At 63.6% G+C, this 54872-nt stretch carries 57 protein-coding genes (2 of these 57 only partly in view); 34 read left to right on the top strand and 23 right to left on the bottom strand.

Going from position 1 to position 54872, the window contains the following annotated elements; translation table 11 throughout:
• The 4 genes from BPRO_RS04320 to BPRO_RS04335 all read right to left on the bottom strand — a co-directional run.
• Nucleotides 1-180: the beginning of a phage holin family protein gene (locus BPRO_RS04320; protein WP_011481835.1), read on the bottom strand. The gene continues 186 nt to the left of window position 1, outside the view; 180 of the gene's 366 nt are visible here — the first part of the coding sequence; it begins with the start codon at nt 178-180; its stop codon lies beyond the left edge, outside the window.
• 61 nt (nt 181-241) lie between these two features.
• Nucleotides 242-649, bottom strand: a complete 408-nt coding sequence (locus tag BPRO_RS04325) for a glycine zipper domain-containing protein (protein WP_232291489.1) — start codon at nt 647-649, stop codon at nt 242-244.
• A 157-nt stretch (nt 650-806) separates the two neighbouring features.
• The gene (locus BPRO_RS28380; protein ID WP_011481837.1) at nt 807-971 is read right to left on the bottom strand and encodes a DUF1328 domain-containing protein; all 165 of its coding nucleotides are present in this window, start codon (nt 969-971) and stop codon (nt 807-809) included.
• Between the two features lie 192 nt (nt 972-1163).
• On the bottom strand, nt 1164-2504 hold the full coding sequence (locus BPRO_RS04335) for a sensor histidine kinase (RefSeq protein ID WP_011481838.1): 1341 nt from the start codon (nt 2502-2504) through the stop codon (nt 1164-1166).
• Nucleotides 2505-2643: 139 nt separating this feature from the next.
• Here BPRO_RS04335 and BPRO_RS04340 point away from each other — a divergent pair, with 139 nt between their 5' ends.
• On the top strand, nt 2644-3276 hold the full coding sequence (locus BPRO_RS04340) for a response regulator (RefSeq protein WP_011481839.1): 633 nt from the start codon (nt 2644-2646) through the stop codon (nt 3274-3276).
• 2 nt (nt 3277-3278) lie between these two features.
• On the opposite strand, the gene BPRO_RS04345 is transcribed toward BPRO_RS04340, so the two are convergent.
• Nucleotides 3279-3674 (bottom strand): response regulator, encoded by a 396-nt coding sequence (locus BPRO_RS04345; protein ID WP_011481840.1) that lies wholly within the window; start codon nt 3672-3674, stop codon nt 3279-3281.
• Nucleotides 3675-4038: 364 nt separating this feature from the next.
• Here BPRO_RS04345 and BPRO_RS04350 point away from each other — a divergent pair, with 364 nt between their 5' ends.
• Nucleotides 4039-6033, top strand: a complete 1995-nt coding sequence (locus BPRO_RS04350; protein WP_011481841.1) for an AsmA family protein — start codon at nt 4039-4041, stop codon at nt 6031-6033.
• Between the two features lie 48 nt (nt 6034-6081).
• Here the strand turns inward: BPRO_RS04350 and BPRO_RS04355 are convergent, their stop codons facing one another.
• The 3 genes from BPRO_RS04355 to gpmA all read right to left on the bottom strand — a co-directional run bounded on the left by BPRO_RS04355 (nt 6082) and on the right by gpmA (nt 9361).
• Nucleotides 6082-6861 (bottom strand): HesA/MoeB/ThiF family protein, encoded by a 780-nt coding sequence (locus BPRO_RS04355; RefSeq protein WP_011481842.1) that lies wholly within the window; start codon nt 6859-6861, stop codon nt 6082-6084.
• A gap of 117 nt (nt 6862-6978) precedes the next feature.
• Nucleotides 6979-8418: a S41 family peptidase gene (locus tag BPRO_RS04360; protein WP_011481843.1), complete on the bottom strand. Its 1440-nt coding sequence runs from the start codon at nt 8416-8418 to the stop codon at nt 6979-6981.
• Between the two features lie 199 nt (nt 8419-8617).
• The gene (gene gpmA / locus BPRO_RS04365) at nt 8618-9361 is read right to left on the bottom strand and encodes a 2,3-diphosphoglycerate-dependent phosphoglycerate mutase (RefSeq protein ID WP_041388351.1); all 744 of its coding nucleotides are present in this window, start codon (nt 9359-9361) and stop codon (nt 8618-8620) included.
• A 152-nt stretch (nt 9362-9513) separates the two neighbouring features.
• Here gpmA and BPRO_RS04370 point away from each other — a divergent pair, with 152 nt between their 5' ends.
• The 4 genes from BPRO_RS04370 to BPRO_RS04385 all read left to right on the top strand — a co-directional run bounded on the left by BPRO_RS04370 (nt 9514) and on the right by BPRO_RS04385 (nt 12006).
• Entirely contained in the window at nt 9514-9924 is a 411-nt protein-coding gene (locus BPRO_RS04370) for a rhodanese-like domain-containing protein (RefSeq protein ID WP_011481845.1), read from the top strand.
• A 122-nt stretch (nt 9925-10046) separates the two neighbouring features.
• A complete protein-coding gene (gene grxC / locus BPRO_RS04375; protein ID WP_011481846.1) occupies nt 10047-10307 on the top strand; it encodes a glutaredoxin 3 in 261 nt (86 codons plus the stop codon).
• A gap of 134 nt (nt 10308-10441) precedes the next feature.
• On the top strand, nt 10442-10894 hold the full coding sequence (gene secB / locus BPRO_RS04380; protein WP_011481847.1) for a protein-export chaperone SecB: 453 nt from the start codon (nt 10442-10444) through the stop codon (nt 10892-10894).
• A gap of 50 nt (nt 10895-10944) precedes the next feature.
• Nucleotides 10945-12006, top strand: coding sequence for an NAD(P)H-dependent glycerol-3-phosphate dehydrogenase (locus BPRO_RS04385; RefSeq protein ID WP_011481848.1), 1062 nt, complete (start codon nt 10945-10947; stop codon nt 12004-12006).
• Between the two features lie 76 nt (nt 12007-12082).
• On the opposite strand, the gene BPRO_RS04390 is transcribed toward BPRO_RS04385, so the two are convergent.
• Entirely contained in the window at nt 12083-12412 is a 330-nt protein-coding gene (locus tag BPRO_RS04390) for a cupin domain-containing protein (protein ID WP_011481849.1), read from the bottom strand.
• 363 nt (nt 12413-12775) lie between these two features.
• Between BPRO_RS04390 and BPRO_RS04395 the strand changes: the two genes are divergently transcribed.
• From BPRO_RS04395 to BPRO_RS04405, 3 genes are read left to right on the top strand one after another with little or no spacing between them, the layout of a single operon-like run.
• The gene (locus BPRO_RS04395; RefSeq protein WP_041389224.1) at nt 12776-13078 is read left to right on the top strand and encodes a DUF883 family protein; all 303 of its coding nucleotides are present in this window, start codon (nt 12776-12778) and stop codon (nt 13076-13078) included.
• A 56-nt stretch (nt 13079-13134) separates the two neighbouring features.
• Nucleotides 13135-13587, top strand: a complete 453-nt coding sequence (locus tag BPRO_RS04400) for a phage holin family protein (RefSeq protein ID WP_198140982.1) — start codon at nt 13135-13137, stop codon at nt 13585-13587.
• 10 nt (nt 13588-13597) lie between these two features.
• A complete protein-coding gene (locus BPRO_RS04405; RefSeq protein WP_011481852.1) occupies nt 13598-13993 on the top strand; it encodes a hypothetical protein in 396 nt (131 codons plus the stop codon).
• A 40-nt stretch (nt 13994-14033) separates the two neighbouring features.
• Here BPRO_RS04405 and panC read toward each other — a convergent pair whose 3' ends face one another.
• The 7 genes from panC to panD all read right to left on the bottom strand — a co-directional run bounded on the left by panC (nt 14034) and on the right by panD (nt 20769).
• The gene (gene panC / locus BPRO_RS04410) at nt 14034-14882 is read right to left on the bottom strand and encodes a pantoate--beta-alanine ligase (RefSeq protein ID WP_011481853.1); all 849 of its coding nucleotides are present in this window, start codon (nt 14880-14882) and stop codon (nt 14034-14036) included.
• Between the two features lie 39 nt (nt 14883-14921).
• Complete coding sequence (gene panB, locus BPRO_RS04415; RefSeq protein ID WP_011481854.1) at nt 14922-15824, bottom strand: 3-methyl-2-oxobutanoate hydroxymethyltransferase; 903 nt, start codon at nt 15822-15824, stop codon at nt 14922-14924.
• A gap of 81 nt (nt 15825-15905) precedes the next feature.
• On the bottom strand, nt 15906-16919 hold the full coding sequence (gene bioB, locus BPRO_RS04420) for a biotin synthase BioB (RefSeq protein ID WP_011481855.1): 1014 nt from the start codon (nt 16917-16919) through the stop codon (nt 15906-15908).
• Nucleotides 16920-17083: 164 nt separating this feature from the next.
• Nucleotides 17084-18301, bottom strand: a complete 1218-nt coding sequence (bioF, locus tag BPRO_RS04425) for an 8-amino-7-oxononanoate synthase (RefSeq protein ID WP_011481856.1) — start codon at nt 18299-18301, stop codon at nt 17084-17086.
• The gene (gene bioD, locus BPRO_RS04430; protein WP_011481857.1) at nt 18280-18978 is read right to left on the bottom strand and encodes a dethiobiotin synthase; all 699 of its coding nucleotides are present in this window, start codon (nt 18976-18978) and stop codon (nt 18280-18282) included. Before bioD ends, bioF begins: the two co-directional genes overlap by 22 nt.
• Complete coding sequence (locus BPRO_RS04435) at nt 18971-20299, bottom strand: adenosylmethionine--8-amino-7-oxononanoate transaminase (RefSeq protein WP_011481858.1); 1329 nt, start codon at nt 20297-20299, stop codon at nt 18971-18973. The genes bioD and BPRO_RS04435 overlap by 8 nt, the downstream gene beginning before the upstream one ends.
• A gap of 89 nt (nt 20300-20388) precedes the next feature.
• Nucleotides 20389-20769, bottom strand: coding sequence for an aspartate 1-decarboxylase (gene panD, locus BPRO_RS04440; protein ID WP_011481859.1), 381 nt, complete (start codon nt 20767-20769; stop codon nt 20389-20391).
• A 196-nt stretch (nt 20770-20965) separates the two neighbouring features.
• Between panD and nadC the strand changes: the two genes are divergently transcribed.
• From nadC to pabB, 3 genes are read left to right on the top strand one after another with little or no spacing between them, the layout of a single operon-like run.
• The gene (nadC, locus tag BPRO_RS04445; RefSeq protein ID WP_011481860.1) at nt 20966-21829 is read left to right on the top strand and encodes a carboxylating nicotinate-nucleotide diphosphorylase; all 864 of its coding nucleotides are present in this window, start codon (nt 20966-20968) and stop codon (nt 21827-21829) included.
• A 9-nt stretch (nt 21830-21838) separates the two neighbouring features.
• Nucleotides 21839-22972: a quinolinate synthase NadA gene (gene nadA, locus BPRO_RS04450; RefSeq protein ID WP_011481861.1), complete on the top strand. Its 1134-nt coding sequence runs from the start codon at nt 21839-21841 to the stop codon at nt 22970-22972.
• Nucleotides 22972-24756 carry an aminodeoxychorismate synthase component I gene (gene pabB / locus BPRO_RS04455; protein WP_011481862.1) on the top strand — a complete coding sequence of 595 codons (1785 nt, stop codon included), beginning with the start codon at nt 22972-22974 and terminating at the stop codon, nt 24754-24756. The genes nadA and pabB overlap by 1 nt, the downstream gene beginning before the upstream one ends.
• A gap of 13 nt (nt 24757-24769) precedes the next feature.
• Here the strand turns inward: pabB and nadB are convergent, their stop codons facing one another.
• The 3 genes from nadB to BPRO_RS04470 form a co-directional block, all read right to left on the bottom strand.
• The gene (nadB, locus tag BPRO_RS04460; protein WP_011481863.1) at nt 24770-26395 is read right to left on the bottom strand and encodes an L-aspartate oxidase; all 1626 of its coding nucleotides are present in this window, start codon (nt 26393-26395) and stop codon (nt 24770-24772) included.
• Nucleotides 26396-26407: 12 nt separating this feature from the next.
• Nucleotides 26408-27289, bottom strand: coding sequence for a segregation and condensation protein A (locus tag BPRO_RS04465; protein ID WP_011481864.1), 882 nt, complete (start codon nt 27287-27289; stop codon nt 26408-26410).
• Nucleotides 27290-27400: 111 nt separating this feature from the next.
• Nucleotides 27401-27619, bottom strand: coding sequence for a DUF3460 family protein (locus BPRO_RS04470; RefSeq protein ID WP_011481865.1), 219 nt, complete (start codon nt 27617-27619; stop codon nt 27401-27403).
• 166 nt (nt 27620-27785) lie between these two features.
• Here BPRO_RS04470 and BPRO_RS04475 point away from each other — a divergent pair, with 166 nt between their 5' ends.
• Nucleotides 27786-28307 (top strand): hypothetical protein, encoded by a 522-nt coding sequence (locus BPRO_RS04475; RefSeq protein WP_011481866.1) that lies wholly within the window; start codon nt 27786-27788, stop codon nt 28305-28307.
• A gap of 169 nt (nt 28308-28476) precedes the next feature.
• On the opposite strand, the gene BPRO_RS04480 is transcribed toward BPRO_RS04475, so the two are convergent.
• Nucleotides 28477-28674, bottom strand: a complete 198-nt coding sequence (locus tag BPRO_RS04480) for a hypothetical protein (protein WP_041389229.1) — start codon at nt 28672-28674, stop codon at nt 28477-28479.
• A gap of 151 nt (nt 28675-28825) precedes the next feature.
• Between BPRO_RS04480 and BPRO_RS04485 the strand changes: the two genes are divergently transcribed.
• The 13 genes from BPRO_RS04485 to BPRO_RS04545 all read left to right on the top strand — a co-directional run bounded on the left by BPRO_RS04485 (nt 28826) and on the right by BPRO_RS04545 (nt 43094).
• Nucleotides 28826-29596 (top strand): YoaK family protein, encoded by a 771-nt coding sequence (locus BPRO_RS04485; RefSeq protein ID WP_041389230.1) that lies wholly within the window; start codon nt 28826-28828, stop codon nt 29594-29596.
• A gap of 56 nt (nt 29597-29652) precedes the next feature.
• Nucleotides 29653-30444, top strand: coding sequence for a hypothetical protein (locus BPRO_RS04490; RefSeq protein ID WP_157045721.1), 792 nt, complete (start codon nt 29653-29655; stop codon nt 30442-30444).
• A 281-nt stretch (nt 30445-30725) separates the two neighbouring features.
• A complete protein-coding gene (locus BPRO_RS04495) occupies nt 30726-31505 on the top strand; it encodes a fused MFS/spermidine synthase (RefSeq protein ID WP_011481870.1) in 780 nt (259 codons plus the stop codon).
• Nucleotides 31506-31513: 8 nt separating this feature from the next.
• Nucleotides 31514-32275, top strand: coding sequence for a spermidine synthase-like protein (locus tag BPRO_RS04500; RefSeq protein WP_011481871.1), 762 nt, complete (start codon nt 31514-31516; stop codon nt 32273-32275).
• A gap of 336 nt (nt 32276-32611) precedes the next feature.
• Nucleotides 32612-32950 (top strand): ribbon-helix-helix protein, CopG family, encoded by a 339-nt coding sequence (locus tag BPRO_RS04505; protein ID WP_232291490.1) that lies wholly within the window; start codon nt 32612-32614, stop codon nt 32948-32950.
• A complete protein-coding gene (gene hyfB / locus BPRO_RS04510; protein ID WP_011481874.1) occupies nt 32947-34971 on the top strand; it encodes a hydrogenase 4 subunit B in 2025 nt (674 codons plus the stop codon). Before BPRO_RS04505 ends, hyfB begins: the two co-directional genes overlap by 4 nt.
• An 84-nt stretch (nt 34972-35055) precedes the next feature.
• Nucleotides 35056-36003, top strand: a complete 948-nt coding sequence (locus tag BPRO_RS04515; protein WP_011481875.1) for a respiratory chain complex I subunit 1 family protein — start codon at nt 35056-35058, stop codon at nt 36001-36003.
• An 82-nt stretch (nt 36004-36085) separates the two neighbouring features.
• Nucleotides 36086-36745 (top strand): formate hydrogenlyase, encoded by a 660-nt coding sequence (locus BPRO_RS04520; RefSeq protein ID WP_011481876.1) that lies wholly within the window; start codon nt 36086-36088, stop codon nt 36743-36745.
• Nucleotides 36738-38201 carry a hydrogenase 4 subunit F gene (locus BPRO_RS04525; protein ID WP_011481877.1) on the top strand — a complete coding sequence of 488 codons (1464 nt, stop codon included), beginning with the start codon at nt 36738-36740 and terminating at the stop codon, nt 38199-38201. The genes BPRO_RS04520 and BPRO_RS04525 overlap by 8 nt, the downstream gene beginning before the upstream one ends.
• Nucleotides 38202-38205: 4 nt before the next feature.
• Nucleotides 38206-39756 (top strand): NADH-quinone oxidoreductase subunit C, encoded by a 1551-nt coding sequence (locus tag BPRO_RS04530; RefSeq protein WP_011481878.1) that lies wholly within the window; start codon nt 38206-38208, stop codon nt 39754-39756.
• An 11-nt stretch (nt 39757-39767) separates the two neighbouring features.
• Complete coding sequence (locus tag BPRO_RS04535) at nt 39768-40313, top strand: NADH-quinone oxidoreductase subunit B family protein (RefSeq protein ID WP_011481879.1); 546 nt, start codon at nt 39768-39770, stop codon at nt 40311-40313.
• Nucleotides 40314-40517: 204 nt separating this feature from the next.
• Nucleotides 40518-40760, top strand: coding sequence for a hypothetical protein (locus tag BPRO_RS30850; protein WP_157045722.1), 243 nt, complete (start codon nt 40518-40520; stop codon nt 40758-40760).
• 525 nt (nt 40761-41285) lie between these two features.
• Nucleotides 41286-43094 (top strand): sensor domain-containing diguanylate cyclase, encoded by a 1809-nt coding sequence (locus BPRO_RS04545; RefSeq protein WP_232291491.1) that lies wholly within the window; start codon nt 41286-41288, stop codon nt 43092-43094.
• A 15-nt stretch (nt 43095-43109) separates the two neighbouring features.
• Here BPRO_RS04545 and metG read toward each other — a convergent pair whose 3' ends face one another.
• Nucleotides 43110-45179, bottom strand: coding sequence for a methionine--tRNA ligase (gene metG, locus BPRO_RS04550; RefSeq protein WP_011481882.1), 2070 nt, complete (start codon nt 45177-45179; stop codon nt 43110-43112).
• A 521-nt stretch (nt 45180-45700) separates the two neighbouring features.
• Between metG and lon the strand changes: the two genes are divergently transcribed.
• From lon to BPRO_RS04570, 4 genes are all read left to right on the top strand, one after another.
• Nucleotides 45701-48079, top strand: a complete 2379-nt coding sequence (gene lon, locus BPRO_RS04555) for an endopeptidase La (RefSeq protein ID WP_011481883.1) — start codon at nt 45701-45703, stop codon at nt 48077-48079.
• 10 nt (nt 48080-48089) lie between these two features.
• On the top strand, nt 48090-48278 hold the full coding sequence (locus tag BPRO_RS04560; protein ID WP_011481884.1) for a hypothetical protein: 189 nt from the start codon (nt 48090-48092) through the stop codon (nt 48276-48278).
• A 103-nt stretch (nt 48279-48381) separates the two neighbouring features.
• Entirely contained in the window at nt 48382-48741 is a 360-nt protein-coding gene (locus tag BPRO_RS04565) for a hypothetical protein (protein ID WP_232291492.1), read from the top strand.
• Nucleotides 48738-49733: a hypothetical protein gene (locus BPRO_RS04570; protein ID WP_011481886.1), complete on the top strand. Its 996-nt coding sequence runs from the start codon at nt 48738-48740 to the stop codon at nt 49731-49733. The genes BPRO_RS04565 and BPRO_RS04570 overlap by 4 nt, the downstream gene beginning before the upstream one ends.
• Nucleotides 49734-49771: 38 nt before the next feature.
• Here BPRO_RS04570 and BPRO_RS04575 read toward each other — a convergent pair whose 3' ends face one another.
• Together BPRO_RS04575 and BPRO_RS04580 are read right to left on the bottom strand one after the other, a co-directional pair.
• Entirely contained in the window at nt 49772-50245 is a 474-nt protein-coding gene (locus BPRO_RS04575) for a YbhB/YbcL family Raf kinase inhibitor-like protein (RefSeq protein ID WP_011481887.1), read from the bottom strand.
• A gap of 35 nt (nt 50246-50280) precedes the next feature.
• On the bottom strand, nt 50281-50886 hold the full coding sequence (locus tag BPRO_RS04580) for a nitroreductase family protein (protein ID WP_157045723.1): 606 nt from the start codon (nt 50884-50886) through the stop codon (nt 50281-50283).
• Between the two features lie 478 nt (nt 50887-51364).
• Between BPRO_RS04580 and apbC the strand changes: the two genes are divergently transcribed.
• The 4 genes from apbC to BPRO_RS04600 form a co-directional block, all read left to right on the top strand.
• Nucleotides 51365-52456 carry an iron-sulfur cluster carrier protein ApbC gene (gene apbC / locus BPRO_RS04585; RefSeq protein WP_011481889.1) on the top strand — a complete coding sequence of 364 codons (1092 nt, stop codon included), beginning with the start codon at nt 51365-51367 and terminating at the stop codon, nt 52454-52456.
• A gap of 130 nt (nt 52457-52586) precedes the next feature.
• Entirely contained in the window at nt 52587-53174 is a 588-nt protein-coding gene (locus BPRO_RS04590; protein ID WP_157045724.1) for a DUF3305 domain-containing protein, read from the top strand.
• Nucleotides 53167-53883 (top strand): DUF3306 domain-containing protein, encoded by a 717-nt coding sequence (locus BPRO_RS04595; RefSeq protein WP_011481891.1) that lies wholly within the window; start codon nt 53167-53169, stop codon nt 53881-53883. The genes BPRO_RS04590 and BPRO_RS04595 overlap by 8 nt, the downstream gene beginning before the upstream one ends.
• A protein-coding gene (locus BPRO_RS04600; RefSeq protein ID WP_198140983.1) for a 4Fe-4S binding protein crosses the window boundary here: on the top strand, nt 53810-54872 show its start. The gene runs 1079 nt beyond the window's last position; the window shows 1063 of its 2142 coding nt (coding positions 1-1063); its start codon is at nt 53810-53812; its stop codon lies beyond the right edge, outside the window. The genes BPRO_RS04595 and BPRO_RS04600 overlap by 74 nt, the downstream gene beginning before the upstream one ends.

Genomic DNA, 54872 nt, shown 5'->3' on the forward strand with positions numbered 1-54872 from the left:
GCCCGTCAGCCCCAGAAAAACTGAGGCCAACAGCACCGCCAACACCCAGTTCACGGTCCGGATCAGCAACTCGGAACCAGCGCTGGAAGCTTCCTGATGAAACAGCGCGGCATACGCCGAGACATGATCCACGATCAGGTCAGGCCTCTGGATCAGGGTTGAAAAAAGTGGGTGCAGCATGATGGTGGAGTGGGTTGGTTAAGCATCGGCGACGAGCAGGAGCGACCTTGATAACGCCTTCTCAATAACGCTGTTCGTTGCGATGGCGTGAAGAGGAAATCAGCAGGGCCACGGCCGCACCGACTGCCGCCGCAATGAGTATCGAACGCATGGGTTGCTCGGACACATACCGCGTCGTGGCACCTGTGGCGCGGGAGAGTGAATGCTGGGCACGCTCTTTGGCCTCGGATGCCAGGTCCAGGCTCTGACGGGCCAGCTTTTGGGCCTTGGATGCGAGCATGTCCACAACGGGGTCCACGCTACCGCGCAATTCGCGCACCTTGTTTTCTGCCTTGTCCAGCGCATCATTCGCATGGTCCCTGGTCGATTCCACGGCCTTGACGGCATTGGCGAGCAGCTCATCGGAGGCCTGGCGCATGCCGGTCATGGTGTCAAGGCCGGTGGGGGAGGAGGGCATATTGGGGGTCATTTGGGAATCCTTCAGGAGTTGGGGGTTCGGAGGGGCAAAGGGATAAACGGCGATATGCAGGTGGGTCTGTGACGGGGGCTTCGCGTCATGCCTTGCCCGGCAATGAAACCGGGAAAGGCGCCGGGACGGCGTCGCCACGGTGCCGCCGCAGGGCGCGTCAGTTCTTTTTGATCAGGCCCATCACAAAGCTGACCACAGCCATGATGGCGAAGATGAAGAAGAGGATCTTGGCAATCTCAACGGCGCCTGCCGCGATACCACCGAAGCCGAAGATGGCGGCGATCAGCGCGATCACCAGAAAAACAACGGAATAGTGCAGCATCTCGATCTCCTTGCATGACTGGGTTGGTCGGCGTTTCGTTGTCGAAACTTTGAAACGCCCTGCAGCAAGGTTAAAGACAATGGCGGTCTTTTCTCATCGGCTGTGGACGGGTGCCCCTGTCAGTTCCAGGGGGGAGGCGCTGTAGGAGGGCGCTGACAGTTTGTTACTGTTGGGCGCCCGCGTGCGGTCCGGTCAAATCGTTTTGGGCAGCACGGCAGAAATCCGCGTGCCGCTTCCCTCGGTGCTGGTGACCGTCAGGCGACCGCCGGCGGCCTCCACGCGATGGCGCATGCCCGCCAGGCCGTGGCTGGTGGGCCCCACGCTGTCCACTCGGAAGCCTTTGCCGTTGTCCTTGACCTCCACGGAGATGTATCGGTCGAAATTGTGAAGGCTGATCTCGGCCTGGCTGGCCGCGGCATATTTGGCGATGTTGGTCAGCGACTCCTGCACCAGCCGGTACACCGTCAGCTGGGCCGAACCGCCAAGTTCCACTGACTCCAGGTCGGTGGTGATGGACAGGCCGGATCGCTCCTCGAATTCCCGCGCCAGAATTTCCAGGGAGGCCACCAGACCCAGGTGGGACAACGAGGAGGGGCGCAAATCTTCGACAATGCGGCGCTTCAGGGCAATACCGCTGTTCAGCGTGCTGGTCAGGTGCTCCAGGCGTTCTGCCGCTTCCGGCAGGTTGCCCGCCAGGCGTGACCGCAGTCTGGCGACATCCAGTTTGGCGGCTGTCAGAAGTGCGCCCAGTTCGTCGTGCAGCTCGCGGGCCAGGTGGCCCCGTTCATCCTCGCGCACATTCTGCAAATGGGTGGCGAGTTCTGCCAGGGTGGCGGTGCGCTCCCGCACCTGCTTTTCCAGCAGGTCACGCTCGCGCTGCAGGGACTCCTGCTCGCGCCGGCCCGAGGCGAGCAGGGCCTTGGTTTGCAGCAGGTACATGTAAAAAGCCAGCAGGCCGGCCAGCGCCATGGTGGCCACGCCGATGCGGGACAGCTGCAGTGTTTTCTTGATCTGGGCCTGGCCCAGTTCCATCTTGCGGATGCTGCTGGCGGCCAGCTTGGACGATTGCACGCGAATCGCCTCCATGTGCTCCTTGCCGACATCCGTGGTCAGGACAAATTTCCAGGCATCTTCATTGCCTTCCTTGCGCATGCGCACGCTCAGGTCCATTTCGGCCAGTTTTCGCGAAATATGCCGCGACATGACGCCGAACTCCGCGAGTTCGTTCCGGTAGGGGATGAACAGCTGACGCAGCACATCCAGGTTCTGGCTGATATCTGCCGTGGCGTTGTTGTAGGGCTCCAGATAGCGCGGGTCGCCGGTCAGCAGGTAGCCTCGTGAGCCGGTTTCCGCATCCAGCATGCGCTGCAGCAATTGATTGATGGCTTCACGGGTTTGCTGCGCCTCCTCGATGTTGGCCGCCGCCGCCGTGGACTCGTGAAAACTCGCCTCATTGATGAAAATGAGGATGGCGGCGGCCAGCACCGCCAAGGGCAGGCTGATGGCCATTTTGGGGATCGAAAATTTTTTCACGGCTGGCTCCGTTGGATACTTCGGGGAATAATTCGTCAATAATGGGCACTAAAGCCAATGCGGATGTCCGGTCCGGCCATCCTTTTCATTGCGTTGATTGCGTTGCCTGCTCGTGCGGGCTTTATGGAAAGACAGCGACATGATAAAAATTGGAATTGTTGATGACCATGCCATCGTGCGTTCGGGACTCAAACAGTTTTTCTCGGACCAGGTGGATCTGCGTGTCGTCGGTGAGGCCGCCAGCGGCCGCGAGGCGATTGACCTGGTTCGAAATGTCGAGCTGGACATTCTGGTCATGGACCTGTCCATGCCCGGCCAGAGCGGCATCGATGCACTGGCCATGATCCGCGCCAAAGCCCCCGACGTCGGCATTCTTATCCTGAGCGGCTACCCCGAGGAACACTATGCGGTCAACCTGATTCGCCAAGGGGCCAGTGGCTACCTCAACAAGGAGTGCGATCCGTCTGAAATTGTCGATGCCATCCGTGTCATCTCGCTTGGCAAGCGCTACATCACGCCGGCGGTGGCAGAACTGCTGGCGCAACAACTGAACCGGCCCCACGACGTCGCCTCCCACGAGCAATTGTCGGAACGGGAGTTTCAGGTGTTCCTGAAGCTGGCCAAAGGGGAAACGGCCGGTGATATTGCAAAAGCGCTTTCGCTGAGCGTGAAAACCGTCAGTACCTACAGAACCCGCGTGATGGAAAAAATGAGTCTGGCGTCGAACAGCGATCTGACCTACTACGCGCTCAAGAACAAGTTGATTGACTGACTTCAAGCAGTACTGCCGCTCTGCTGGATGCCGCTCTGCTGGATGCAATAGTCCACCAGCGCGTCAATTTCGTTGGACTTGTCAAACACCGCATCGACGCCCAGCTGCGCGCACCGGTGCCGGATGTCGGTGGTGGCGTAATTGCTGAGCACCACCACCTTCTGTCTCGGCTGGCGATCGCGGCAAGCTGCGAGCACCCCCAAGCCGCTCCCCTGCTTCAAAAACAGATCAACGATGGCCAGGTCCCATTGGTCACTGTTGTTGGTGAGCCAGGCTTTACCTTCGTTTTCGGTTTCTGCGGTTCCCACAGCACTGACGCAAGCGAGTTCTTCAAGGGTGCCGATCAGGTTTTCCCGAATGGTGGGGTTGTCTTCGACGATATAGGTTTTCAGTCTCACTGATCAGGTCCAGGTGGGGCGGCACGGTTCGCGGAAGATTGACGAAGCCCTCAAAAGTGAACACGCCGTGTTTCTTAATGTATCGTTGCCTCGAGGGTGATTCTGCCAGTGACTCTGTTCAGCACTTGTAGGATGTTTCCTACTTCCCCGCTTTTCGTTATCTTTTAGAGACTGTAGGTACTTGCCCACAGCTTTTCATCGCGCAGGACGACTGTCTGAACCGGCTTGCCCATCGATAGTGAAGGCTCTGCCCTGAAGATGCGCACGTGAGCCCTCTCAGGTTCACTGCGCGGTTCCGCATCGATGCCGTGTCGGCCAATGCAGGGACAGAATGTTGAGGCGGGCCTGAAACCCGCCGGGATGCATGACCAAATCGTTGCTTCACTCCGCTGTTTTTCGCAGATCACTTGCGGGCCTTGCGGCCCTGGTCGTCGTTCTGGTGCTGGTGATTCTTTTTTTCCCCTGGGATGTTCTCCGCGGCCCGATCAATCGTCATGTATCGGACCAGCTGGGGCGCCGCTTCGAGATCACCCAACATCTCGCGGTTCATCTTGGGCGAACCGTCACTGTCAAGGCCGATGGCGTGGAAGTCGCCAACCCAGAATGGGCCACTGAGCCCTATCTGCTCAAGGCCAGCGTCGCTGAATTTGACATCAAGCTGTGGCCGCTGCTGTTTGGACAGGTCGAACTGCCACGGATTGCATTGATCGCGCCGCAATTTGGCCTGCAGATCGAACCGGACGGACGGCGTACCTGGGCGCTTTCGCGCGATACGTCCGATGAGAGCGCTGTGCCTGTCATCGGGTCCTTGCTCGTAGACCAGGGTTCGCTGAAATACCTGTCGGCGGCGCAGGGCGCCAATATAGCGGTCACATTTTCCCTCTCTCCGGAGTTAGCCGGTCCGCTGCCCTTGAGCTACAAAGCTGCCGGTAAATGGAAAAATGAGGTCTTTAGCGCCAGCGGACGCACCGGCGGCGTGCTGCAGTTGCGCGCGAAAACCCAGGCACCTTTCCCCATCGAGATCAGTGCCCTGGCGGGAAAAACCAGCCTGAAAGCCCAGGGCTCGATTGCCAACCTCGCAGACCTTGCAGGCGTGGATGCCACATTTGACCTGCGGGGCCGCAATCTCGAAGAGTTGTATAAATTGGTGGGTGTTGTGCTGCCTTCCACGCTGCCCTACAAGGTTCGCGGCAAGTTGGCCAAGCACGGCAAGGTATGGGCGGTCAGCCAGATTCAGGGCGTGTTGGGCAGCACTGACATCAACGGCGCCCTCCGCTTTGATCAGTCGGCGGCGGTGCCTGTTTTGACCGGCAATTTACAGTCAAAACTGCTGGACTTTGGGGATCTGGGGCCGATGATAGGCGCAACGCCCGCTGCCAGCAAAGCGGCCGAAGCCAAGGCCAAAGCACAAGCCGGGACAGAGCAGCCGGGCCGGGCCACGGCGTCTTCACGCAAGGTATTGCCCGCGACCATCCTGAGCCTGGCCAGACTTCAGGCCATGGATGCCGACGTGACCTACTCGGCGGCGAATATCCGGCATGTGCAGGCGCTCCCGCTGGACAAGGGCAGCGCCCACATCAAATTGAATGCGGGCGTCCTGCAGTTGAGCCCTTTTTCGCTGGGCGTGGCTGGCGGGTCGGTCGCCGGAAGCCTCAAGGTTGATTCCAACGTCGCGCCTGCGGCGTTCACTGCCCGGCTGGATGTGCGTGCGGTGCAGCTGAATCAGCTGTTCCCCAAAGTGGAGACAACCAGGAGCAGTCTCGGAAAAATCAGCGGGCAGTTCGACTTCCAGGGGCGTGGGGCTTCCGTGGCGCAAATCCTGGGATCTGCCTCGGGGCAAGTCGCCGTTCTCATGGGCAAAGGACAGATCAGCAACATACTGCTCGAATTCCTGGGGCTCGATGGCGGGGAGGTCATCAAGTTCCTGGTGCGCGGCGATCGCAATGTGCAACTGCGCTGCGCTGCGGCCGCCTTTGACGTGAACCAGGGCCTGATGACCAGCCGGGCCATCGTGCTGGATACGACCGACACGGTGATCAATGGCCGTGGCCGGGTGAGCCTGGCCGATGAAACGCTGGATATCGTCCTGGAACCGGCTCCCAAGGACCGCAGCATTCTGAGCCTCAGGTCACCGCTGCGGATTGGTGGGACCTTTGCATCACCGTCGGCCGGACCGGACAAGGGTGCGCTGGCCGGCCGCGCCGGTATCGCCCTGGTGCTGGGCGCCATCAACCCGCTGCTCGCGCTGGCTGCCACAATTGAAACAGGCCCCGGTCAGGATGCGGATTGCAGCGAGGTTCTGGCACAGGCCGCCAAGCCTAATGGGGGCTCCAGACCTGCTGCGACGGCCACCCGGTGAGTGGCGGGTGACCCTGGGCGCAGGGACCGGTTCTCGAGGCCCCCCGGCTCAATCAGTGGTAGTAGGTGTAGGCGTGGGAGCGGAGGCACCACAGACCGTGCAGGCGATGTTTCGCGCCAGTTTCATTTCGCTCCACTCCATGGTTCGGCCATCCAGCATCAGCAGCCGCCCGGTCAGTGGCTGCCCGACGCCGCAGAGCAGCTTCAAGGCTTCGGCGGCCTGCACGGTCCCCACGATGCCGACCAGGGGGGCAAACACACCCATGGTGGCGCAGCGGGTTTCTTCGAACAAATCCGACTCCGGAAACACGCAGGCATAGCAGGGCGATTGCGCGCTCCGCGGGTCATAGACCGACACCTGGCCGTCAAAGCGGATAGCCGCGCCGGAGACCAGAGGCTTGCTGTGCCTGACACATGCACGGTTAATGGCATGGCGGGTGGCAAAGTTGTCGGTGCAGTCGAGAACCAGGTCAGCCTCCCGGACCAGTTCGTCAAGCAGCGCACCCTCGGCCCGCTGCGTGACCGGGATGACCTGGACATCCGGGTTGATGGCCGCCACGGACTGCACCACGGACTCTGCCTTGAACGTACCGATGCGGGCCAGGTTGTGGGCAATCTGCCGCTGCAGGTTGGTGGCATCCACGCGGTCATGGTCGACAACGGTGATGCGGCCCACGCCGGCACTGCCGAGGTACAGGGCCACCGGAGAACCCAGGCCGCCCGCGCCCACAATCAGCACGCGCGAGGACAGGAGCTTTTCCTGGCCCTCAATACCCAGTTCGTCGAGCAGGATGTGCCGGGAATAGCGGAGCAGCTGTTCGTCGTTCATGGGAGAAAGGGGACATAAGCCGGTACGTACCCGCGTCGGCGCAGGGGCAGCGCACGGGTGGATCCGATCAGGTGGACGGGAGCCGACGACCTGATCGTTACCGGCCTACAGACTGGCCTAGTTTTCTTTTTTCTCGTTTTTGGGCTCGACCACCGCCGTCTTGCTGACCAGCACCGGCCGGCCCTTGAGCTGGTTGATGGCCTGCGCCAGCTGGAAGTCCTTGTCGCTGCCCAGTTCGGGCGGGCGGCGCTGCTCCGGCGTCTTTTTGGCCTCTTCTTCCAGGCGCTTCAAGGCTTCCTCGCGGGCTTTTTCCCGGCTGGCATCCTTGACTTCAGAGCCCTGGCCGCTGTTGAGATGCTTTTCCAGATCGGCTTCGCGCGTGCGCAATGCGGCAAACGGGCTGCCTTCGGCGGTGTCGTCCACCATCACGTCGGGAACGATGCCGCGCGCCTGGATGGATTTGCCGCTGGGGGTGTAGTAACGGGCCGTGGTGAGCTTGATGCCGGTATCAGGGCCCAGCGGGCGCACGGTCTGGACCGAGCCTTTGCCGAAAGTCTGGTTGCCCATGATGGTGGCGCGTTTGTAGTCCTGAAGGGCACCTGCCACGATCTCGCTGGCGGAGGCTGAGCCTTCATTGACGAGCACCACCAGCGGCACCTTCTTGATGGCCGCGGGCAGGCGCTTCAGGGGATCAGCTCCGTTGCGGCGCTGGTAAAACTCCGGGGACGCCTTGTAGGTGAATTTGCTTTCTGCCAGCTGGCCGTTGGTGGAGACCACCGTGACGTTCTCCGGCAGGAAGGCGGCTGACACCGCAACGGCCGCATCCAGCAAGCCGCCGGGGTCGTTGCGCAGGTCCAGCACCAGGCCCTTGAGGTTGGGCTCCTGCTTGTAGATCTGTTCCAGCTTGGTGACAAAATCTTCCACCGTGCGCTCCTGGAACTGGCTCAGCCGGATCCAGGCGTAACCGGGCTCGACGACCTTGCTGCGCACAGACTGGGTACGAATTTCCTCGCGCGTGATGGTGACGGGAAATGTGCGGTTTTCGTCCTTGCGGAAGATCGTCAGCAGCACCTTGGTTTTGGGCTCGCCACGCATTTTCTTCACCGCGTCGTTGAGGGACAGGCCCTTGACGGCCGTGTCGTCGATCCGGGTGATCAGGTCATTGGGTTTGAGGCCCGCGCGATCGGCGGGTGAGCCTTCTATCGGGGAAACCACCTTGACCAGGCCGTCTTCCTGGCTGATCTCGATGCCGACACCCACAAACCGTCCGGAGGTACCCTCGCGAAACTCCTTGTACGATTTTTTGTCGAAATAGACGGAATGCGGATCCAGGCTTGCCACCATGCCCGAAATGGCGTCCGTAATGAGTTTCTTTTCGTCAACCGGTTCGACGTAGTCGGTCTTGACCATGCCAAAAACGGCGGCCAGTTGCTGCAACTCTTCGAGCGGCAAGGGGGTCAGGCCGCCGCGCGCGACGGCCTGGAGTTGCACTGTGGTGAGGGCACCTGCCACGGCACCGATCGAAATCCAGCCTGCTATCTTGAGCTTCTGACCCATAAATCACCTTCGTAAACCTGTTGGAGAACCCTTGTTCCCCTATCACTGGAACAATATACACCTTGGAGAAAGACCCGGCGCCGCAGTTCCATTGTCGGGCCCCCAAGGACGCAGCCGGGAAGCCGTAAAAGTACCGGAACCGTCGGGTTTTACAGGACCTTTACAAAAAAGCAGGTCCATCAGGTCCGAAAGGCCGTGTTCAGGCCTTGCCCTGGGCGCTGACGGCCGCCACGGCCCTGGCAGCGGCTTCGCTGTCGCCCAGGTAGTAGTGGCGCAGGGGCCTGAGCTGGGCATCCAGCTCATACACCAGCGGAATGCCGTTGGGGATGTTGAGTCCCACGATGTCGCTGTCGGAGATGTTGTCCAGGTACTTCACCAGCGCGCGTATCGAGTTGCCGTGGGCAGCCACCACCACGCGCTTGCCGGCCTTGATGGCGGGTGCCATGGACTCATTCCAGAAGGGCAACACCCGCGCCACCGTGTCTTTCAGGCACTCCGTCAGCGGCACCTGCTCGGGCGGCAGCTTGGCATAGCGGGGGTCGCCGCGTTCGCAGCGCTCGTCGTTGGCCGCCAGCGGCGGGGGCGGCGTGTCATAGCTGCGGCGCCAGATCAGTACCTGGTCTTCGCCATATTTTTTGGCTGTCTCGGCCTTGTTCAGGCCCTGCAGCGCGCCGTAATGGCGCTCGTTCAGCCGCCAGCTGTTCACGACCGGCAGCCAGGTCCGGTCCATCTCGTCCAGCACATGCCAGAGGGTGCGGGTGGCGCGCTTGAGCACGCTGGTGTAGGCCAGGTCAAAGTCGTAACCCTCGGCCTTGAGCAGCTTTCCGGCATCCTTGGCTTGCTGGATGCCGGTTTCCGTCAGGTCGACATCGGTCCAGCCGGTAAATCGGTTTTCAAGGTTCCAGGTGGATTCGCCATGGCGGATGAGTACGAGTTTGTACATGGTGTGGCAGTCGGGTGGGAAGGAGAGGGATGAAGTGAAAACGGGGGTGAGAAAGGGTGCAGCAGGCAGGGGTAAAAGAGGCAGCCGGTAGGCAATTTCCGGCCTCCATTCTAAAATCACTGGTTTGGTGAAAAACACACAAAGGGTAGCAAGTGAAATTTCTGATCGATAACTGGATGCTGATTTCGGTAGCGCTCGCCTCGGGCGGCATGCTGATCTGGCCCATGATTTCCGGTGTCATGAACGCCGGCGCGCTAAGCGCCAGCGGCGCCGTACAGCTGATCAACCGCGAAAAAGCCGTGGTCGTAGACGTGAGCGAGGCGGACGAGTTTGCGGCCGGCCATGTCGGTGGCGCCAAGAACGTGCCTTTCGGCGAACTGGAAAGCAAGCTGCCTGGCGTTGTGAAAAACAAGGCCTTGCCGCTGATCCTGGTGTGTTCCAGCGGTGCGCGCGCCGGCCGCGCCGTGGCCGTGGCCAAAAAGCTCGGTTACGAGCATGCCCAATCGCTGGGCGGCGGGCTGAAAGCCTGGAAAGAAGCTAACCTTCCGCTTGAAAAGGCGTGAGAGGGCGGGGGGCCGCTCATTGCCTTGCCGCCGGGACGCGGCCCTGGACGGGCTGTTTCCGGCTTCCACCCATTTCCCTGCAGCGGCGCCTTGAAGGCGCTGGCTGCGTGACCGGAGAATCCATGCAACCCGTCAAGATCTACACCACTGCCACCTGTCCTTATTGCATTCACGCCAAACAACTGCTCAAGCAACGCGGTGTGGCCGAACTGGATGAAATCCGTGTGGACATGCTGCCCGGTGAGCGTCAGAAAATGATGGACATCACCGGCCGGCGTACGGTGCCGCAAATCTTCATTGGCGGCACCCATGTCGGCGGCTGTGACGACCTGGTGGCCCTGGACGGGCGGGGTGGCCTGATGTCCCTGCTCAATGGCGGCTGAGCCGGCGCACGAGCCTTGCGCCCGGCCCCGGAGTTCAGCCCGGGTCCGCAGGTTCTACTGAGATAATGCCCTGTTGCCTGCCCTTGGGGGCAGGCTCCTACCTTCCAATTTATTCAAGCACCCGAAAGAGCACCATGGCTGAAGCCAATCTTGATCCCGTATTCCAGATCCAGCGCGTTTACCTCAAGGACGTGTCGCTGGAGCAGCCCAATTCGCCCGAAATCCTGCTGAACCAGGAGCAGCCAGGTGTCGACATCCAGCTGGGCGTCGATGCCAAGCCGGTGGCTGACGGCATGTTTGAAGTCACCGTGACCGCCACCGTGCATACCAAAATTGCCGACAAGACAGTCTTTCTGGTCGAAGCCAAGCAGGCGGGCATTTTTGAAATCCGCAACATGCAGACTGACCAGCTCGGTGCGATCCTGGGTATTGCCTGCCCGCAGATTGTTTACCCTTACCTGCGCAGCAACGTGGCCGACGTGATCCAGCGCGGCGGTTTTCCGCCCGTGCACATGGCTGAAATCAATTTCCAGGCCATGTACGAGCAGCAGCAGGCCGAGGCCGCCACGCCCCAAATCATCGTTTAAGGGGCGGCTGAACCGCTGCCCGCCTTTTTCGCTCATCCGCTCATCTGGACATGAAAATAGTCGTCATTGGTGCCGGCGCATGGGGTACGGCACTGGCCGTCAATACGGCAGGTGCTGTGGAGGCGGCGGGCTCCGACGCGCCCCGGCATCAGGTCACGCTGTGGGCGCGCGACGCGGCGCTGGTCAAGGCCATGCAGGCCGAGCGCGCCAACACCCGCTACCTGCCCGGCGTGGCCTTGCCCGGCAACCTGCTGCTGCAAGGCGGCGGGGAGACCTCGTTGGCCGAGGCCGTCAGCGGACAGGACCTGATCATCCTGGCCACGCCGGTTTCCGCCGCGCGCGGCTTGTTGCAAAGCCTGCAGCAGGCCAGCGTTCCGGTCGTCTGGCTGAGCAAGGGTTTTGAAGCGCCGGTTGCCGCGGTACCCCACTCAGCCCCCTCTTTAGCGTCATTTGGCCTGATGGTCCATGAAATACGGGCGCAGGTTGCTACTGATTTGAGAGCGGGCATACTCAGCGGACCGAGTTTCGCGCTCGAAGTGGCACGCGGCCAGCCGACCGCCCTGGTCGCCGCCAGCGAGCATGCCGAGGTGCGCGATGCACTGGTTGCGGCATTCCACGGCACCTCACTGCGCATTTACGCCAGCGACGATATCGTGGGTGTTGAGGTCGGCGGCGCTGTCAAGAATGTGCTGGCCATCGCTACGGGCCTGTGCGACGGCCTGCAATTGGGGCTGAACGCCCGCGCCGCCCTGATCACGCGCGGGCTCGCCGAAATGACGCGGCTGGGCGTGACCCTGGGCGCCCGTGCCGAAACCTTTACCGGCCTGTCGGGACTGGGCGACCTGGTGCTGACGGCCACCGGTGATCTCAGCCGCAACCGCAAGGTGGGGCTGCAACTGGCGCAGGGCAAAACCCTGGCCGAAGCGGTCAAGTCACTGGGGCATGTGGCCGAGGGCGTTTATTGCGCCCGCACGGTGGTGCAGCGTGCCGCCGGCCTGGGGGTCGACATGCCGATTGCGCAAAGCGTGGTGGCACTGCTGGATGGCAAGCTCCGGCCGGCTGAAGCCGTCGCTGCCCTGATGGGGCGTGGGCCGACGACTGAACTGGCCTGAGTATGGCTGCTTGTTTTGCTATTGAATAAATAGCGTAAAACGACCGATCTGATGGGATTCAAGCCTTCAGGCTGGTTTACTTGCGCAACACCAGGGTCACCAGCAGCGACGCATCCCGCACGGCCGTCAAGCCGTGTTCAACACCGCCGGCCAGCCAGAGCAGCTGGCCCGCCCGCATTGTCTGGGTTTTTCCGCCGGCCGTGAATTTCACCTCGCCTTCCAGGCACTGCAAGGTGATTTCACCCTGGACATGGTGGGAGGGAACGGTCTTGCCGGTGGGCACGACCAGCCACATGACCTCAAGTCCATCACTTTTGAACAGTGCGATGGTTTGCGCTTCCGGGAGACTTTCGGCGAGGGGACGAACGTCAATGAGCTGCCCCGACTGGGCGTGCGGAATGGCCATGATGGAACTCCTGAAAAGTGCTGCTGATACCGGGAATACTTATACCTGAACGGTGCAGGCAGCCGATGGCCACCTGAGCGGCTTGCTCGGGTTTGGCGCGCTTTTTTAAAGAAAAACAGGTTCCCAGCCAAATCAGCATGGGCCTAAGATGCTATCAAAAATAGAGCGGATGTTGCCTCGCGCCGGGCGCTCAGGTGTTTTGCGTGGCGCGCTTTTTTTTTGACCTCGCAAGCAATTCTGGTTAACCTGCTTCACTACGGCAGGCAGGCTCCGAACCTCTTCATGGGCTGCATCCTCTGGAACTGAACTGAAAACGGGTTCATGCCGCGCCTGACTTTCACCAACAACACTTGGGAGGATTCCATGGAAAACACCAGCAAAGACAGGTTGATCAGCGACATGAAAGTGGTACTCGCTGACGTGGAGGACCTGCTGAAGTCGGCAGCTGCGGCCACCGGCGAAACCGCCGTGGCCCTGCGTGAAAAAGCGGCCGGCAAGCTCAAGCTGGCCACCGAAAAGCTGACCGGGCTGCAGGAAGCGGCGCTGCTCAAGGGCAAAGAGGCTGCCAAGCTCACCGACGACTATGTCCATGCCAATCCCTGGAAGGCCGTTGGTATTGCCGCTGCCGCCGGGTTTCTGATTGGCTTGCTGGTTAACCGCAAGTAACTGCGGGGACCGCAAGACGGGCCGGCCCGCTGCGCCGCCCGATGACGGCACTCACCATGAATACACCCCGGCCAAAATCCCCAAGCGCAGAGTCCCCGCATGCGGAGCCGCCGCCGCGCCTGTTCGCGTCGCTGCGCCAGCTGGCCATCACGCTGCTGGGCATGGCGCACACGCGCATGGCGCTGGCGGGCGTGGAGCTGGAAGAGGAGCTGCAGCGGCTGATCGGCCTGTTGTTGAGCATGCTGGGCCTGCTGGTTTTTGGCCTCGTGGGCGTGCTGATGTTCACGCTGATGGTGGTGCTGGCCGTTGACGCGGCGCAGCGTGTGGCGGTGCTGGCGTTCTTTGCGGCGAGCTACCTCGGCTTCGGCGGCTGGTTCTGGTGGCGCATCCAGCGTGCGCTGGCAACGCGCCCGCCTTTGTTGCAGGCAACACTGGCAGAAATGGCGCAAGACCGCGAGGCCCTGCAAGCCGCCATGGCACCCGGTGCGCAACGCGAAGCTGCACCATGAAGGTCCGGCCATGAACGACGCAGACGCCAACGCCAACGCCCAGCGGGCGCTGAGAAAACAGCTGTTGCTGATGCGCGCCGCGACGGAGCGAGCCGAGATGGTGGGCGCTATTGACGCGACACGGCAGAAGGTGACTTTTTTCAATAGCGGCGTTCCGGGCCTGGCCTTGACCAAAGGCCTGCCGCTCGCCTTGGGGCTGATCAAGCGCGCTCCCCTGGTCAGCTCGCTGCTGACGCTGGCCTTGTCAGGCGCGCGCCGGCCCTTGCTGCGCTACGGTCTGCTGGGTGGAGGCGCGGCCCTGCTGGCGTGGAAGGGCTACCAATGGCTCGCTGGCCGGCCTGGACAGCCTGCAGAGTCGTCCCCGGAGCAGCCTGCAGACGCTGACACCGCTGACACGCAACAGTAGAGCGAATCGGGGTGCCGCTCCGCTCCCCGCCTCGGCCCGCTCAAATTTCCAGGTTGTCAATCAGACGGGTGTTGCCCAGTTTGGCCGCACCCAGCACCACCAGCGGCTCTGAAGCCAGCGGCCCCTGCGGTGGCTGCAGGTCAGCGCGGCGGCGCACGGTCAGGTAGTCGGGCTTCCAGCCGCGGCGTGCCAGCGCCTGCATGGCCTGGGCTTCCAGCGCCAGCAGGTCGGGCGTTGGCGTGGCCCGGGCGGCATCGCCAAGCGCCTTCAGGGCTTTGGACAGTTGCGCCGCTTCAATGCGCTCGTTGGGGCTCAGGTAGCTGTTGCGTGATGACAGCGCCAGCCCGTCCGCCGCACGCTGGGTCTCACCGGCCAGGATTTCGATTGGCAGGGCAAACTGCTGCACCATGCGGCGCACCACCAGCACCTGCTGGTAGTCCTTTTTGCCGAAAGCGGCCACGCCCGACGGCTTGCCGGCATAGACGCATGAAAAAAGCTTGAGCACCACCGTGCTGACGCCGATGAAAAAGCCGGGGCGAAAGTGTCCCTCGAGGATGTCGCCCAGGTCGGTGGCGGGGTGTATCTTGTAGGTCTGCGGCTCGGGGTACAGCTCTTTCTCGCGCGGCGCAAACAGCACATTGCAGCCTGCGGCTTCCAGGCGCTGGGCATCGGCGTCCAGCGTGCGCGGGTAGCTGTCGAAATCCTCATGCGGCGCAAACTGCAGGCGATTCACAAAAATGCTGGACACCGTCACGTCGCCCAGCGGCTTGGCCTGCTTGACCAGCGCGATGTGGCCGTCATGCAGGTTGCCCATGGTGGGCACAAAGGCCGGGCGCTGGAAGGGTGCCAGTTTTTCGCGCAGTTCGGCGATGCTGTGAACGATGTGCATGAGGTCTCCTCGGCTGCTTTTTTTTTGACTGGGTCCGGATTACCACGCGTGGGTGGCATTGACCGGGAAGCTGCCGTCTTTGACGGCGCGGACATAAGCCTCCATGGCGCCACGCACACTGGGCGCTCCGTCCATGAAGTTTCGTACAAATTTGGGCATCTTGCCCAGGTTCATGCCCAGCATGTCATGCAGCACCAGCACCTGGCCGGCCGTGCCATTGCCCGCACCAATCCCGATGGTGGGGCAGTGCGTCAGTGCCTGGGTGAGCGCGGCCGACAAGGCCGCAGGCACCATTTCCAGCACCAGCATGGCCGCACCGGCGTCCTGCAGTTCATGGGCCTCGCGTTTGAGCGTGGCGGCGGCTTCCTCGGTTTTGCCCTGCACGCGGTAACCGCCCAGGGCATGCACGGTTTGCGGCGTCAGGCCCAGGTGGGCGCAGACGGGAATGCCGCGCTCGACCAGAAAGCGCACGGTATCGGCCGTCCAGCCGCCGCCTTCGAGCTTCACCATGTGCGCGCCGGCCTGCATCAGCGCCACGGCGTTGCGCAGGGCCTGTTCTTTCGACTCGTGGTAGGTGCCAAAGGGCAGGTCACCGATCAGCCAGGCCGTGGCGTGCGAGCGGCGCAGGCCGTTGGCCACGCACTCAGTGTGGTGGCGCATGGTTTCCAGCGTCACGCCCACGGTGCTCGTCAGGCCCTGGCAGACCATGCCGAGCGAGTCGCCGACCAGGATGCATTCCACGCCGGCCGCGTCGGCTACGGCCGCGAAGGTTGCGTCGTAGGCGGTCAGCATGGTGATTTTTTCACCCTGCGCATGCATCTCGCGCAGGCGCGGCAGGCTCAGCGGCTTGCGCGCCGACGGTGTGGCGGCGGGCGGCAGCGTGCCATAAGGGGTGGCCGATGGCGTTGCCGGGGACGGGGCAGGAGCGTTCGCTGGAGTCATGGTTCAGTCCAAAGTTAGCGAGAGTCTAACCAGCTTGCCCGGCCTTTTCGCCACCGTTTTAGAGGGAGGTGTCAAGCCTGCTCAGCGAACGTCCGGCGCCGAGCGGCTCATGCCCAGGCGCTGCAGCAGGGTCACGTCGGCCTCGGTGTCGGGGTTGCCGGTGGTCAGCAGCTTGTCGCCATAAAAAATCGAGTTGGCCCCCGCGAGGAAACACAGCGCCTGCACGCCGTCGCCCATTTGCTGCCGGCCGGCCGACAGGCGCACGCGCGCCGTGGGCATGGTGATGCGGGCCACCGCAATGGTGCGCACAAATTCAAACGGATCGAGGTCCGCCTGATTCGCCAGCGGCGTGCCTTCAACCTTCACCAGGTTGTTGATGGGGACCGATTCGGGGTAGGGCGTGAGGTTGGCCAGTTCGGCCACCAGGCCCGCGCGCTGGCGGCGGGTTTCACCCATGCCCACAATGCCGCCGCAGCAGACTTTCACGCCGGCGCTGCGCACGCGTGCCAGCGTGTCCAGCCGGTCCTGGTAGTCGCGCGTGGTGATGATGTCGCCGTAAAAATCAGGGGCGCTGTCGAGGTTGTGGTTGTAGTAGTCGAGGCCCGCGCTTTGCAGTGTCTGCGCGTGGCCGTCTTCCAGCATGCCCAGCGTGGCGCAGGTCTCCAGGCCCAGGGCCTTGACGGTGCGCACCAGCTCGGCGACTTTTTCAATGTCTCGGTCCTTGGGTGAACGCCAGGCTGCGCCCATGCAGAAACGCGTGGCGCCGGCGGCCTGTGCACGCTGGGCGGCAGCCAGCACTTCGGCGGGCTCCATCAGCTTGCTGGCTTCCACGCCGGTGTCGTAGCGGGCGGCCTGCGGGCAGTAGCCGCAGTCTTCGGCGCAGCCTCCGGTTTTCACCGACAGCAGCGTGGCGAATTCAACCCGCGTGGGGTCGAAGTTCTCGCGGTGCACCGTTTGCGCCCGGTGCATCAGCTCCGGAAACGGCAGGTTGAACAGCGCTTCAATCTCGTCAACGCTCCAGCGGCCGTGTTCCCGTGGCTGGACGGCGGGGCGGGGCGGGTGGAAGGCGAGGGGTTGGGTCAAGACAGAGGACATGAACGTGGGGCTCCTAAAGTATTGAAAGTATTCACAGATGCACTGTTATCAGTACCACACAGCTTGTCAGTCTGTTCGATGCGCTTGCTCGCACGGCTTGTGCATGACGATTCGGGGCCATCGTCTTCGGCCGCCAATTTTACCCAGCACTGACGAGGCCGGGTTCAGAGACTGCCGGGCTTTGCCAGCTCGGTCAGGGCCTGCACCAGCCGGTCAATATCTGCCTCGGTGTGCGCGGCCGACAGGGCAATGCGCAAACGGGCCGTGCCCTCAGCCACGGTGGGCGGGCGAATGGCGGGGACCCACAGTCCGCGTGTGCGCAGGCCTTCCATCACGGCCAGCGCCGCGTCGTTGGGGCCAATCACCACGGGCTGAATGGCGGTGGGTGACTCGCCGAGCCGCCATGAGCTGCCTTGCAGGCCTTGAGCCAGGCCGCTCCTCAAGCGGGCAATGAGGCGCTGCAGGTGCTCGCGCCGCCACTCGTCCTGCTCAATCAGTTGCAGGCTGGTTTGCAAGGCGGTGGCCAGCAAGGCAGGGGCGGCGGTGGCAAAAATGTAACTGCGGGTTTTTTGCAGCAGCCATTCAACCAGTGCCTCGCTGCCCGCCACAAACGCCCCGGCCACGCCCGCGGCCTTGCCCAGCGTGGCCATGTAGAGCACGCGCGGTGAAGCATTTTCACCGGACAGGCCAAAGTGGGCCAGGCAACCCCGCCCCTGCGGGCCCAGCACGCCAAAACCGTGTGCGTCGTCGAGCAGCAGCAGGGCGTCATGGCGCTCGCACAATGCCAGCAGCGCAGGCACATCGGCCACATCGCCGTCCATGCTGAACACGGCGTCACTGATGATGAGCTTGCGCCGCGCCGGGCTGCTGATGAGCTCCTGCTCCAGTGCGGCCAGGTCGGCATGCGGGTAGCGGTGAATCTGTGCGCTTGACAGCCTTGCGCCGTCAATCAGGCAGGCGTGGTTCAGCGCGTCTGAAAAAATCGCATCGCCTTTGCCCACCAGCGCGGGCACGATGCCGATGTTGGTGGCATAACCGGCGTAAAAGTACAGGGCGCGCGGCTGGCCGACAAAGCGGGCCAGGGCGGCTTCCAGCGCCTCGTTGGCGGCGCTGTGGCCGCTCACCAGTGGCGAGGCCGCCGCACCCACGCCGAAAGCCCGGGCACCGTCGCAGGCGGCTTGCACCAGCGCGGGGTGGCCGGCCAGGCCCAGGTAGTCGTTGCTGCAAAACGCCAGCATGCGCTGCCCGTCAACCTGCAGGTGGGCGCCATCTTCAGGCACGACGACGCGACGCCGGCGGCGCAAATGCGCGCGGTCCAGCTCGGCAATGCGCGCCGGAAATTCATCGAGCCAGGAATTTGTCAGTGGGGTGTTGATTGCCATGCCAGGGGGAGTTCCAGGTTCAGGGTTTTGGGGTCGGGCTGCGACTGGTGCGCAATGCTGGCCAGCAGCGGTGCGGCCAGCTGGTGCTGCAAAAAGGCGATGTTGTCGCCTTGCGCGAGCATGCTGGGGTCTATATGGTTGGCCACCCAGCCCGCCAGCGTGAGGCCGCGCGCGCGAATGGCGGCGGCCGTCAGCAGCGCGTGGTTGAGGCAGCCCAGGCGCAGGCCCACCACCAGTACCACGGGCAAGCCCAGGGCCTGCGCCAGATCCGCGCCGGTTTCCGTATCCGACAGCGGCACCATGAAGCCGCCTGCGCCTTCCACCACCACGGCGTCAGCCAGCTGCAGTAATTGGCGGTGGCAGGCCACGATATGGGCGATGGCTATGCGAACGCCAGCGCGCGTGGCGGCAATGTGCGGCGACACCGCGTCGGGCAGCAAAACGGGATTGTCCAGTTCGGGGGGTACGCGGCAGCTGGATGCAGCGCGCAGGGCCAGCACGTCGTCGTTGGCTTGCAAGCCGTCCATCAAGGTGGTGCCTGCTGCCACCGGCTTCATGCCGACCACGCGCGGGTAGTGCGGGGCCAGCGCATGCAGCAGCGCCGCACTGACCAGGGTCTTGCCCACGCCGGTATCGGTGCCGGTCACGAAAAAGGAAATTTTCGGATGCTCAGCCATGCGCAGCTTCTTCGGCCAGCGTGGCCTGCAGGGCCGCCAGCGCGCCGCGTGCCAGAAAACCGGAGCTTTCCTCGTCCATCACATACGGCGGCATGGCGTAAATCGTGTTGCCAATCGGCCGCAGCAGCACACCCTGCGCCAGCGCGTGCTGGTAGTAGCGGCGCGAAAAACCGGGCAGCGCATCAGCTACATCCCAGGCCCAGATCATGCCAAGCTGCCTGGCGTTCCGGACACGCGGATGGGCGGTCAATGGCGCGAAGGCTGCGGTCAGGCTGCGCGCCACCGCGACATTGCCGGCCAGCACATCGTTTTGTTCGAACAGTTCCAGCGTGGCCAGGGCGGCGCGGCAGGCCAGCGGGTTGCCGGTATAGGAGTGCGAGTGCAGAAAACCGCGCGCCACGTCGTCGTCGTAAAAGGCCTGGTAGACCGTGTCGGTGGTCAGCACGGCCGACAGCGGCAGGGTGCCGCCGGTCAGGCCTTTTGAGAGGCAGATGAAGTCGGGCCGGATGCCAGCCTGCTGGTGGGCAAACATCGTGCCGGTGCGGCCAAAGCCGGTGGCTATTTCGTCCACCACCAGATGCACCTCGTAGCGGTCACACAGGGCGCGCACCCCGCGCAGGTAGCTGGCGTCGTGCATGGCCATGCCGGCGGCGCACTGCACCAGCGGCTCCACGATGAGGGCCGCGGTTTCTGCGTGGTGCTGCTCGAGCCAGGCCTGCAGCGCGCCGGCAGCGCGACCTGCCACGTCCACAGCGCTTTCGCCCGGCCGGGCGCAACGGGCATCGGGGCTGGGCACGGTAGCTGCCAGTCGCACCAGCGGCGCGTAGGCCTCGCGGAAAATGGCGATGTCGGTCACGGCCAGCGCGCCCACGGTTTCGCCGTGGTAGCCGCCGGCCAGTCCCACAAAACGGCATTTGCCGGGGCGCCCGGTGTTGCGCCAGTAGTGCGCACTCATCTTCAGCGCGATCTCGGTGGCCGAGGCGCCGTCGCTGCCGTAAAAGGCATGACCCAGGCCGGTCAGCTGCGCCAGCTTTTCAGACAGCTCTACCACCGACTGGTGCGTGAAACCGGCCAGCATCACGTGATCGAGCCGGCCGAGCTGGTCAATCAGCGCCGCCCGGATGTGGGGGTGGTTGTGGCCAAACAGGTTGACCCACCAGGAGCTGATGCCGTCGAGGTAGCGGTGGCCTTCAAAGTCGTGGAGCCACACCCCGTCGGCCCTGGACACCGGAATCAGCGGTTGCGATTCGTGCAGCTTCATCTGCGTGCAGGGGTGCCACACATGCCGCAGGCTGCGCTGGACCATCGAGGTGTTGTCCATGGATGCTCCGGTTTAAAAGACGGTGGAGGCCAGCGCTTGTGCAGGCGGGCAGGGCGGCACGCGGGATGCGTGACGGGCGATGCGTGGATTCAGGGCATCTGAACCGGAATGGTCGAGCGCTCTTCCTTGATTCGGTTGTCGGGGTCGACAAACACCAGCTTGGGCCGGAAGCCGGCGACATACTCTTCATGCACCTGCGCAAAGGCGGCAATGATGACGAGATCGCCCACGGCAGCCCGGCGGGCCGCGGAGCCATTGACCGAGATGATGCGGCTGCCGCGCTCGGCCCGGATGGCGTAGGTGATAAAGCGCTCGCCGTTGTTGATGTTCCAGATATGCACCTGCTCGTTCTCGCCCAGGTTGGCAGCGTCCAGCAGGTCTTCGTCAATCGCGCACGAGCCTTCGTAGTTCAGTTCGCAGTGGGTGACGCTGGCGCGGTGAATTTTGGATTTGAGCAGGGTGCGAAACATGATGGGCTGGCAATAAAGAAGTGACGATTAATCTGGGGCAATCGGATAACAGCGTACAAACAGCGAGACAATAAAGCATCTGTTACCGTCATATCAGTAACATTTAGTCTGTTGAACCGTAGTCTAGGGGAGTCTTTATTCCCGTAGTCTAGGGGAGTCTTTATTCCATCTGGGCGAGTCTTTATTCCAACTGGTTATGAAAAAGTCATTTGATTTCTCGGCTGAGGCCATCGTTGAGGTAGCCAAGGCCGACGCAATTCTTGCGCTGGCCGAAGATGTGGGCGCGGGCGATTTGACGGCGGGGCTGATTGATCCGGCCCGCAGCGCCCGGGCGCAGGTGCTGGCACGCGAAAGCGCCGTGATTTGCGGCAGCGCCTGGGTGGAAGCCACGATTTTGCAGCTCGACCCCCAGGCCCGCCTGACCTGGCATGTGCGGGACGGCGAGCGCTGCGCCGCCAACCAGGTGGTGCTGGAGATACAGGGTCGGGCGCAGGCCCTGCTGACGGCCGAGCGCACGGCGCTCAATTTTCTGCAGCTGCTGAGCGCGGTGGCCAGCAAAACGGCTGGCTATGTCGCTGCGGTGCAAGGCACGCGGGCGCAGATTGTGGACACCCGCAAAACATTGCCCGGCCTGCGCCTGGCGCAGAAATACGCGGTGCGTACCGGCGGCGGCACCAACCACCGGATTGGCCTCTACGACGCGGTGCTGATCAAGGAAAACCATATTGCCGCTGCCGGCGGCATTGCGCAGGTGCTGGCGCGTGCGGCCGCGGTGGCGGCCCAGGCAGATTTTGTGCAAATCGAGGTTGAAGACCTGGCCGAGTTGCAGCAGGCCCTGAATGCCGGCGCCCGCATGGTGCTGCTCGACAACATGACGCTGGACCAGTTGCGCGAGGCGGTGCGCATCAACGAGGGGCGCGCCAGCCTGGAGATCTCCGGTGGCGTGACGCAGGAAAGCCTGCGCAGCCTGGCCGAAACTGGCGTGGACCGGATTTCCATTGGCGGCCTGACCAAGGACGTCAAGGCCATCGATTTCTCGATGCGTTTTCACGAGCTGTAAGGAACTGCGATGGGCGCCGTGACTGACGTGATTGATGTTGAATACGACTCGCCGCACCCGGCGGCGGTTCCGGGCGCCTCGGCGTGCGACACCAGGCACGCCTGGGCGCGTGTACCGGTCGAGCCCGGCCCCAAGCAGCGTGCCGCGCTCAAGGACAAGATCCGCCGGCTGCTGAAGGAGCGCAACGCGGTGATGGTGTCGCACTACTACGTGCACCCCGACCTGCAGGACCTGGCCGAGGAAACCGGCGGTATCGTCAGCGACTCGCTGGAGATGGCGCGCTTTGGCCAGAACCATGCGGCGCAGACGCTGGTGGTCTCGGGCGTGCGCTTCATGGGCGAGACGGCCAAGATTGTTTCGCCCGAAAAGCGCGTGCTGATGCCCGACCTCGACGCGACCTGCTCGCTGGACCTGGGGTGTCCGGTCGATGAGTTCAGCGCTTTTTGCGACGCGCACCCGGACCGCACCGTGGTAGTCTATGCCAACACCAGCGCGGCCGTGAAGGCGCGCGCCGACTGGGTGGTCACATCCAGCTGCGCGCTCGACATTGTGCAGGCACTGAAAGACAAGGGGCACAAGATCTTGTGGGCGCCCGACAAGCATCTGGGCGGCTACATCCAGCGCCAGACTGGCGCCGATATGGTGTTCTGGAACGGCACCTGCATCGTGCACGACGAGTTCAAGGCCTTCGAGCTCGAAGCGCTCAAGAAGGAGCACCCGAAAGCCAGGGTGCTGGTGCATCCCGAGTCACCGGCCGATGTGGTGGCGCTGGCCGACGCGGTGGGTTCCACCTCGGCCATCCTGAAAGCCGCGCGCGAACTGGACGCCCCGGAGTTCATTGTCGCCACCGACAGCGGCATGATGCACAAGCTGCGCACACTCAACCCCGGCAAGATCTTCATCGAGGCGCCGACGGCTGGCAACAGCGCGACCTGCAAGAGCTGCGCGCACTGCCCCTGGATGGCCATGAACAGCCTGGCGGGCCTGGCCCATGTGCTGGAGACCGGCCGCAATGAAATTCACGTTGATCCGGCGCTGGGCCTGCGTGCCCGCCTGCCGATTGACCGCATGCTGGCGTTCACCGCTGCGCTGAAGGCCGGCCAGCCGGCGGGCGCGCTGGTGCCGAACATCGGCGCGGCCTGATGGGAGCCTTGTCGGCACTCATCGACTTCTCCAACCCGGACCATCCCGACGGGCCACGTTTGCGCCAGGCCTTTGGCGTGGCGCGCCAGGTGCTGGTGGCGCGCGAGCCGCAGCAGGTGCGCGCGGTGCTGGACGCAGTGCAGCAGGCTGCGCAGCAGGGCGCCTGGTGCGTGGGTTACCTGCGCTACGAGGCCGCGCCCGCCTTCGATGCCGCGCTGGCCGTGCATCCGGCGGACGGGCCCCTGGCATGGTTTGCGGTGTACGACGAGGCTTTGCCATGGCCGGGGGACGCGGCGGATGCGGCGGATGCAGCCGTCCAGGTGCAGTGGCAGGAGACCTGTCCGCGCCCCGTTTTTGACGCGGCGCTGACAAGCATCCAGCACGCCATTGCCCAGGGTGAGCTGTACCAGGTCAACATCACCGCACCGCTGCTGGGCACGTTGCGCGGCGAACCGGGGGGTGATGCGGCTCGCGCCCTGTTTTCCGCCCTGCAGCGGGCCCAGCCCGGCGGCTATGCGGCCTTTCTGGACACCGGCGATGCGCAGGTGCTGTCGGTATCCCCCGAGCTGTTTTTCGACTGGCATGCGGGCCGTATCCTGACGCGGCCCATGAAGGGCACGGCACGGCGCGGCGCCTCGCCGCACGACGATGCAGCGCAGGCCGAGGCGCTGCGCACATCGGCCAAGGAGCGCGCCGAGAATGTGATGATCGTGGACTTGCTGCGCAATGACCTGTCGCGCATCGCCCGGCCGTTCAGCGTGCGGGTGCCGCGCCTGTTCCACACCGAGGCGCTGCCCACGCTGTGGCAGATGACCTCGGACGTCGAGGCGCGCACGCGCGAAGGCTGTTCGCTGGCGGATGTCTTTGCCGCGCTGTTCCCCTGCGGTTCGGTAACCGGCGCGCCCAAGGTGCGCGCGATGCAGATGATCCATGCGCTGGAACCGCAGGCGCGGGGTGTGTACTGCGGCGCCGTTGGCGTGGTGCAGCCGGGCGAACACGGCGGCATCAGGGCCACGTTCAATGTACCCATCCGCACCGTGACCCTGGGCGGGATGGCGCTGCGCTGCGGCATTGGCAGCGGTATCACCGCGGACGCCAGCGCCGACGGCGAGTGGCAGGAGTGGCGCCACAAGCAGGCTTTTGTGCAGCGCGCCAGTGCGCCTTTTTCGCTGCTGGAAACGCTGGGACTGAAGGACGGGTGTCTGCGTGATGCCGATGCGCATCTGGCCCGCATGGCGCTGGCGGCCCGGCATTTTGGCTACCCGTGGGATGTGCTTCAGGTTGAGCGATCGCTGCAGGCGCTGGTGCAGGCCCATGCCCAGGGTGCGTGGCGGGTGCGCCTGCTGCTTGATGCGCAGGGGCGAGCGCAGGCCGAGGCCCATGCGCTGGAAGCCGGGCCGGCGCGCGTGCGCCTGTGTCTGGCCGAACGTGCCATCGCCGATGCGCACGATGAGTTCGTGCGTTTCAAGACCACCCGGCGGGCCCACTACGACGCATTCACCCCTGCCCAGCCGGGCGTGTTCGACACCCTGCTGTGGAATACCGACGGCGAGATCACCGAATGCACGCGCGGCAACGTGGCGCTGCTGCTGGACGGCCACTGGGTCACGCCGCCGCTGCGGTGCGGATTGCTGGGGGGCGTAGCGCGCGCCAATGCCTTGCGCGAAGGCCGCGTGGCTGAAGCCGTGGTCCGCGTGGCGGATCTGCCGCGGGTGCAGGCGCTGGCTTTTGTGAACAGCCTGCGCGGCTGGATCCCGGCGGAGCTGGAGCCCCGCACCGCCTGATGCCCGCGTCGGTTCAGGCCGCTGGCGGCACGAGGATGGTCGGGGTCGCCGTGGCCGCCATGGCCGGGTAATCGCGGCTGAAATGCAGGCCGCGGCTTTCATGCCGGGCCTGGGCCGAACGAACAATCAGTTCGGCCGCCTGCACCAGGTTGCGAAGTTCCAGCAAATCGCGCGTGACATGGAAATGCGCGTAGTACTCCTGGATTTCGCCCTGCAGCAGCGTGATGCGGTGGGCGGCGCGCTCCAGGCGCTTGTTGGTCCGCACGATGCCCACGTAGTCCCACATGAAGCGGCGCAGTTCATCCCAGTTGTGCGAAATCACCACGGCCTCGTCGGCGTCGGTGACGCGGCTGTCGTCCCATTCGGGAAGTACTGGCGCCCGGGGGCGCGGCGTTCGAACGATGTCCTGTGCCGCAGCGCGCGCAAACACCATGCATTCCACCAGCGAATTGCTGGCCAGCCGGTTGGCGCCGTGCAGGCCGGTGCAGGCCGTCTCGCCAATCGCATACAGGCCGGGCAGGTCGGTGCGGCCGTCCAGGTCGGTCAGCACGCCGCCGCAGGTGTAGTGCGCTGCCGGCACCACGGGAATCGGCTGCTTCGAAATGTCGATGCCAAATTCAAGGCAGCGGGCGTAGATATTGGGGAAATGGGCCAGGATAAAAGCCAGCGGCTGGTGTGAAATGTCCAGGTGCACGCAGTCAAGGCCGTGCTTTTTCATCTCGAAGTCGATTGCGCGCGCCACCACATCGCGCGGCGCCAGTTCGGCGCGCTCATCATGCAGGGGCATGAAGCGAGTGCCCCCTGCCGATTCGGGCAGCAGCAGGCGCCCGCCTTCGCCACGCACCGCCTCGCTGATCAAAAACGATTTGGCATGCGGGTGGTACAGGCAGGTGGGGTGGAACTGGATGAATTCCATGTTGGCCGCGCGGCAACCGGCGCGCCAGGCCGCCGCCACGCCGTCACCGGTGGCGGTGTCGGGGTTGGTGGTGTACAGGTAGACCTTGCCCGCGCCCCCAGTGGCCAGGATGGTGTGCGGCGCGCTGAAGGTGAGTACCTTGTCGGTGGCTTCGTCCAGCGCATACAGGCCGAGGCAGCGATCGGGTTCAGCCGCCGAGGTGTGGCCCAGCTTGCGGGCGGTGATCAGGTCGACCAGCGTGTGGTTCTCGAACAGCGTGATGTTGGGCGTGCGGCGTACCTGCCCGATCAGCGTGCGCTGCACGGCGGCGCCGGTGGCGTCCGTCACATGCACGATGCGTCGGGCGCTGTGGCCGCCCTCGCGCGTCAGGTGCAAGCGACCGTTCTGGCCGTCTTCCTGCGAGAACGGCACGCCCATCTCCTGCAGCCAGGCAATGGTTTTCGGCGCGTTTTCCACCACAAAGCGGGTGGCGGCCGGATCCGACAGGCCTGCGCCCGCCACCAGGGTGTCGTCCACGTGCGAGTCAAAGCTGTCGTCTTCGGCCATCACGGCGGCAATGCCGCCCTGGGCCCAGCCGCTGGAGCCGTCGTTCATGGCGCGCTTGGTCAGCACGGCCACGCGGTGGGTGGGGGCCAGCTGCAGCGCCGCCGTCAGGCCGGCCAGGCCGCTGCCGACCACCAGCACATCAAACACATGTTGCACGGGGGCAGTTGAATCAGTCATGAAGGATGAATATCAGGCGGGAGTGTAGGCCAGGCGCACGTAAACCGGGGCAAAAGCTTCGGCCTGCGTGACTTCCAGCAGGCCTTCCTTGGACAATTCGAGCAGCGCGATGAAGGTCACCACCAGCACCGGCATGCCGCGTGTGGCGTCAAACAGGTCTTCAAATTCGAGGAACTTGCGGCCCTGTAGCTTGCGCAGCACGATGCTCATGTGCTCGCGCACCGAGAGCTCTTCGCGGGAGATCACGTGGTGCTGCACCAGGCGGGCGCGCTTGACGATGTCGCGCCAGGCCTCCTGCAGGTCGACCACATTGACGTCGGGAAAGCGCGGCTGCAGCGACTGCTCCACATAGACCTGGGCACGCAGGAAGTCGCGGCCAAATTGCGGCACATCGTTGAGCTTGTGGGCGGCCAGCTTGATCTGCTCGTACTCGAGCAGGCGGCGTACCAGCTCGGCGCGCGGGTCTTCGGCTTCCTGGCCCTCGGCCACTTTCTTCGGCGGCAGCAGCATGCGCGACTTGATCTCGATCAGCATTGCGGCCATCAGCAGGTATTCGGCCGCCAGCTCCAGGTTGGTGGCGCGGATCTCGTCGACATAGGTGAGGTACTGGCGCGTGACCGCCGCCATCGGGATGTCGAGAATATTGAAGTTCTGCTTGCGGATCAGGTAGAGCAGCAAGTCCAGCGGGCCCTCGAACGCCTCCAGAAACACCTGCAGGGCATCCGGCGGGATGTACAGGTCGTGCGGCATCGCAAACAGCGGCTCGCCATAGAGCCGGGCCAGCGCGACCTGGTCGATCACTTCCGGCATGTCTGGGTCCAGGTTGGCGGGCAGGTCCTGACCGGCTGCGGGCGGCAGATCCTGGGGAGAGGGCAGGGAAGGATTCTGGGACATATTGCGGCAACCGCAGCCGGGGGTGACAAGGCAGGTTTGCTATAAAAAATATAGCTGCTAAAAATAGAGCTGCTTATTCCCGGTTTTCGGGGTCGGAAGCCTGTTTGGCAATTACTTGCCGTTGGGGTGATTGCTCGTGCCGTACACATAGGGCTGCTGCGGTACACGGGCGTCGCTGTAATCGGCCTCGTCCTGCAGGCTCAGCTTTTTGTCCCACAGCAGGGCCCGGCCGGCCCGCTGTTCGGCCTCCAGTGTGGGCTTCTTCGCTTTGAGCTGGTCAATGAACTGGGTGACTTCGGAGGTGTAGTCGGGGCGGCGAAAGAAGGACATGGGTCTAAACTGCCTAAAACATGTAGTTGACTGATTTTACCGGGGGTCTGCCTTGCGCTCATTGTTACCTGTCTCCGCGCCTGTTCCGGTGGCCTTTTCACCGGTCGGCCCGCAGGGGCCCTCGCAGCCGCCAGCCACTAAAACTTCCAGAAGGACGATTGCTTGTATGGGCCTGCTGTCATTTGTTCTCGGGCTGGCCGGCTGCGACCCGCAGCGCATTGCCGAACTGGAGGAAGGTGTGTCCACCGAGGCCGATGTCCGGGCGCGTTTCGGCGAGCCCGAAAAAATCTGGGAGGCCTCCGACATGGCCGACACACCGTTGCCGGGCGCCGCCGCCGAACCTGGCGCGCGGACCCTTGAATACAACCGTCAGCCCGAGGGCCAGGTCAACTACATGATCACCATAGGCGCGGACGGCAAGATGAGCGCACTGCGCCAGGTGCTGACGCCGCAGACCTTTGCGAAGGTGCTTCCCGGCATGCGCATGGAGCAGGTGCGCAGGATGCTGGGCAAGCCGATGAAGGTGACACCCTATCCGCTCAAGCAGGAAACCCATTACGACTGGCGCTACCTGAACCCGCCCGGCACGCCCCGGATTTTCACCGTGGTGATGGACCGGGACCTGAGGGTGCTCGGCACGGGGTCCGTCGATGAAGAGAACGTCCGTCCGGCGGGTGGCAACCGGTAAAGACGCGCTTCCCGGATAAAAACAGGCTCTGGCCCAGGAAGAGCGGGTGCAGTCAGCTACTATTTTTTTTCAGAGCGTTTCTATTGTTCCAGGGAACCCGGCCGCTGCCCGGGGAAAACTGACAGTCTTCGAGGCGAAATTGGGGCGGACCTCTCTTGCTCCCTGATCCTCAAGATGTGTGCCTTCTTCTGGCTGATTTTGAAGTCCCGGACGGCGTGAATTCGACGCCATGCTCGACCAGGTACTCGCGAATGAGCCTGCGTACGACTTGGGAGGGGGTGACGTCCTGTTTTGCACACAAGCCCTCGAACGCCAGTTTCTTTGCCGGATCAATCAGAACCGTCAGTCGTGCCGTCTTTAGCTCCATTGGTGCTCCCATATTCATGTCCCCCTCATGTTCCTGTATTCATTTCATCGCATAATATGATAATGAAATTATAATTGCAATTGAATTGAATGTAACCTATATTCAACCCATGCGCAACGAGGTCGAAGGGCTTGCAAAGCTCGTTTTTTTTATCCCGGCAAACTTCCTTCACGGCCTGACCCATCGAGTGAGAACGCGACGGAGCAATCGCCAATTGGGCGGAGTGCTTGCGTTTATCGCCGGCGCCATCAATGCAGGGGGGTTTCTTGCGGTGCAGCGCTATACCTCTCACATGACCGGAATTCTGTCTGGCATCGCGGACGACCTGATCCTGGGGCACACTGTTTTGGTTCTCGCAGGAGTCGCGTCGCTTGCCTCATTTCTTGGTGGAGCCGCAACAACCGCAGTCCTGATTAATTGGGCGCGGCGGCGGCAAATGCATGGCGAGTTTGCGCTGTCCCTCATGCTCGAAGCGGTCCTGCTTCTGGTCTTCGGCTTGCTGGGGGCGAATCTTCAGCTTTTCAGTGAACTGTTTGTGCCGTCCACCGTGCTGCTGCTGTGTTTCATCATGGGATTGCAGAATGCGATCGTCACCAAAATATCCAAGGCCGAGATCAGAACCACGCACATGACGGGTGTGATCACGGATCTCGGCATTGAGCTGGGACGACTGATCTACTGGAACCGCACGCGGGAAACCAATGTCGAGCACTTCGTGAAGGCCGATCGCGACAAACTGGCTATCCACTCGGTCATTCTCGGCTTGTTTTTTGTTGGGGGCGTGATTGGTGCCGTGGCGTTCAGGGCTTTGGGCTTCGCGGCAACAGTGCCCGTGGCTGCCTTGCTCATGGTATTGGCCGCACCTCCGCTCCTGAGAGATTTCTGGTTACTCGGCAAGAAAATCCAAAGGGAAATGCCATGAGCCGCCGGGCCGCTCCTAAGGCGAATACCGCAGCGCGCAGCGCGGAGGTTGCCCCAATGAACGCCGGGCGATCCAACATGCCGACGGAGCCTGTGAACCGGCACATCAAGCTGCTGCGGTACACGCCTCGATCGGGAGGCCCCAGCCGTGTATTCGGTGCGGTCTGGAAACGCCGCGATGAAGTTCACTGGGCGTCGCCGATTGTGCAAAGAATCGATGACGTGTTTGACCCGCAGCCCTTCGTTGCCCGTTTCCCCGACGCTGCGTATGAGTTTGATCACTTCGTCGCAGCTGTCGCATGGCTGGAGTCGGTCTGCTACGCGGCGCGAGAACCATTTGAAGTTGCTCGTGCCTGCGAGACAGAAGCTGATCTGGGGTTGAGCTGTATTCGGTATCAAGGCCCGGGTCGCGGAGAAGATCTCGCCAGCCTGCTCGGAGGAGAGGGGGGCCGGGCGCAGTTGCTGGACGTCGAGTTGCTCAGGACTGCCGTCAGCCTGACGCTGGAGCACCTCGTCAAAGAGCATGCAGTGCTCAAGGGTCTTCCGCTGGAACTGATATCGCAGGGCACCGATGAATGCGCGCGCCTTCACCTTCCTGGTGATCAAATCGTACGCATCTACTTTGATCGCGACACCCCGCCGGGTGACGTGATGCCGAAATTGCTGGTTGAGAGCGATCGATTGGACCGTGAGGCCCCCGAATCGGAGGTATCGTTTCTGGTCTTTGCCCAACTCAAGACTGCACTGCCCATCACGCCGACCTCCCGAGTGCTCGCGACTGGCATGAGGCTGCCGCACATCGCAAACGGCCTGGTTCGGCTGGTCTGGGCTACACCGCGGTCGCCATGAAACTGCCCGGCAAACCTCGTGGAGAAATGCAGCTGGGTAATCCCGGGTGCACCTCGCCTCAAAACGAAGCCGTGAACTTTTCCTGCAGGAGCCGTGCAGCTCATCGGCTGCGCCGCGCCTGAATGGAGGCGCACGGTCCATTCATATTCCGACTCCGTCCGCCACTGTGTACATGATTTCCAGCACGACCGCCTTGGCCGTCGCCGAAATTCATGGTGACAAGTAGTTCCGTCAACTGTTTTGCGCAACGACGCTGTTCCGCCCATTCATTCGAGGCACCCATGCCAGACCATCCTGAGTACCACCAGCACCTGCGACCATTTGTGGACGAAACGCTGACCTCGAAGACCTTGTACTTCTCGGAGTGCGACATTCAAAGCAGGATGCAGATCGGCCGGCCAGACCTGCTGTCGCTGTCGTACACGCGACTCATGATGGGGTTTTTGCTGCTGGTTCCCCGCCCCCGCAGTATCGCGATGGTGGGTCTTGGCGGTGGCTCACTGGCGAAGTTTTGCTACCGGTACCTGCCCAGATCGCGGATTGAGGTGATTGAAATCAACCCCCATGTCATCGCTCTGCGCGATAAATTTGAGGTGCCCAAAGACGACCACCGCTTCCATGTCCATGAGGCGGATGCGGCCGACTTTGTCCGTACAGCCCAGTGCCGATACGACGTGATCCTGGTCGACGGATTCGACAGTGATGGGCTGCCAGCGTGCCTTGCCTCTCGCACCTTCTACGACAACTGCTTTGACCTGCTTGAACCCCGTGGTGTTCTGGTGGCGAATTTTCATTCTCACCACCAGAATTCCCCAATCTACATGGATCGCATGAAAAGAAGTTTTGAGGGACGTATGCTGACCGCCATCAATGACCACGAGCGCAGCAATACCGTAGCCTTTGCATGCAGGGACAGGCTCGCAGGCACGCCATTGCACGGGCCATTGCATTGCCCACCGCATCTGGCCCCTGACGCTTGGGTCCAACTGGCGCCCAGCATGTCGAGGGTCAAAGAGGCAGCCAGACGGCAACGTCCAGAAACCCCGCTGCACTCGGTTTAACAGAAACGATGTCCAATACCTTCGACTTCGAGGCCCTGCAGCACGCGGAGCCCTTCGTGATAGAGACACCGGGTAGCCGGTCACTGCATTTCACCCGTCTGGAGATGCAAAGCCGGATGTGTCTCGACCAGCCCGACTGGCTGAGCCTGGAATACACGCGCTTGATGATGGGATTCCTGCTGTTCATGAGCCAGCCCGGGCATGTTGCCATCATCGGGTTGGGCGGTGGCTCGCTGGCCAAGTTCTGCTACCGGCACCTGGCGGAATCGCGCATCACCGCGGTTGAGGTTAATCCGCACGTCCTCTCGCTGCGCGACAAGTTCCATGTTCCGCCCGATGACGAGCGATTCTCCGTGATTCTGGGCGACGGAGCGGACTTCGTCAGGGCCGCTGAGGACTCGCTCGACACCTTGCTGGTAGACGGCTTTGTGGCTGAGGGGATTCCTCCCCAGCTGTCATCGCAGAGCTTCTACGATGACTGCTTTGCCGCATTGCGCCGCGGCGGGATGGCGGTTTTTAACCTGGACGGCGATGATGGCGATTCCGAGCAACACATCGAAAGGATTGCCCGAAGCTTTGACGCTCCAATCTTGCGAGTCAGCGCCGCTACCTGTACGAATGTCGTGGTTTTCGTGTGCAAAGGCGATCTGATGCTCAACCATTCCATAGGTACGGAAGCATTGCCGCAAGATATGAAGTTCGACGTGCGCGCGCATCTCCTTCCGGCATTCAATCGCGTCCGTCTGGCGCTGAAAGACCAGCGGTGCTAGTGCCAATACGGTTCAGTCAAGTTATTCACCTTGAATCGGAATGTCGGAATGACCAAAACCTTGACTTGTCATGGCGGGCCTGACCGCAATCCATGGCTCCCGGATCAAGTCCAGGATGACAAACCAGGGGCAAGGGCTTAACTGAACCGTATTGGTTAGCGCGGTGTTGCACGCTATCTGGAACATAAAACCGCGTCTTTTGCGCCATGGCGGCGTTGCAAATCCGCGCGATACCTGCGGGTATCGCTGTGGTGTGCGCCTTGCCCTGACCCAACATCCATCGCTTTTGTTGGTTCCATCAAGCATGCAACACGGCACCAGGCGTTTGTTGATCACATGGCATTCATGTACGATGTGACGCATGTAATCATCGCATTGTCATGCCGAGGATTTATGGAGCTCAAGACCGCGCGGCTAACGCTGCTCATTGACCCGAACAAGAAGGCGGCCCTGGAGCGCCTGTGCGCGCAACTGGATCTGACGGTATCGCAGGTGGTGCGACAACTTATCCGCGACTACCTTGCGCAGCATGGTGTCCAGTACACGCCGGGCAGTGCACATGCGGACGACTCCGGGCCGGTTGGTCATGTTGCGCCAGCCTTGGCGAAACCAGCCTCAATACGCGATAAACCACCTCCTGTGAAGCGACGTGTAGCGCGCCGGCGTGGGGCATGAGCAGCCTGCCCCCCATCGCGCAATGGTTCATCCTCGACTGGATGCTCGCGGTTGTGCTGGGCTGGCTGATCGTGGGGGTCGCAGGGGTCATGGCGCTGCATCGACTCGCCCTGGTGTCCCGCGTGCTTTTCCCGGTCGGCGGCTTGCTCGGGCTGGCGCTGTTCGGCCTGGCCTTCGGCGCGGTGCCCGGCACGCCTGAAGTCGCCGTGCTCCCCATCGGCCTGCCGGACTTGCCGTTCCACCTGCGCCTGGATAGCCTCTCGGCCTACTTCCTGATGGTGATAGGCGCGGCGTCGGCCGGTATCTCCGCCTTCGCGGCCGGCTACTTCCGCAAGGGCGAAGGCACGTCGCCGGGCCTGCTGTGCCTGGAGTACCACGTCTTCCTGGCCAGCATGGTGGGGGTGGTCCTGGCCGACGATGCCTATTCGTTCATGGTGATGTGGGAGACGATGGCGCTGTCGTCGTTCTTCCTGGTGACCGCGAACCACCGCATCCCGGAAGTGCGTAGCGCCGGCTACCTCTACATCACGATGGCGCGCATCGGTGCGATCGCCATCTTGCTGTGCTTCGGCGTGCTGCAGGCCAACACCGGCGACTACACCTTCGCCAACATGCGGGCGCAGGCCCCGACACCTTTCTGGGCCTCGCTCGGCTTCCTGCTCGCCGTGTTTGGTTTCGGCGCCAAGGCCGGCATCCTGCCCTTGCATGTATGGCTGCCAGAGGCCCACCCGGCCGCACCCTCGCCGGTGTCGGCCCTGATGAGCGGTGTCATGCTCAATACGGCCATCTACGGTCTGATGCGCGTGTCTTTCGACTTGCTGCACATGCGTATGTGGTGGTGGGGCGGGCTGCTGCTGGCCGTTGGCCTGGCTACCGCCCTGTTCGGCGTGGTCTTCGCGGCGGTGCAGACCGACATGAAGCGGTTGCTGGCCTATTCGTCGATCGAGAACATGGGCCTGCTGTTCGTCGGCATTGGCCTGACGCTGATCTTTTCGGCCTACGACATGAATCCGATGGCAGCACTGGCCATGACGGCGACGCTCTATCACGTCGCAAGCCATGCCTGCTTCAAGAGTCTGCTCTTCCTCGGCACCGGCAGCGTCCTGCACGCCACGTCCGAGAGAAACCTCGGCAAGCTGGGAGGGTTGATCCGCACCATGCCCTGGGTCGGCTGGCTGACACTGATCGGCGTGCTGGCCAGCGCCGGTCTGCCGCCACTCGGCGGGTTCGTGTCGGAGTGGTTGTTGCTGCAGAGCTTTTTATTCACGCCGAGCCTGCCGTTGCCGCTGTTGACCATGCTGATCCCTGTGGTCGCCGCGCTGATCGCCCTGGTGGCAGCACTGGCTGGCTACACGATGGTCAAGTTCTTTGGAGTGATTTTCCTCGGCCAGCCGCGCGAGGGCAAGCTCGCCGGTGCCCACGACGCTGGACGCTGGGAGATAACGGGCATGGTGTGGCTGGCGCTCGGCTGCGTCGCGCTCGGCCTGCTGCCGACACAGTTCATTCAACTGATAGACCCCGTGACGCAGCAGCTCGTCGCGTCGGGTCTGGGTGCCAAGGTGGCGGCTGGCGGCTGGCTGCTGGCGCCGAACAGTCTCGAGCAGGCGAGCTACGGGCCGGTGATTTTCCTGCTCGGCATCCTGGGCAGCTTCGCGCTGGCTTACCTGCTGGTGCGCTGGCTCTACCACGGCCGGGTGCGTCGCGGCCTGCCTTGGGCCTGTGGCTTCCCGTGGGGCAACGCCCGCATGCAGGATACGGCAGAGGGCTTCGGCCAGCCGATCCGCCAGATCTTCGAGCCCTTCTTCCTGATGCAGCGCGAGCTGCCGTCGCCCTTTGACGAACAGCCGCGGTATCGCGTCAGGGTCGAGGATCACTTCTGGCGCTGGCTCTATGTACCCATTGCCGACCTGGCCGCGTACCTGGCGCGACTGATCGGCCTGATGCAGCAGGGGCGCATCGCGGTGTACCTGCTGTACAGTTTTCTAACCCTGATCGCCACGCTGCTGGCGGTGATGCGATGAGGCGGTCATGAGCACGGCGCCGGACCGGTTCCATGCAGTGCTGCGCCCCCCGGGGGCCGGGCGCGCGGCGGCCTGGGGGCAGACATGACCTTCTCCGGCTTTCTGTCGCAGTTGCTCGAGATCATCCTCGCGATCTCGATGGCGCCGTTGCTGACTGGCTGGGTCAACCAGTGGCGTGCCTGGCTGCAGAACAAATCCGCGCCCAGCCTCTGGCAACCCTACCGGATGCTGCACAAGCTGTTCAACAAGGAATCGATGGTGGCCGACAGCGCATCGCGCCTGTTTCGCATCGCGCCTTACGTGGTGTTTGGCTGTATGGTGCTGGCATGCTCGATCATCCCCACCGTCTCCACAGACCTGCCACTGGCGACGGCGGCCGATGCGATCGCGCTGGTCGGCCTGTTTGCGCTGGCGCGCGTGTTCATCTCGCTGGCCGCCATGGACATCGGCACTGCCTTCGGCACCATGGGCGCGCGACGCGAGATGCTGATCGGCTTTCTGGCCGAGCCGGCGCTGTTGATGGTGCTGTTCTCGGCATCGCTCATTTCAAAATCGACCTCGCTCACCACCATCGTCGAGACGCTCGCCCATCGCGAACTGGCCATCTACCCTGGCCTGGCCTTTGCCGGCGTTGCATTCACGATGGTGTCGCTGGCGGAGAACGCCCGCGTACCGGTCGACAACCCCGCCACGCACCTGGAACTGACGATGATCCACGAGGCGCTCATCCTGGAATACTCGGGCCGCCACCTGGCGTTGATCGAGTGGGCGGCCAGCCTGAAGCTGTTCGCCTACTCGTGCATCGGCCTGGCGCTGTTTTTCCCCTGGGGCGTGGCCGAGGCCCAGGCCCCGCTGGCCATGCTGCTGGCACTGCCCGTACTGGTGTTCAAGCTCGCCGTCGGTGGCTTCCTGCTTGCCGCGCTGGAGGCGTTCTCCGCCAAGATGCGCATCTTCCGCGTTCCCGAGTTCCTGGCCACCGCCTTCCTGCTGGCGGTGATCGGAATGCTGGTGCAACTGCTGCTCGGGCAATGATGCAATGCCGCCGCGCTCATTTCATTCGCCGCCCCCCCAGGGGGAGGCTCGGCGCCCTTGATGCGGCCGGGCGGGTATTGAGATGAGCGCCTTGTTGACCCAGTTCGTCAATCTGCTCGGCGCGGTGCTGCTGATGCTCGCGTTCGCGATGATCGCGCAGCGGCGCATCCTGTCGCTGATTCACCTGTTCACGATGCAGGGCGCGACGCTGGTGCTGGCGACCGGCGTGGTTGGCTACGTGACGAATCAGCCGCACCTGTACATCTCGGCCGGCGTGACTTTCGTGCTCAAGGTCCTGTTGATCCCGTACCTGCTGCACCGGGTCATCGACCGCCTCAATATTCGCTGGGACGTCGAGACGCTGATCAATATCCCGACGACCATGCTGATCGGCATCGTGGTCGTGATCTTCGCATTCGACCTCGCGATGCCGATCGCGCGGCTGTCGTCGGCGCTGGCCAGTGGCACGCTGGGCATCGCACTGGCCTGCGTGCTGCTGTCCTTCCTGATGATGATCACGCGCGCGAAGGCGGTGCCGCAGGTGATCGGCTTCCTGGCGATGGAAAACGGCCTGTTCTTTGCCGCCACCTCGGCCACCTACGGCATGCCCATGGTGGTGGAGCTCGGCATCGCGCTGGATGTGCTGATCGGCGTGCTGATCCTGGGCGTGTTCATGTTCCAGATCCGCGAGCAGTTCGACAGCCTGGACATCAGCCATCTCGAAAAACTCAAGGATGACTGAGTTGCTTGCCCTGGCCTTCCTCCTCGCAACCCCGCTCGCCGGCGGGCTGGTGCTGGCGCTGGTCGGCCACCGCGACAACGCGCGCGATGTCAACGTCGCCTTCAGCCTGGCAACCTTCATTGCCGCTTGCGTGCTCACGATACAGATCATCGAAGGCGGGCCGCTGCTGGTGTGGGGCAACGAGTTCTACATCGATGCGCTGAACGTCTTTCTCGTCTCGCTGACCGCGTTTGTCGGCTTCACTACCTCGATCTTCTCGCGGCCCTATATGCGCATCGAGCGCGACCGCGGCAAGATGACCCCGCCGCGCCTGCGCCTTTATCACAGCATGTACCAGCTGTTCAGCTTCACGATGCTGCTGGCACTGACGACCAACAACATGGGCATTCTCTGGGTCGCGATGGAGGCCGCCACGCTGACCACCGTGCTGCTGGTCAGCGTCTACCGCACCGCGGCCAGCCTGGAGGCCGCGTGGAAATACTTCATCCTGTGCGGTGTGGGTATTGCCCAGGCGCTGTTCGGCACGGTGCTGCTCTACATGGCGGCCGAGAAGGTCATCAGCGCCGAGGCCGGTGCCTTGCTCTGGACCAACCTCGATGCGGTGAAGAATCAGCTCGACCCGAACATCATTACGCTGGCGTTCGCGTTCCTGTTCATCGGCTACGGCACCAAGGTTGGCCTGGTGCCGTTGCACAACTGGTTGCCGGACGCCCATGCCGAGGGGCCTACGCCCGTGTCCGCCGTGTTGTCGGGCCTGCTGCTGAACGTGGCGCTCTATGCGATCCTGCGCTGCAAGGTGCTGACGGACGGTGCGCTGCACAGTCATCTGGCCGGCCGGCTGATGATGGGCTTCGGCCTGTTGTCGGTGGTGGCTGCGGTGTTCCTCATGATCCGGCAGAAGGACGTCAAGCGCATGTTCGCCTATTCGTCCATCGAGCACATGGGGATGATGACCTTCGCGTTCGGCATGGGCGGCCCGATCGCCAACTTCGCCGGGCTGCTGCACATGACGGTGCATTCGCTGATCAAGTCCGCGATCTTTTTTGCCGTCGGCCACGCCACGCAGAAGGCCGGTACACAGGTCATGGAAAACATTCGCGGGCTGATCAAGGTCAGCCCGACGGTCGCCTGGGGCCTGATGCTCGGATCTCTGGCCATCCTGGGTATGCCGCCATTCGGGGTTTTCGCCAGCGAGTTCCTGATCGTCACGACCGCGATGCGCGAGCAGCCCTGGGCGACGCCGTTCCTGTTGATCGCCTTGGGCCTGGCATTTGCATCGGTCTTCAGCCGCATCCAGCCCATGGTGTTCGGCGAGACCAACGTCCAGCCCCTGGCGCATCCGCCAGCACTGATCCCGGTGTTTGTTCACCTGGCGCTCGGGCTGATGCTGGGCCTGTACATTCCGTCCTATCTCAACGCCTGGTACCGGCAGGCGGCCGCCATGCTGGGAAGCTGACCGTATGGCGCTGCCTGACCTTGGACTCGACCTGCGGCGCCTGCCGGCGCCCCTGCCTATGTGGCACGGACAGGTCGGTCGCGACGCCTGGAGCTCCGCGGCGCGCACCATCGCGGACAGCGGCGGGCGACTGGTTTCAGTTTGGGGCGTGGACCGCCGGGCCAGTGGCGGCGCCATGGCGGCCTGTGCGGCCTATGCTGTATTCGAGGGGCTGGTCTGGCTCGAACTGCCGCTCGACGATGCGACACCGGGCTTTCCGGATCTGTCGTCCGCGTTCCCGTGTGCGGGCCGGATGCAGCGCGCCATGGCCGACCTGTCGGGCCTGCACGCAGACGGCAGCCGTGACGACCGCCCGTGGCTGGACCATGGCATGTGGGCGCCCGGAAACCCACCGCTGCAACACCATGCCGAACCGAAGGCTGCGGGCGTCGGCACGCTGCCCGCCGATTACCCCTTCGTGTGCGTCGAAGGCGACGGGGTGCACGAGATCGCCGTCGGCCCGGTGCATGCCGGCATCATCGAGCCTGGCCACTTCCGTTTCTCGGTGGTCGGCGAGAAGGTACTCCGGCTGGAAGAGCATCTGGGCTACACGCACAAGGGCATCGAGCGCCGCTTCACCGAACTGACGCCAATCGAAGGCCACCGGCTCGCTGGCCGCGTGTCGGGCGACTCGACGGTGGCGTATGCCTGGGCCTATTGCATGGCGCTCGAGTCGGCTTGGGGCAGCAGGATCCCGGCCAGGGCGACCTGGCTGCGCGCGCTGATGCTGGAGCGCGAGCGCGTGGCCAACCACCTGGGTGACCTTGGCGCCCTGGGTAACGACGCGGCGCTGGCCTTCGGTCTGGCGCAGTTCTCGCGCCTGCGCGAGGACTGGCAGCGCCTGTCCAAAGAGGCCTTCGGCCACCGCTTCATGATGGACGCGGTGGTACCTGGAGGCGTCGCGGTCGACCTCGCGCCACCGATGCTCGATCGCCTGCGCAAGCAGTGCGACGACATCGAGCGGGACGTGCGCGCGCTGAAGGTCGTGTACGACGAACATGCGGGCCTGCAGGACCGCTTGCTCACCACCGGGAGGGTGACCCCTCAGCTCGCCGCCCAGCTCGGTCTCACGGGTCTGGCAGGGCGCGCCAGCGGTCAGACGGCCGACCTGCGCTGCGACCACGAATGGGCGCCCTACGACCGGTTCGAGGTCGCGATGGCCACACACCGCAATGGCGATGTCGCAGCGCGCGTGACGGTGCGCTTCGAAGAGACGTTCGAGTCGTTGAGGCTCATCCGCGCCATTTGCGCCGGCTTGCCGGGCGATGCCACCCATGTCGACCTGCGGCCACCGGCTGTGCCGACCATGGGTGCGGGCTGGGTGGAGGGCTGGCGCGGCGAGGTTTTCGTCGCGCTCGAGATTGGGGGCGATGGCCGCGTCGTGCGCTGCCACTGTCACGACCCGTCGTGGCAGAACTGGCCGGTGCTCGAGCACGCCATCATCGGCAACATCGTTCCGGACTTTCCGCTGATCAACAAGTCCTTCAATCTCAGCTATTCGGGGCACGACCTCTAGAGATCCCTGACATGTGGCACATCCTCAAACAGATCGCCCGCACCGGCATCATCACCGAACCGGCTCCGGGTATTGACGACGCCCAACGTACCGCGATCGAGCGCATCCACCGCGATATTTTGCTGATCCTCGGTCAGGCGCTGACCATCCGCGCGGTCGATGCCGGCTCGTGCAATGGTTGCGAGCTGGAAATCCACGCGCTCAACAACCCCTACTACAACATCGAAGGGCTGGGCATCAAGTTCGTCGCCAGCCCACGCCACGCTGACATGCTGCTGGTGACCGGCCCGGTATCGCGCCACATGGACGAGGCGTTGCGGCGCACCTATGACGCGACGCCCGAGCCGAAACTCGTGGTCGCTGTGGGGGACTGCGGCTGCACCGGTGGTATTTTCGGCGACAGCTACGCGAGCTGTGGCCGCGTTGCCAACGTGATTCCTGTGGATGTCACCGTGCCTGGCTGCCCGCCGCCGCCCATAGAAATTCTGCGGGGAATACTGACCGCGGTGCGGCAGCGCCGACCCGGCACGGCGGGAGATAACCCTGCAGGCAGCTGACGGGTTCTTGCTGTGCTGTATGGACCGGAGACATGGGACATGGGACATGGGACAGTGGACAGTGGACAGTGGACAGTGGACAGTGGACAGGGGACAGGGGTGTGCGGGGACATGGGAAACACCCGCAGGTCTCAGGAAGTGACGCTCAGCGCGTTCAGATCCAGCCGCATGAAGCGGTAATGGCAGAAGAGACATCCTGGTGTGGTGTGGCACGCTATCTGCCATCAAGCATGCAACACCACACTGGCAACCATCGTTGCTGCGGTCCGCGTGGAAGGCCTTGGGTTGCTTGAGCAGCACGGCGATGCCGTTGGTAAAGCCCACCCCGATGCGCACCAGTACATGCCGAACCAGCGTACCCAGCCTGAAAAACCTGAAAAATCCCACAGAGTGAACAGCAGCACGCCGGCGCAGGCGGTGGAGATCAGCAGATTGACCAGGCCGTAGCGCTCGGGGATGCCGTGCACAATGACAATGAACGTGCCGGTGGGGCTCCCAATTCCGTAACGCCGAGCCGTAACGCCGAGCCGCCGAATGCAGGGATCAGGGTGCCTGCAATGATGGCCGTCCAGATACCGGCTTCGGGCCTGAGGTAATGGCAAATGCCATGGCCAGCGGCAAGGCCACTATCCCCACAGTCGGCCCGGAACCTGCGTCCTCGAAAACCGCCTGCGGGTGTACCGGCAAGCGCGGTCAGCAGACGGGGACGAAACGGCGCGAGATAAACGGGTGGATGCATGAACGCTGATTAAGCATGTTGGAAACAAGGAACAAGACAGCCGATTCCGTGACATATGTCTGTAGTCAGAAATGTAAATAATTGTTACATTCTTTGTGTGGCCTGTACTGACTGCACTGAATTAGTGTGAATCAGTGACTCGTAGTGACGCCTGTTGTTTCCGGTGGGGTACCCAGACTTCCTTCGTTTTTCAACAGGGCATCGCATGGACCATGTTGTCTGGAAGTAAGCAATTGCGTCGCCTATTGTGTTCATCGCTCGTGTTTCTCCCGCGGCTGGCTTCCTGCCTGGCAGGCCTGCTGCTGGTTCACGGGCAGGTTTTTGCGCAGGAGGCTGCGAGCCTTCAAGCGGTGGAGCCGCGCCCCGTCCACGCGCAAATCGCCGTCGCAGGCACCTCAGGCTTCCAGAAAGAAGCGTCGATGCTGCTCGACACGTCGGGCGATCTCACGGTAGACCAGGTTCATGCGCGGTTTGAGGCGGGTGAGGGCCAGCCCGTCAGCGCGGGGCAGATCATGCCTGCCGGTGGTGGCCGCACGCTCTGGTACCAGCTCAAACTGAGCTCTGTAGCCATACCCGCGCGGCTCGTGCTGGCGGTGCCGTATCCCGGCATGGACAACGTGGAGCTTTACCGCCTGGCACCGCAGGCGGGGGGCGAGGGCGAGTGGCAGCTGCAACGTTCGGGCGACCAGATCCCGGTCATGGCCTGGCCATTGCGGCACTTGTATCCGGCCTTCGAACTGCAGGTTCTGCCGGGTGAAAACCGGCCCACCTACCTGCGCATTGCCCACAACCACCCCATCCTTGTTTACTGGACCTTGTCGGACGCGCGCAGTTTTCAGGAGCGCAGCGAGCACTGGCATCTGCTGCTGGGCATCTATATCGGGCTGGTGCTCCTGATTGTCGTGATGAGCGCCTTTCATGCTGTGTCCTGGCGCGATTCGATCCATCTCTTTTACGCAGGGTATGTGCTCGTGGTCGCAGTTGGCCAGCTGGCCCTGACAGGCCTGGGCGGAGAGTATTTCTGGCCAGGTTCGGCATGGTGGAACGATCGTGCGCCGGTGGCGTTGACCTTGCTGGGTGCGGCTTTTCTGCATCTGTTGCTGCGCCAGCTCGTGGTCGAGCGGGATGTGCCGTCCTGGCTGTCCCGTTGGCTGCTGACCATGTCGGCGCTCGGTGCGATGCTCGCGCTGGGCTTTGTGGTGGCTGAGAACAAGCCGTATTTTGTCTTCCCCTTGCCTTACTACCTGGTCAGCATGGCCGTTTACCTGGGCGTGGCGGGCTGGTATGCGCGGCGCAGGCCCCGAGTGGGTCTGTGGGTGCTGGCTGCCATGATCTGCCTGGCGGGCGGGTCCATCTTCCCGTTGCTCCTCAGGCTCGGCCTCTTGCCCCTGAGCGTGGCCGCCCAGTATGGCGCGCAGATTGGCGCAGCCCTTGAAATCCTGCTGCTGCTGATTGGCCTGTATTTCCGCAGCAACGAGCGGCGCGACACCCATGCGCGCGTCGGAGCACTCGGCCGCGTGGATCCACTGACCGGCGTTGCCAGTCATCGGGTCCTGCTGCGGCGCCTGGAGCAGCTGATTCTTCGCCAGGAGCGCCACCCGGGTGCGGGTGCGGTCCTGCGCATCCGGGTCGGCAATGCCATTGACATCCGCCAGGAGTACGGGATGGAAGCTGCGCAGGGCGCGGTGGTACATGCCGGCGCCTGCGTCACCGCAGTGGCCCAGGAAGGCGATACCGTGGCACGGCATCGCGATGGCGATTTCGTGCTGATCCTGCAGGGCAATGTCACGCGCGAGCAACTGACCGCGCTCGGACAGCGCCTGATCGCCCGGGGGCTGACCGAGAGCCCCAGTCTGCCGCCCAGGACGGTGCTGCGGCTCAAGGTGGCGGTGGCGCAGGCGCCCTTCAAGACGAAAGACCCCGCGCAGCTGCTTCAGTCACTGGGGGCTGTGCTGGCCGAGCTTGCAGGGCACGCCGGCACGGCACTGCGGTTTGTCAGCGCGCCGGATGCCCCGCACGCTGCGATGAAGCACAAACCCTAGTGCAGTCTGTCGGGCTCAGCGAACGCGCAAACCCGGTGATGCGCCAGGCAGCGGCTCCAGCACATAAATGCCGGGCTGGGCTTTCTCGTCAGCGTGGCTGGCGGCCAGCACCATGCCTTCGCTGACACCAAACTTCATTTTGCGCGGCGCCAGGTTGGCCACCACCACCGTGTGCTTGCCGATCAGCTGGTCGGGCGTATAGGCCGAGGCGATGCCGCTGAAGACGTTGCGCATCTTGCCTTCACCCACATCCAGCGTCAGGCGCAGCAGCTTGGTGGAGCCTTCCACGGCTTCGCAGTTGACGATCTTTGCAATGCGCAGGTCTACCTTCGCGAAATCGTCGATGGTGATCGGGGCCGCCAGCGCTTCCCCGCCGGGGGTGAGCTGTGCCGGCTCGGGCGCAGCGGCCGGGGGCTCGAACAGCGCGTCCAGCTGCTTCACGTCGACGCGCTGCATCAGGTGCTTGTACTCGCCGATCACGTGGCCACTACCGAGGCTGGCTCCCGCGTCCCGGAACGTCAGCGAACCGGTTTTCAGGAAGTCTTCCACCTGGGTGCCCAGCGCGGGCAGCACCGGCTTGAGGTAGATGGTCAGCAGGCGGAAAGCCTCGATGCAGACCGTGCAGACGTCGAGGAGCCGGGCTTCCATGCCTGGCTGCTTGGCCAGCTCCCAGGGCTTGTTCTGGTCGACATAGCCGTTGACACGATCGGCCAGTTGCATGACCTCGCGCAGGGCCTTGCCATATTCGCGTTCGGCATAGAGCTCCTGGATCGCCGGCGAGGCGCCCCGCAACACTTCAAGCAGGGCATCGCCATCAGCGGACGGCTCGCCGAGCCGGCCGTCAAACCGCTTGCTGATGAATCCGGCCGCACGGCTGGCAATGTTGATGTATTTGCCGACCAGGTCGGCATTGACGCGCGCCATGAAGTCTTCGGGATTGAAGTCGATGTCTTCATTGCGGGCGTTGAGCTTGGCGGCGAGGTAGTAGCGCAGCCATTCGGGATTCATGCCCAGGTTGAGGTACTTGAGCGGGTCCAGCCCGGTACCGCGGCTCTTGCTCATTTTTTCGCCGTTGTTGACGGTCAGGAAGCCGTGCACAAAGACGTTGTCCGGCGTCTTGCGGCCGCTGAAATGCAGCATGGCCGGCCAGAACAGGGTGTGGAAGGTGATGATGTCCTTGCCGATGAAGTGGTACTGCTCCAGCCCCGGATCGGCCATGTAGGCATCGTAGTCCAGGCCCTTCTTGTCCAGCAGGTTTTTCAGCGAGGCCAGGTAGCCGACCGGGGCGTCCAGCCACACGTAGAAATACTTGCCCGGTGCATCCGGGATCTCGATGCCGAAATAAGGCGCGTCGCGGCTGATGTCCCAGTCGTCCAGGCCTTCGCTGGTGGTGCCGTCGACGTTCTGGCGTGGCGAAAACCATTCCTTGACCTTGTTGGCAACTTCGGTCTGCAGCATGCCGTCCTGGGTCCACTGCTCCAGGAAGGCCACGCAGCGCGGGTCGGAAAGCCTGAAGAAAAAATGTTCCGAGCTTTTGAGCACGGGCGTGGCGCCCGACAGGGCCGAGTACGGGTTGATCAGGTCGGTCGGCGCATAGACCGCGCCGCATACCTCGCAGTTGTCGCCGTACTGGTCTTTCGCGCCACATTTGGGGCACTGGCCCTTGATGAAGCGGTCGGGCAGGAACATGTTCTTGTCGGGGTCGAAGAACTGCTCGACGGTTTTGGTTTCGATCAGCCCGGCCTTTTTGAGGTCCAGATAGATCTGCTGCGCCAGCTGGTGATTTTCCGGCCCGTCGGTCGAATGCCAGTTGTCAAAACTGATGTGAAAGCCGTCGAGGTAAGGCTTGCGGCCCGCGGCGATATCGGCCACGAACTGCTGCGGTGTCTTGCCCGCTTTTTCGGCGGCGATCATGATGGGTGCGCCGTGCGCGTCGTCGGCGCCGACAAAGTTCACCTCATGGCCCTGCATCCTCTGGTAGCGCACCCAGATGTCGGCCTGGATGTATTCCATGATGTGGCCAATGTGAAAATTCCCGTTGGCGTAGGGAAGGGCGGTGGTGACGAAAAGGCGGCGCTGGGACATGGTGGGTGCTTTGGTGGGGCTAACCCATGATTTTAAGTCGCCTGACGGCCTTTGCCGCTCCCACCCCGCGACCGGGTGTTTTCGGGGCATTTCGGTCCCGTGCGCCACGCCAGGCTGCGTGCAGCCTTCGCCAGTGCCGTGCCGGCGCTTGATGTAGATCAAGCACGGAGTTGGCCGCCCCCGTTGCCCGCCCCGGAAGGCGTGCCTATACTGGACTGAAGAGTCAGCTTTCAAGCTTCAAGCGGCCACTGACGGGCCTGAGCAAGTCGAGGTGAGCAATGGACCCTGAAATCGGGTTGCCCCGCGGGCAATCGTCACGTCAACAAGCCATGTCTAGCGGCATGCGTACGGTCGTACCGACGGGAACGGGCAAATATGACAGCATGGTGACCCTGCTGCCGTGGCAGCAGGTGAGGCGGTCCGGGGTTTGCCATGCCGCGTACACGCTTGGTACACAAGCGGCCGTCCGCGGTACTTGCCGCGGGGGCTTCCCGCTCAGCCAGTTCATCGGGTGACATGCCATGGATGCGCCAGTTCCTGATCAGCCCGCCCTTCCAGACCTTCCAGAAGGGGTGATTGCGCTGGTTCCCATGCGCAATGTCGTGCTGTTTCCGCATGTGCTGGTGCCCATCACCGTCGGGCGCGCCAAATCGGTTGCGGCGGTGCAGCATGCACACCAGACTGGCGCCGGACTGGGCATCGTGCTGCAGCGGGACGCGGCAATTGACGATCCGGGCCGCGATGCGCTGTATGACGTGGGAACCATCGCCAAGGTGCTGCAGCACGTTGACGCCGATGAGCAGTTGCAGCACGCCGTCTGCCAGGGCGTGGAGCGCTTTCGCATCGAGGCACTGGTCGAGGGCTACCCGTTTCTGGCCGCCCGTGTGCAGCCCATCCCGGAGCCGGCCGTGATTTCCACGCAAGCTGAAGCGCTGGGGCTGCAATTGCGTGACCGCGCAGTGGAAATTCTGGCACTGCTGCCGGGTGCGCCGGCCGAACTGGCCCACACGCTGCAGTCCGTGCGCTCGCCATCGCACCTGGCGGACATCGTCGCGAGCCTGCTGGATGCCGAGCTGGTCGAAAAGCAGATGCTGCTCGAGACGGAGAGCCCGGAAGACCGGCTGCCGAAGGTGTTGCAGATGCTGGAGCACCGCATCGAGGTGCTGCGCCTGTCGCAGGAGATCGGCGAGCGCACCAAGGAACAGATTGACCTTCACCAGCGCAAATATCTGCTGCGTGAGCAACTCAAGGCCATCCAGAAAGAGCTCGGTGAGAGCGGGGACGACGACGAGGATATCGTGCGCCTCGAAGAGCTCATTGCGAAAGCCGGCATGCCGGACGATGTGCAGGCCCAGGCGCGCAAGGAGCTCGGGCGCCTGCAACGCATGCCGGATGCGTCCGGCGAGTATTCGATGCTGCGCACCTACCTGGAATGGATGACCGAGCTGCCGTGGGCGGCCCCGCCGGCCAATCCGATCGATCTGGGCGAGGCGCGCCGGATCCTCGAAGCCGACCACTACGGGCTGGACCGCATCAAGCAGCGCATTGTCGAGTTTCTGGCGGTGCAAAAGCTCAACCCGCAGGGGCGCGCGCCCATCCTGTGTTTCGTCGGGCCACCCGGTGTGGGCAAGACCTCGCTCGGCCAGAGCATTGCGCGCGCGCTGGGGCGGCCGTTCGTGCGGATGTCGCTGGGTGGCGTGCATGACGAAGCCGAGATCCGCGGCCACCGCCGCACCTACATCGGCGCCATGCCGGGCATCATTGTGCAGAGCCTGCGCAAGGCCGGCGCACGCCATTGCGTGATGATGCTGGACGAGGTTGACAAGCTGTCGCCCAGTGCCCAGGGCGACCCGTCGGCCGCGCTGCTCGAGGTGCTGGACCCGGAGCAGAACGCCACCTTCCGCGACAACTACCTGGGGCTTCCTTTCGATCTGAGCCGTGTGGTCTTCATCGCCACGGCGAACGTGATTGACCAGGTGCCCGCGCCGATGCGTGACCGCATGGAGGTGATCGACCTGCCGGGCTACACGCAGGAAGAAAAGCTGCAGATTGCGCAGCGTTACCTGGTGCAGCGCCAGCGCGAGGCCAACGGCCTGCGCGGCGACCAGTGCGAACTGACACCGGCTGCGCTGCAGGCGATTGTGGCCGACTACACGCGTGAGGCCGGGGTGCGCCAGCTCGAGCGCGAGATCGGGCGCGTCATGCGCCATGCCGCAGTGCAGATCGCCGATGGTTCCACGCCGCAGGTGCGCGTCGATGCGGCCGACCTGGATGCGCTCCTCGGCGCCACGAAGTTCGAACACGAAACCGCGTTGCGCAGCAGCGTGCCGGGTGTGGCCACCGGGCTGGCGTGGACGCCGGCCGGCGGGGACATCCTGTTCATCGAGGCAACCCGCGTGGCCGGCTCGGGCCGCCTGATCCTGACCGGTCAGCTGGGCGATGTGATGAAGGAAAGCGCCCAGGCCGCCCTGACGCTGGTGAAGTCCTGTGCCACTGCGCTGCACCTGTCGGCCAACGCCTTCGATGACATCGACGTGCACGTGCATGTGCCGGCCGGGGCGATTCCCAAGGACGGACCCAGCGCAGGGGTGGCGATGTTCATCGCCCTGGCCTCCCTGTTCGCCAACCGTGTGGTGCGCCACGATGTGGCCATGACCGGCGAAATCAGCCTGCGCGGCCTGGTGCTGCCGGTGGGCGGCGTCAAGGAAAAAGTGCTGGCCGCGCAGCGTGCCGGCGTGCACACCGTGCTGCTGCCGCAGCGCAACGAGAAGGACCTGCGCGACGTGCCCGAGGCCAGCCGCCAGAACCTGACCTTCGTCTGGCTGAACAATGTGGATGACGCCATCCGCGTGGCACTGGGCGACGCCGCCACCCGAGGCGCCGGGTTCGAGCTGGTGTGAGGGCGGCACCATGCCCTGGACCGCGCAGCGCTATCCGGTGTCGATGCGCAATCTCCCGGAGCCGGTACGCGTCAAGGCGATCGAAATTGCCAATGCGCTGCTTGACGAGGGCATGGATGAAGGCCGCGCCATCCGCATTGCCATCGCCAAGGCCAGGCAATGGGCGGCGCACCCGGGTGGAGGGGTGGCGCGACGGTAGCGAAGCGGGGACAATGATTAATTCTGCAGGACGCTTGAGTCCCCTGGTCTTGACCGCAGAACGTACGCCATCGCTGTCGACACCGCCGGGACCGAAGGAGGCGATGATGACACGCAAGGAAAAAACCAGCGTGAAGGCCAAGGTCAAGGCCAAGGCAGGCACTCCACGCAAGGAAGACATGCCTGAAGAGGTGGCTGAACCCGATGCCGACAATGGACGGGACCGGATTGTGGCGCGCCCGGACGGCTACCACTGGCTGACACCCGACGGCAAGCAGGAGTTCGGCCCGTTCGAGACGGTCGAGCAGGCGCGGGCGGACATGGATGCCGCCAACGAGCGGGCGCTGGCGCCGGCCATCACCTTGCCGGAGGCCGAGCGCGAGATCGGCATTGCCGAATGGCTGGATCCCGAGACCGGTGAGCCGGCCGAGGGTCCAAGTCCACCTTGTCCGGAAGAAGAATGACCGCGGCAATGACGGTGCCACCCGGTCAGCGGCGCGTCGATGTCTGCAATGGCGACGCTGACGGGCTGTGCGCCGTGCTGCAGTGGCGGCTGCAGACGCCGGCACCGGCCACGCTGGTGACGGGGCTCAAGCGCGAGATCGCCCTGCTTGACCGGGTGCAGGCGATGCCGGGCGACGAACTGCTGGTATGTGACCTGTCGCTGCAGCGCAACCGGACGGCCCTGCTGCGCCTGCTGGCGCAGGGCGCGCGGGTGCGCTACTTCGACCATCATGCGGCTTGCGACGTGCCGCCCCACCCCAACCTGCACACACACATCGAGCTCGGCAGCCAGACCTGCACCAGCCTGCTGATGGACCGCCACCTGGGCGGCGCGCAGCGGCTTTGGGCGCTGGCTGGCGCCTATGGCGACAACCTGACCGCGGTGGCCGACGCGCTGGCGGCGGACTCGGGTGTAGGGAGTGAAGACCGGGCCCGGCTGCGCATGCTCGGCGAGGCGATCAACTACAACGCCTATGGCGAGGACGAGCGCGACGTTTACATCCCGCCGGCGCGCCTGTATGAGACGCTGAGCCGTTATCGCGATCCGCTCGACCTGTCGCTGCATGAGACGATCGTGCGGCCGCTGGACGCCTTGCGCCGTGCCGACCTGCGCCAGGCGGCGCAGGTGCCGCCGCATTGGCAGAACGGTCGCGCCAGCGTGTACCTGCTGCCCGATGCGCCGTGGAGCCGGCGCGTGATCGGCTGCCTGGCCAATGAGCTGGCCAGCGCCCGGCCGGCGATGGCGCATGCTGTGCTCAAGGCGGTGCGTGCCGGCGGCTATGTCGTCAGTGTGCGTGCGCCCTTGTCGGCGGCGGGCGGCGCCCGCGAGTTGTGCTTGCGTTTTGGGGGCGCCGGGCGTGCCGGCGCGGCGGGTATTGACGACCTGCCGGCGCGGGATCTGGACCGGTTTATCCAGGCGTTCGGTGCGGCCCGTTGGGGCGAGTCAGGCTGAGAGGCGCTGCGCTGCCAATCAGACCTCAGCCCGACAGTTCAGGGGCGGCCCCTGTGCTTCTGGTAGGTGCCGACCAGTTCGGCCCGGGCCAGCACGTGGCCCTGCATGGCGTGCTCGACAGCCGCCTTGGCGGGTTGGTGAAGCGCGGGCAGTGTCGTGTCGAGGGCGTAGAGCTTGAAAAAATAGCGATGCCGCCCGATCGGTGGACAAGGCCCGCCATAGTCCGGGCGGTGCCAGTCGTTGATGCCTGCGCGCGTGCCGGCGGGCAGCGGATGGCCGCCCTCGGGCAGGCCGGGTGCGGCCGGAGGAATATCGACGAGCACCCAGTGCACCCAGGTTAGCTGCGGTGCAGCCGGATCGGGCGCATCGGGATCATCAACAATCAGCACCAGGCTGCGGGCAGCGTCCGGAACACCGGTCCAGCGCAGCGCGGGAGCGATGTCTTCCCCCTCGCAGGTATGGCGTTGCGGGATCTCGCCCTGAGGCGTAAAAGCAGTAGAGGTCAGTTCCATGAACCATCTCCCGGGAAGAAGAGAAAAAGAGGCGTTCAGCTCGCGGCCGGATAACCAACGGTTTGCGCCAATGCAATGCGTTGGGTCTTTGCCAGTCCCAGTAATGCCGCCAGCCGGGAGCGGTCGATCAGACCGCGCACCACCGTCGCCAGGCCCACGCTGGCGCAAAACAGATAAATATTTTGCGCGATGCAGCCGGCATCTGCCCCGGCGAGGAAACGGCGCTCTGCCGGCCGGGCATCCGGCATGCGATGAAAGTCCGCGACGTAGACCAGATTGAGCGGTGCGGTGGCAATGAAGTCCTGGGTGCCGGTCGTGCTGCGCAGGTCTTCGGCCTTGATGAGCAACAGCTGGTGGGTCTGCGCCTCGTAGCGGTAGGCTCCCTCAGCCAGCACCGCAAAAATATCGATTTCCTGCCAGTTGTGGGTCGAGGGCGCGGTGCGATGGGCGCTTTCCTGCCGGTTGATGCCAAAGCCGGCCCAGAGCAGCGCCGACAGCGTCTCCAGCGGTAACGGATCGGGCAGGAAAGCCCGCGAACTGTGGCGGTTCTTCAGCGCCTGCTCCAGCGTAGCCTGGGGTGACAGCGCAGGCGGTGGCAGAACTACCGTATCGGTCTCGAAATTGAGTGAGATCGTGGACATGCGAGTCTCCGGCAACTTCATTGGCTTCAGGGGGCGGCCGGCGTGAACCATGAGGCAGATCACCCAGGCCAAACACTGGATGGCGGGCGGGCAGCCATTTTCCGACGCCATCCCGTGACACATTCTGGTCTTGTTCCAGTCTGCCTGAATTGAGCAAGATCAAGGCGTGGCCTGCCGATGCTGCCTTGTCAGGTCATGGCTTCTCCGCGCGTGCGACGCGCCTTTATCCGCATTGCCTTAGACTTCTGCTCAAGCCCGGGAGCCTGTCGGGTTGGGACGTCGTCGGCTGTAAACCGGCCATAGCAGTCCATTTTTACCGTCGTTTTGTCCCGAGCCCCGGCTGGGGCCGGAAAACTCGGCAATCGCCCCCGCTGGGGCTTTTTCCAATTGGCTGTCCCATGCCCGACAATCTCCCGACCGCCCGGCAGCGCGCCCCAGCGCTCCCGGCTTGCCCCCCATTCAATCGGAGATTTCCCAGATGGCTGTAGAACAACCGGCAATTTTGAACGCGCTGCAAAGCGTGCTTGACCCCAATACCGGCAAGGACTTTGTGAGCACCAAGGCGCTCAAAAACCTGCAGATCAACGACGGCGATGTGTCCTTCGACGTGGAGTTGGGTTATCCAGCCAAAAGCCAGATGGCGGCTATCCGCAAGATGCTGATCGCGGCGACCAAGGGGGTGGCCGGCGTGAACAACGTATCGGTCAATATCGCGGTCAAGATCGCCGCCCACAGCGTGCAACGCGGCGTGCAGCTGCTGCCCAATGTGAAGAACATCATTGCCGTGGCCTCCGGCAAGGGCGGCGTGGGCAAGAGCACCACCGCCGTTAACCTCGCGCTGGCCCTGGCCGCTGAAGGCGCCAGCGTGGGCCTGCTCGACGCCGACATTTACGGCCCCAGCCAGCCCATGATGATGGGCATCGAAGGCCGGCCCGAGAGTGTGGACGGCAAGAATATGGAGCCGATGGAAAACTACGGCATTCAGGTCATGTCCATCGGTTTCCTGGTGGCGCAGGACGAGGCCATGATCTGGCGCGGCCCCATGGCCACCCAGGCGCTGGAGCAGCTGCTGCGCCAGACCAACTGGAAAGACCTTGACTACCTGATCGTCGACCTGCCGCCCGGCACCGGCGACATCCAGCTCACGCTGAGCCAGCGCGTGCCCATGACGGGTGCCGTGATCGTTACAACGCCGCAGGACATCGCACTGCTGGACGCCAAAAAAGGCATCAAGATGTTTGAGAAGGTGGGTGTGCCCATCCTGGGCATCGTGGAAAACATGGCGGTGCATGTGTGCAGCCAGTGCGGCCACGCCGAGCACATCTTTGGCGAGGACGGCGGCAAGAGACTGGCGGCCGACTACCACATGGACTATCTCGGCGCGCTGCCGCTGGATATCAACATCCGCCTGCAGGCCGACAACGGCAGGCCCACGGTCGTGGCAGACCCCGACGGCGACGTGGCGGCCATCTACAAGGCCGTGGCGCGCAAGGTGGCCGTGACCGTGGCTGCCAAGGCGAAAGATTTTTCCGCCAAATTCCCGACCATCACCATCTCGAAAAACACCTGAGCCACGCCGGCATGGCGCCGGGGTCCCGGGCGGCGAACCGGGGGCGTCCCCGGGTCCGCTGATGCAGCCGGCAAGCCCCGGCCCGCGTTGGTGGCTTAGCGATTCATGGTGTCCGCCGTACACTGCGACCATGGCTGATTTCCTGATGCAGTCCCCCGAGGCTGGGGACGCTGTTCACCGTCCCACCCTGCTGGTGGCCGTCGTCATGCGCCGCGAGCGCATTGACAACCGCTGGCAGCCCTGGCGCTGGGTGCTGGCCGATGTGGTGCCGCACGAGGAGGCTTTCGGCAAGCAACCCCGCTTGCTGCTCAAGGACGACCACGAGGAGCGCTGGCTGCACCCCGGCTTCAAGGTGGAGCTGTTTGTGGGCGATGCCGAGGGTTATTACCTGAATGTGACCACGCCCCAACCCTGCTTCTGGGTGGTGTGGCGCATGGAGGAAGAGGCAGCCTTGGCCGATGAGCCGGTGGCCGTGCCGCAAACCGTCACACTGAGCTACCACGATGCGGGGCGCTGGCTCGATGCGCAGGAAACCGTCGAGCAGGTCCCTGCGCCACCCGAGGTGGTGCAGTGGCTGCAGGAGTTTGTGGACCGGCACCATGTGCTGGAACCCAAGCGGCGCCAGCGTCCGCAAAGCTTCCGGCCCCTGCAGGATCGTTTCGGCAATCCCGCGCGGGTGAGCACTGACAAGAAACCGGACGGGCCCGGCCATGACTGAAGAGCGCGGGGGATTCCTGGGCCGCTGGGCTCGCCGCAAGTCTGACGCCCTGCAGGGCAAGCCGCTCGAAGAGCCTGCGCCGGTTGCGACCCCGGCAGTGGGTGCCGGCGCCATCCTGCCGCCGGGCCAGCCGGAAGCTGCACCGGTCGCCGCACCAACACCTGCTGGCGGTGCCGAGCCCGCTGAAAAAGAGCTGTCACTCGATGACGTGAGGCTGTTGACCAAGGACTCCGACTTCAAGCCCTTCATGGCAGAAGGTGTGGGCCCCGACGTCCGGAACGCCGCCATGAAAAAGCTCTTCGCCGATCCGCATTTCAACGTGATGGATGGCCTGGATATCTACATTGACGACTATTCCATCTCCGAGCCGATACCCGAGTCCATGCTTCGGCAGATGGCCAGTGCGAAATTCCTCAAGCTGTTTGATGACGAGGAGGACGACCAGGGTGAGCAGGATGACCCGGAAAAAATCCAGGCTGCGGTAGCGCGGGAAAGTGCGAATAACCCTGAAGCTGAAACCGTGGCACAGTCTCCAGAAGACACGGGCATGCCAATTCCCGACTCTGTGAACCCCGACAACCGAAGCCAAGCCGGGTCATTGCCTGACACTGGCGCCAGCCAACGCCCAGACGACCATGCCCACACTGATTTGCGACTGCAACCAGACCATGCCCCTCCAGCCCCTGGCGGTGGGCGCGGCACTCAATGAAAATCTGACGCGGCATTCAACCTTGTGCCGGCGCGAAGCCGGCGCGTTCCAGAAGGCGGTTCAATCCGGCGAGGACGTCGTGGTGGCATGCACCCAGGAAAAGCGCCTCTTTGCGGAGCTGGGCGAGCAGACCGCGGGGGCGACTTCCGTGGTCAGGTTCGTCAATATCCGTGAAACCGGTGGCTGGAGCAAGGACGCCTCGGCCGCCAGCCCCAAGATCGCCGCGCTGCTGGCCGTCGCGCACCTGCCGGATGCAGAGCCCGTCTCGACCGTCACTTACAAAAGCGCTGGCCGCCTGCTGATAGTCGGTCCGCTGGACCGGGCCGAGCAGGTGGCCGGGCTGCTCGCCGATGCGCTGGACGTGACGATTTTTTCGCAAGGTGTCGCTGACCCGGCGTCGGGCGACTTTCCCGCGCAGGAGCGCAAGTACCCGGTCATCAGCGGTACCGGCCTGAGCCTGCAGGGCTGGCTGGGCGCTTTTGAAGCGAAATGGACAAAAGACAATCCGATTGACCTTGACCTGTGTACCCGCTGCAATGCCTGCGTGGCCGTTTGCCCCGAAGGCGCCATCGACCTGAGCTACCAGGTGGACAGCAGCAAATGCACCTCGCACCGGGACTGCGTGGCCGTCTGCAAGGTCGCCGGTGCGATCGACTTCAACCGCGAAGCGCAGGCCGCCACCGAGGCGTTTGACCTCGTGCTGGACCTCGGCCGCCAGCCGCTGATTACCCTGCATGCGCCACCCCAAGGCTACTTTGCATGCGATGCCTCCGCCGGGCTGGCCTTGCCCGGCCTGCTGCCGACGGTGGTCAAGCTGCGTGACCTGGTGGGCGAATTTGAAAAACCCAAATTCTTTGCCTACAAGCAAAAGCTGTGCGCCCACAGCCGCAACGAAACCGTTGGCTGCAACGCATGCATCGACATCTGCTCGGCCGGCGCGGTCAGCAGCCAGAAAGAGCGCCAGCAGATCGTTGTCAATCCCAACCTGT

Origin of the sequence: Polaromonas sp. JS666 (genome assembly GCF_000013865.1) — a bacterium.
In the GTDB taxonomy this organism is placed as follows: Bacteria; Pseudomonadota; Gammaproteobacteria; order Burkholderiales; family Burkholderiaceae_C; genus Polaromonas.

Excerpts from the sequence above, each read along its gene's own strand:
- gpmA (WP_041388351.1), bottom strand. The coding sequence starts at position 9,361 with ATGTACAAACTCGTACTCATCCGCCATGGCGAATCCACCTGGAACCTT.
- BPRO_RS04480 (WP_041389229.1), bottom strand. The coding sequence starts at position 28,674 with ATGGAGCTAAAGACGGCACGACTGACGGTTCTGATTGATCCGGCAAAG.
- BPRO_RS04470 (WP_011481865.1), bottom strand. The coding sequence starts at position 27,619 with ATGTCCTTCTTTCGCCGCCCCGACTACACCTCCGAAGTCACCCAGTTC.
- metG (WP_011481882.1), bottom strand. The coding sequence starts at position 45,179 with ATGTCCCAGCGCCGCCTTTTCGTCACCACCGCCCTTCCCTACGCCAAC.
- BPRO_RS04515 (WP_011481875.1), top strand. The coding sequence starts at position 35,056 with ATGACCTTCTCCGGCTTTCTGTCGCAGTTGCTCGAGATCATCCTCGCG.
- BPRO_RS04595 (WP_011481891.1), top strand. The coding sequence starts at position 53,167 with ATGACTGAAGAGCGCGGGGGATTCCTGGGCCGCTGGGCTCGCCGCAAG.
- hyfB (WP_011481874.1), top strand. The coding sequence starts at position 32,947 with ATGAGCAGCCTGCCCCCCATCGCGCAATGGTTCATCCTCGACTGGATG.
- BPRO_RS04490 (WP_157045721.1), top strand. The coding sequence starts at position 29,653 with ATGAACGCCGGGCGATCCAACATGCCGACGGAGCCTGTGAACCGGCAC.
- BPRO_RS04385 (WP_011481848.1), top strand. The coding sequence starts at position 10,945 with ATGAAAATAGTCGTCATTGGTGCCGGCGCATGGGGTACGGCACTGGCC.
- secB (WP_011481847.1), top strand. The coding sequence starts at position 10,442 with ATGGCTGAAGCCAATCTTGATCCCGTATTCCAGATCCAGCGCGTTTAC.
- BPRO_RS04435 (WP_011481858.1), bottom strand. The coding sequence starts at position 20,299 with ATGGACAACACCTCGATGGTCCAGCGCAGCCTGCGGCATGTGTGGCAC.
- BPRO_RS04495 (WP_011481870.1), top strand. The coding sequence starts at position 30,726 with ATGCCAGACCATCCTGAGTACCACCAGCACCTGCGACCATTTGTGGAC.
- panC (WP_011481853.1), bottom strand. The coding sequence starts at position 14,882 with ATGCACATCGTTCACAGCATCGCCGAACTGCGCGAAAAACTGGCACCC.
- nadB (WP_011481863.1), bottom strand. The coding sequence starts at position 26,395 with ATGACTGATTCAACTGCCCCCGTGCAACATGTGTTTGATGTGCTGGTG.
- lon (WP_011481883.1), top strand. The coding sequence starts at position 45,701 with ATGGATGCGCCAGTTCCTGATCAGCCCGCCCTTCCAGACCTTCCAGAA.
- nadA (WP_011481861.1), top strand. The coding sequence starts at position 21,839 with ATGGGCGCCGTGACTGACGTGATTGATGTTGAATACGACTCGCCGCAC.
- BPRO_RS04355 (WP_011481842.1), bottom strand. The coding sequence starts at position 6,861 with ATGAACGACGAACAGCTGCTCCGCTATTCCCGGCACATCCTGCTCGAC.
- BPRO_RS04340 (WP_011481839.1), top strand. The coding sequence starts at position 2,644 with ATGATAAAAATTGGAATTGTTGATGACCATGCCATCGTGCGTTCGGGA.
- BPRO_RS04505 (WP_232291490.1), top strand. The coding sequence starts at position 32,612 with ATGGCATTCATGTACGATGTGACGCATGTAATCATCGCATTGTCATGC.
- grxC (WP_011481846.1), top strand. The coding sequence starts at position 10,047 with ATGCAACCCGTCAAGATCTACACCACTGCCACCTGTCCTTATTGCATT.
- BPRO_RS04500 (WP_011481871.1), top strand. The coding sequence starts at position 31,514 with ATGTCCAATACCTTCGACTTCGAGGCCCTGCAGCACGCGGAGCCCTTC.
- BPRO_RS04570 (WP_011481886.1), top strand. The coding sequence starts at position 48,738 with ATGACCGCGGCAATGACGGTGCCACCCGGTCAGCGGCGCGTCGATGTC.
- BPRO_RS04465 (WP_011481864.1), bottom strand. The coding sequence starts at position 27,289 with ATGTCCCAGAATCCTTCCCTGCCCTCTCCCCAGGATCTGCCGCCCGCA.
- nadC (WP_011481860.1), top strand. The coding sequence starts at position 20,966 with ATGAAAAAGTCATTTGATTTCTCGGCTGAGGCCATCGTTGAGGTAGCC.
- bioB (WP_011481855.1), bottom strand. The coding sequence starts at position 16,919 with ATGTCCTCTGTCTTGACCCAACCCCTCGCCTTCCACCCGCCCCGCCCC.
- BPRO_RS04525 (WP_011481877.1), top strand. The coding sequence starts at position 36,738 with ATGACTGAGTTGCTTGCCCTGGCCTTCCTCCTCGCAACCCCGCTCGCC.
- panD (WP_011481859.1), bottom strand. The coding sequence starts at position 20,769 with ATGTTTCGCACCCTGCTCAAATCCAAAATTCACCGCGCCAGCGTCACC.
- BPRO_RS04405 (WP_011481852.1), top strand. The coding sequence starts at position 13,598 with ATGAACGACGCAGACGCCAACGCCAACGCCCAGCGGGCGCTGAGAAAA.
- BPRO_RS04580 (WP_157045723.1), bottom strand. The coding sequence starts at position 50,886 with ATGTCCACGATCTCACTCAATTTCGAGACCGATACGGTAGTTCTGCCA.
- BPRO_RS04395 (WP_041389224.1), top strand. The coding sequence starts at position 12,776 with ATGGAAAACACCAGCAAAGACAGGTTGATCAGCGACATGAAAGTGGTA.
- BPRO_RS04560 (WP_011481884.1), top strand. The coding sequence starts at position 48,090 with ATGCCCTGGACCGCGCAGCGCTATCCGGTGTCGATGCGCAATCTCCCG.
- bioF (WP_011481856.1), bottom strand. The coding sequence starts at position 18,301 with ATGGCAATCAACACCCCACTGACAAATTCCTGGCTCGATGAATTTCCG.
- bioD (WP_011481857.1), bottom strand. The coding sequence starts at position 18,978 with ATGGCTGAGCATCCGAAAATTTCCTTTTTCGTGACCGGCACCGATACC.
- panB (WP_011481854.1), bottom strand. The coding sequence starts at position 15,824 with ATGACTCCAGCGAACGCTCCTGCCCCGTCCCCGGCAACGCCATCGGCC.
- BPRO_RS04575 (WP_011481887.1), bottom strand. The coding sequence starts at position 50,245 with ATGGAACTGACCTCTACTGCTTTTACGCCTCAGGGCGAGATCCCGCAA.
- BPRO_RS04400 (WP_198140982.1), top strand. The coding sequence starts at position 13,135 with ATGAATACACCCCGGCCAAAATCCCCAAGCGCAGAGTCCCCGCATGCG.
- pabB (WP_011481862.1), top strand. The coding sequence starts at position 22,972 with ATGGGAGCCTTGTCGGCACTCATCGACTTCTCCAACCCGGACCATCCC.
- apbC (WP_011481889.1), top strand. The coding sequence starts at position 51,365 with ATGGCTGTAGAACAACCGGCAATTTTGAACGCGCTGCAAAGCGTGCTT.
- BPRO_RS04475 (WP_011481866.1), top strand. The coding sequence starts at position 27,786 with ATGGGCCTGCTGTCATTTGTTCTCGGGCTGGCCGGCTGCGACCCGCAG.
- BPRO_RS04565 (WP_232291492.1), top strand. The coding sequence starts at position 48,382 with ATGATGACACGCAAGGAAAAAACCAGCGTGAAGGCCAAGGTCAAGGCC.
- BPRO_RS04530 (WP_011481878.1), top strand. The coding sequence starts at position 38,206 with ATGGCGCTGCCTGACCTTGGACTCGACCTGCGGCGCCTGCCGGCGCCC.
- BPRO_RS04360 (WP_011481843.1), bottom strand. The coding sequence starts at position 8,418 with ATGGGTCAGAAGCTCAAGATAGCAGGCTGGATTTCGATCGGTGCCGTG.
- BPRO_RS04325 (WP_232291489.1), bottom strand. The coding sequence starts at position 649 with ATGACCCCCAATATGCCCTCCTCCCCCACCGGCCTTGACACCATGACC.
- BPRO_RS04350 (WP_011481841.1), top strand. The coding sequence starts at position 4,039 with ATGACCAAATCGTTGCTTCACTCCGCTGTTTTTCGCAGATCACTTGCG.
- BPRO_RS04520 (WP_011481876.1), top strand. The coding sequence starts at position 36,086 with ATGAGCGCCTTGTTGACCCAGTTCGTCAATCTGCTCGGCGCGGTGCTG.
- BPRO_RS28380 (WP_011481837.1), bottom strand. The coding sequence starts at position 971 with ATGCTGCACTATTCCGTTGTTTTTCTGGTGATCGCGCTGATCGCCGCC.
- BPRO_RS04590 (WP_157045724.1), top strand. The coding sequence starts at position 52,587 with ATGGCTGATTTCCTGATGCAGTCCCCCGAGGCTGGGGACGCTGTTCAC.
- BPRO_RS04535 (WP_011481879.1), top strand. The coding sequence starts at position 39,768 with ATGTGGCACATCCTCAAACAGATCGCCCGCACCGGCATCATCACCGAA.
- BPRO_RS04390 (WP_011481849.1), bottom strand. The coding sequence starts at position 12,412 with ATGGCCATTCCGCACGCCCAGTCGGGGCAGCTCATTGACGTTCGTCCC.